Annotated in this window: 67 protein-coding genes (1 of these 67 cut by a window edge); 51 read left to right on the forward strand and 16 right to left on the reverse strand. The window is 50.7% G+C overall.

The window, feature by feature from the left end; translation table 11 throughout:
• Nucleotides 1–70: 70 nt before the first annotated feature.
• The gene (locus ASN89_RS07015; protein ID WP_058048753.1) at nt 71–385 is read right to left on the reverse strand and encodes a type IIL restriction-modification enzyme MmeI; all 315 of its coding nucleotides are present in this window, start codon (nt 383–385) and stop codon (nt 71–73) included.
• Nucleotides 386–409: 24 nt separating this feature from the next.
• On the opposite strand from ASN89_RS07015, the gene ASN89_RS29835 reads away from it, so the two are divergent.
• From ASN89_RS29835 to ASN89_RS29435, 3 genes are all read left to right on the forward strand, one after another.
• Nucleotides 410–1,402, forward strand: coding sequence for a DUF4158 domain-containing protein (locus tag ASN89_RS29835; RefSeq protein WP_058048754.1), 993 nt, complete (start codon nt 410–412; stop codon nt 1,400–1,402).
• Nucleotides 1,403–1,630: 228 nt separating this feature from the next.
• Nucleotides 1,631–1,828 (forward strand): IS66 family transposase, encoded by a 198-nt coding sequence (locus tag ASN89_RS07025; protein ID WP_058048755.1) that lies wholly within the window; start codon nt 1,631–1,633, stop codon nt 1,826–1,828.
• 16 nt (nt 1,829–1,844) lie between these two features.
• Nucleotides 1,845–1,931, forward strand: coding sequence for a hypothetical protein (locus tag ASN89_RS29435; protein WP_235501902.1), 87 nt, complete (start codon nt 1,845–1,847; stop codon nt 1,929–1,931).
• A 273-nt stretch (nt 1,932–2,204) separates the two neighbouring features.
• Here ASN89_RS29435 and ASN89_RS28960 read toward each other — a convergent pair whose 3' ends face one another.
• Nucleotides 2,205–2,345, reverse strand: coding sequence for a hypothetical protein (locus ASN89_RS28960; RefSeq protein ID WP_161911745.1), 141 nt, complete (start codon nt 2,343–2,345; stop codon nt 2,205–2,207).
• Nucleotides 2,342–3,334 carry a tyrosine recombinase XerC gene (gene xerC, locus ASN89_RS28050; RefSeq protein ID WP_082654442.1) on the reverse strand — a complete coding sequence of 331 codons (993 nt, stop codon included), beginning with the start codon at nt 3,332–3,334 and terminating at the stop codon, nt 2,342–2,344. Before xerC ends, ASN89_RS28960 begins: the two co-directional genes overlap by 4 nt.
• Nucleotides 3,335–4,040: 706 nt before the next feature.
• Here xerC and ASN89_RS28545 point away from each other — a divergent pair.
• On the forward strand, nt 4,041–4,304 hold the full coding sequence (locus tag ASN89_RS28545) for a hypothetical protein (protein ID WP_152988474.1): 264 nt from the start codon (nt 4,041–4,043) through the stop codon (nt 4,302–4,304).
• On the opposite strand, the gene ASN89_RS07035 is transcribed toward ASN89_RS28545, so the two are convergent.
• Nucleotides 4,305–4,559: a hypothetical protein gene (locus tag ASN89_RS07035; protein ID WP_058048757.1), complete on the reverse strand. Its 255-nt coding sequence runs from the start codon at nt 4,557–4,559 to the stop codon at nt 4,305–4,307.
• A gap of 154 nt (nt 4,560–4,713) precedes the next feature.
• On the opposite strand from ASN89_RS07035, the gene ASN89_RS07040 reads away from it, so the two are divergent.
• From ASN89_RS07040 to ASN89_RS28575, 31 genes are all read left to right on the forward strand, one after another.
• A complete protein-coding gene (locus ASN89_RS07040) occupies nt 4,714–5,397 on the forward strand; it encodes a hypothetical protein (protein ID WP_058048758.1) in 684 nt (227 codons plus the stop codon).
• A 57-nt stretch (nt 5,398–5,454) separates the two neighbouring features.
• Nucleotides 5,455–5,613: a hypothetical protein gene (locus ASN89_RS28965; RefSeq protein WP_161911746.1), complete on the forward strand. Its 159-nt coding sequence runs from the start codon at nt 5,455–5,457 to the stop codon at nt 5,611–5,613.
• A 338-nt stretch (nt 5,614–5,951) separates the two neighbouring features.
• On the forward strand, nt 5,952–7,229 hold the full coding sequence (locus ASN89_RS07045) for a metallophosphoesterase family protein (RefSeq protein WP_058048759.1): 1,278 nt from the start codon (nt 5,952–5,954) through the stop codon (nt 7,227–7,229).
• A gap of 45 nt (nt 7,230–7,274) precedes the next feature.
• A complete protein-coding gene (locus tag ASN89_RS07050) occupies nt 7,275–7,871 on the forward strand; it encodes a hypothetical protein (RefSeq protein ID WP_058048760.1) in 597 nt (198 codons plus the stop codon).
• An 83-nt stretch (nt 7,872–7,954) separates the two neighbouring features.
• Entirely contained in the window at nt 7,955–8,545 is a 591-nt protein-coding gene (locus ASN89_RS07055; RefSeq protein WP_152988475.1) for a hypothetical protein, read from the forward strand.
• A 173-nt stretch (nt 8,546–8,718) separates the two neighbouring features.
• A complete protein-coding gene (locus ASN89_RS07060; protein WP_152988476.1) occupies nt 8,719–10,392 on the forward strand; it encodes a hypothetical protein in 1,674 nt (557 codons plus the stop codon).
• A 26-nt stretch (nt 10,393–10,418) separates the two neighbouring features.
• On the forward strand, nt 10,419–11,150 hold the full coding sequence (locus ASN89_RS07065; protein WP_058048763.1) for a hypothetical protein: 732 nt from the start codon (nt 10,419–10,421) through the stop codon (nt 11,148–11,150).
• Nucleotides 11,151–11,356: 206 nt separating this feature from the next.
• Nucleotides 11,357–12,217 (forward strand): hypothetical protein, encoded by an 861-nt coding sequence (locus ASN89_RS28550; RefSeq protein ID WP_152988477.1) that lies wholly within the window; start codon nt 11,357–11,359, stop codon nt 12,215–12,217.
• A 17-nt stretch (nt 12,218–12,234) separates the two neighbouring features.
• Entirely contained in the window at nt 12,235–12,744 is a 510-nt protein-coding gene (gene ssb, locus ASN89_RS07080; protein WP_058048766.1) for a single-stranded DNA-binding protein, read from the forward strand.
• A 185-nt stretch (nt 12,745–12,929) separates the two neighbouring features.
• Complete coding sequence (locus ASN89_RS28055) at nt 12,930–14,090, forward strand: toprim domain-containing protein (protein ID WP_082654443.1); 1,161 nt, start codon at nt 12,930–12,932, stop codon at nt 14,088–14,090.
• Nucleotides 14,091–14,354: 264 nt separating this feature from the next.
• A complete protein-coding gene (locus tag ASN89_RS07090; protein WP_058048768.1) occupies nt 14,355–14,660 on the forward strand; it encodes a hypothetical protein in 306 nt (101 codons plus the stop codon).
• 125 nt (nt 14,661–14,785) lie between these two features.
• The gene (locus tag ASN89_RS07095) at nt 14,786–15,088 is read left to right on the forward strand and encodes a hypothetical protein (RefSeq protein ID WP_058048769.1); all 303 of its coding nucleotides are present in this window, start codon (nt 14,786–14,788) and stop codon (nt 15,086–15,088) included.
• Nucleotides 15,089–15,143: 55 nt separating this feature from the next.
• Complete coding sequence (locus ASN89_RS07100; protein WP_058048770.1) at nt 15,144–15,644, forward strand: glycine zipper 2TM domain-containing protein; 501 nt, start codon at nt 15,144–15,146, stop codon at nt 15,642–15,644.
• A gap of 241 nt (nt 15,645–15,885) precedes the next feature.
• The gene (locus ASN89_RS28555; RefSeq protein ID WP_152988478.1) at nt 15,886–16,128 is read left to right on the forward strand and encodes a hypothetical protein; all 243 of its coding nucleotides are present in this window, start codon (nt 15,886–15,888) and stop codon (nt 16,126–16,128) included.
• A gap of 57 nt (nt 16,129–16,185) precedes the next feature.
• Complete coding sequence (locus tag ASN89_RS07105) at nt 16,186–17,082, forward strand: recombination-associated protein RdgC (protein WP_058048771.1); 897 nt, start codon at nt 16,186–16,188, stop codon at nt 17,080–17,082.
• A gap of 353 nt (nt 17,083–17,435) precedes the next feature.
• Entirely contained in the window at nt 17,436–19,712 is a 2,277-nt protein-coding gene (locus ASN89_RS07110) for a VirB4 family type IV secretion system protein (protein WP_152988479.1), read from the forward strand.
• Nucleotides 19,713–19,727: 15 nt separating this feature from the next.
• Nucleotides 19,728–20,447 carry a hypothetical protein gene (locus ASN89_RS07115; RefSeq protein WP_058048773.1) on the forward strand — a complete coding sequence of 240 codons (720 nt, stop codon included), beginning with the start codon at nt 19,728–19,730 and terminating at the stop codon, nt 20,445–20,447.
• A 47-nt stretch (nt 20,448–20,494) separates the two neighbouring features.
• A complete protein-coding gene (locus tag ASN89_RS07120; RefSeq protein WP_058048774.1) occupies nt 20,495–21,640 on the forward strand; it encodes a type IV secretion system protein in 1,146 nt (381 codons plus the stop codon).
• A gap of 24 nt (nt 21,641–21,664) precedes the next feature.
• Nucleotides 21,665–22,522 carry an OmpA family protein gene (locus ASN89_RS28060; RefSeq protein WP_161911747.1) on the forward strand — a complete coding sequence of 286 codons (858 nt, stop codon included), beginning with the start codon at nt 21,665–21,667 and terminating at the stop codon, nt 22,520–22,522.
• Nucleotides 22,523–22,715: 193 nt separating this feature from the next.
• Nucleotides 22,716–23,357, forward strand: a complete 642-nt coding sequence (locus tag ASN89_RS07125; protein WP_268766383.1) for a type IV secretion system protein — start codon at nt 22,716–22,718, stop codon at nt 23,355–23,357.
• Nucleotides 23,354–24,184: a TrbG/VirB9 family P-type conjugative transfer protein gene (locus ASN89_RS07130; protein WP_058048776.1), complete on the forward strand. Its 831-nt coding sequence runs from the start codon at nt 23,354–23,356 to the stop codon at nt 24,182–24,184. Before ASN89_RS07125 ends, ASN89_RS07130 begins: the two co-directional genes overlap by 4 nt.
• A gap of 199 nt (nt 24,185–24,383) precedes the next feature.
• Nucleotides 24,384–25,601 carry a TrbI/VirB10 family protein gene (locus tag ASN89_RS28065; protein ID WP_161911748.1) on the forward strand — a complete coding sequence of 406 codons (1,218 nt, stop codon included), beginning with the start codon at nt 24,384–24,386 and terminating at the stop codon, nt 25,599–25,601.
• Between the two features lie 396 nt (nt 25,602–25,997).
• The gene (locus ASN89_RS28070) at nt 25,998–26,726 is read left to right on the forward strand and encodes a TcpQ domain-containing protein (protein WP_082654447.1); all 729 of its coding nucleotides are present in this window, start codon (nt 25,998–26,000) and stop codon (nt 26,724–26,726) included.
• Nucleotides 26,727–26,742: 16 nt separating this feature from the next.
• Nucleotides 26,743–28,503, forward strand: a complete 1,761-nt coding sequence (locus ASN89_RS07150; protein ID WP_152988480.1) for a type II secretion system protein GspD — start codon at nt 26,743–26,745, stop codon at nt 28,501–28,503.
• Between the two features lie 13 nt (nt 28,504–28,516).
• The gene (locus tag ASN89_RS28560; RefSeq protein WP_152988481.1) at nt 28,517–29,809 is read left to right on the forward strand and encodes a hypothetical protein; all 1,293 of its coding nucleotides are present in this window, start codon (nt 28,517–28,519) and stop codon (nt 29,807–29,809) included.
• Entirely contained in the window at nt 29,799–30,476 is a 678-nt protein-coding gene (locus tag ASN89_RS28565) for a hypothetical protein (protein ID WP_152988482.1), read from the forward strand. Before ASN89_RS28560 ends, ASN89_RS28565 begins: the two co-directional genes overlap by 11 nt.
• Nucleotides 30,477–30,484: 8 nt before the next feature.
• Nucleotides 30,485–32,314: an ATPase, T2SS/T4P/T4SS family gene (locus ASN89_RS28075; protein WP_082654448.1), complete on the forward strand. Its 1,830-nt coding sequence runs from the start codon at nt 30,485–30,487 to the stop codon at nt 32,312–32,314.
• Between the two features lie 2 nt (nt 32,315–32,316).
• Complete coding sequence (locus ASN89_RS07170; RefSeq protein WP_058048784.1) at nt 32,317–33,516, forward strand: hypothetical protein; 1,200 nt, start codon at nt 32,317–32,319, stop codon at nt 33,514–33,516.
• A gap of 9 nt (nt 33,517–33,525) precedes the next feature.
• On the forward strand, nt 33,526–34,107 hold the full coding sequence (locus ASN89_RS07175) for a type 4 pilus major pilin (RefSeq protein ID WP_058048785.1): 582 nt from the start codon (nt 33,526–33,528) through the stop codon (nt 34,105–34,107).
• 57 nt (nt 34,108–34,164) lie between these two features.
• Nucleotides 34,165–35,754: a hypothetical protein gene (locus ASN89_RS28570; RefSeq protein WP_152988483.1), complete on the forward strand. Its 1,590-nt coding sequence runs from the start codon at nt 34,165–34,167 to the stop codon at nt 35,752–35,754.
• A 19-nt stretch (nt 35,755–35,773) separates the two neighbouring features.
• Nucleotides 35,774–36,235, forward strand: coding sequence for a hypothetical protein (locus ASN89_RS28575; RefSeq protein WP_152988484.1), 462 nt, complete (start codon nt 35,774–35,776; stop codon nt 36,233–36,235).
• Between the two features lie 158 nt (nt 36,236–36,393).
• On the opposite strand, the gene ASN89_RS28580 is transcribed toward ASN89_RS28575, so the two are convergent.
• Nucleotides 36,394–37,482, reverse strand: coding sequence for a CAP domain-containing protein (locus ASN89_RS28580; protein ID WP_161911749.1), 1,089 nt, complete (start codon nt 37,480–37,482; stop codon nt 36,394–36,396).
• Between the two features lie 195 nt (nt 37,483–37,677).
• Between ASN89_RS28580 and ASN89_RS07185 the strand changes: the two genes are divergently transcribed.
• A complete protein-coding gene (locus tag ASN89_RS07185) occupies nt 37,678–38,148 on the forward strand; it encodes a lytic transglycosylase domain-containing protein (protein WP_235501896.1) in 471 nt (156 codons plus the stop codon).
• A gap of 369 nt (nt 38,149–38,517) precedes the next feature.
• Here the strand turns inward: ASN89_RS07185 and ASN89_RS07190 are convergent, their stop codons facing one another.
• The 4 genes from ASN89_RS07190 to ASN89_RS28590 form a co-directional block, all read right to left on the reverse strand.
• Entirely contained in the window at nt 38,518–38,934 is a 417-nt protein-coding gene (locus ASN89_RS07190) for a hypothetical protein (protein WP_152988486.1), read from the reverse strand.
• A 77-nt stretch (nt 38,935–39,011) separates the two neighbouring features.
• Nucleotides 39,012–39,521, reverse strand: coding sequence for a hypothetical protein (locus ASN89_RS07195; protein ID WP_058048789.1), 510 nt, complete (start codon nt 39,519–39,521; stop codon nt 39,012–39,014).
• A gap of 1 nt (nt 39,522) precedes the next feature.
• Nucleotides 39,523–40,242 (reverse strand): hypothetical protein, encoded by a 720-nt coding sequence (locus tag ASN89_RS07200; protein ID WP_058048854.1) that lies wholly within the window; start codon nt 40,240–40,242, stop codon nt 39,523–39,525.
• Between the two features lie 18 nt (nt 40,243–40,260).
• Complete coding sequence (locus ASN89_RS28590; protein ID WP_152988487.1) at nt 40,261–40,635, reverse strand: hypothetical protein; 375 nt, start codon at nt 40,633–40,635, stop codon at nt 40,261–40,263.
• A gap of 1,021 nt (nt 40,636–41,656) precedes the next feature.
• Between ASN89_RS28590 and ASN89_RS28085 the strand changes: the two genes are divergently transcribed.
• From ASN89_RS28085 to ASN89_RS29275, 5 genes are all read left to right on the forward strand, one after another.
• Entirely contained in the window at nt 41,657–42,904 is a 1,248-nt protein-coding gene (locus ASN89_RS28085; protein WP_161911750.1) for an integrase domain-containing protein, read from the forward strand.
• Nucleotides 42,905–42,990: 86 nt separating this feature from the next.
• Nucleotides 42,991–43,458: a LexA family protein gene (locus tag ASN89_RS07210; RefSeq protein WP_082654453.1), complete on the forward strand. Its 468-nt coding sequence runs from the start codon at nt 42,991–42,993 to the stop codon at nt 43,456–43,458.
• A gap of 2 nt (nt 43,459–43,460) precedes the next feature.
• Nucleotides 43,461–44,009: an SOS mutagenesis and repair protein gene (locus ASN89_RS29265; protein ID WP_200968986.1), complete on the forward strand. Its 549-nt coding sequence runs from the start codon at nt 43,461–43,463 to the stop codon at nt 44,007–44,009.
• A 12-nt stretch (nt 44,010–44,021) separates the two neighbouring features.
• A complete protein-coding gene (locus ASN89_RS29840) occupies nt 44,022–44,207 on the forward strand; it encodes a DNA polymerase thumb domain-containing protein (protein ID WP_200968989.1) in 186 nt (61 codons plus the stop codon).
• Nucleotides 44,162–44,761, forward strand: coding sequence for a DUF4113 domain-containing protein (locus ASN89_RS29275; RefSeq protein ID WP_200968987.1), 600 nt, complete (start codon nt 44,162–44,164; stop codon nt 44,759–44,761). Before ASN89_RS29840 ends, ASN89_RS29275 begins: the two co-directional genes overlap by 46 nt.
• 135 nt (nt 44,762–44,896) lie before the next feature.
• Here the strand turns inward: ASN89_RS29275 and ASN89_RS07220 are convergent, their stop codons facing one another.
• Nucleotides 44,897–45,265, reverse strand: a complete 369-nt coding sequence (locus tag ASN89_RS07220) for a hypothetical protein (RefSeq protein WP_200968988.1) — start codon at nt 45,263–45,265, stop codon at nt 44,897–44,899.
• A 2-nt stretch (nt 45,266–45,267) separates the two neighbouring features.
• A complete protein-coding gene (locus tag ASN89_RS07225) occupies nt 45,268–45,729 on the reverse strand; it encodes a TraR/DksA family transcriptional regulator (protein WP_058048791.1) in 462 nt (153 codons plus the stop codon).
• Between the two features lie 207 nt (nt 45,730–45,936).
• Between ASN89_RS07225 and ASN89_RS28090 the strand changes: the two genes are divergently transcribed.
• Together ASN89_RS28090 and ASN89_RS07235 are read left to right on the forward strand one after the other, a co-directional pair.
• On the forward strand, nt 45,937–47,163 hold the full coding sequence (locus ASN89_RS28090; protein ID WP_161911751.1) for a DUF1173 family protein: 1,227 nt from the start codon (nt 45,937–45,939) through the stop codon (nt 47,161–47,163).
• Nucleotides 47,164–47,466: 303 nt separating this feature from the next.
• The gene (locus ASN89_RS07235) at nt 47,467–48,021 is read left to right on the forward strand and encodes a thioredoxin fold domain-containing protein (RefSeq protein ID WP_058048793.1); all 555 of its coding nucleotides are present in this window, start codon (nt 47,467–47,469) and stop codon (nt 48,019–48,021) included.
• Nucleotides 48,022–48,027: 6 nt separating this feature from the next.
• Here ASN89_RS07235 and ASN89_RS07240 read toward each other — a convergent pair whose 3' ends face one another.
• A complete protein-coding gene (locus tag ASN89_RS07240; RefSeq protein ID WP_152988488.1) occupies nt 48,028–48,753 on the reverse strand; it encodes an EAL domain-containing protein in 726 nt (241 codons plus the stop codon).
• Nucleotides 48,754–48,821: 68 nt separating this feature from the next.
• Between ASN89_RS07240 and rnc the strand changes: the two genes are divergently transcribed.
• On the forward strand, nt 48,822–49,493 hold the full coding sequence (gene rnc, locus ASN89_RS07245) for a ribonuclease III (RefSeq protein WP_058048795.1): 672 nt from the start codon (nt 48,822–48,824) through the stop codon (nt 49,491–49,493).
• Nucleotides 49,475–50,077, forward strand: coding sequence for a YcbK family protein (locus tag ASN89_RS29845; RefSeq protein ID WP_152988489.1), 603 nt, complete (start codon nt 49,475–49,477; stop codon nt 50,075–50,077). Before rnc ends, ASN89_RS29845 begins: the two co-directional genes overlap by 19 nt.
• A gap of 98 nt (nt 50,078–50,175) precedes the next feature.
• On the opposite strand, the gene ASN89_RS07250 is transcribed toward ASN89_RS29845, so the two are convergent.
• The 3 genes from ASN89_RS07250 to ASN89_RS07260 form a co-directional block, all read right to left on the reverse strand.
• The gene (locus ASN89_RS07250) at nt 50,176–51,165 is read right to left on the reverse strand and encodes a helix-turn-helix domain-containing protein (RefSeq protein ID WP_058048796.1); all 990 of its coding nucleotides are present in this window, start codon (nt 51,163–51,165) and stop codon (nt 50,176–50,178) included.
• A gap of 227 nt (nt 51,166–51,392) precedes the next feature.
• Nucleotides 51,393–51,953, reverse strand: coding sequence for a hypothetical protein (locus tag ASN89_RS07255; RefSeq protein WP_058048797.1), 561 nt, complete (start codon nt 51,951–51,953; stop codon nt 51,393–51,395).
• Complete coding sequence (locus ASN89_RS07260; RefSeq protein ID WP_058048798.1) at nt 51,950–52,525, reverse strand: hypothetical protein; 576 nt, start codon at nt 52,523–52,525, stop codon at nt 51,950–51,952. The genes ASN89_RS07255 and ASN89_RS07260 overlap by 4 nt, the downstream gene beginning before the upstream one ends.
• 464 nt (nt 52,526–52,989) lie before the next feature.
• Here ASN89_RS07260 and ASN89_RS28595 point away from each other — a divergent pair, with 464 nt between their 5' ends.
• The 3 genes from ASN89_RS28595 to ASN89_RS07275 all read left to right on the forward strand — a co-directional run bounded on the left by ASN89_RS28595 (nt 52,990) and on the right by ASN89_RS07275 (nt 54,103).
• Nucleotides 52,990–53,382, forward strand: coding sequence for a hypothetical protein (locus ASN89_RS28595; protein ID WP_152988490.1), 393 nt, complete (start codon nt 52,990–52,992; stop codon nt 53,380–53,382).
• On the forward strand, nt 53,339–53,773 hold the full coding sequence (locus tag ASN89_RS07270; protein WP_058048800.1) for a hypothetical protein: 435 nt from the start codon (nt 53,339–53,341) through the stop codon (nt 53,771–53,773). Before ASN89_RS28595 ends, ASN89_RS07270 begins: the two co-directional genes overlap by 44 nt.
• A 117-nt stretch (nt 53,774–53,890) precedes the next feature.
• The gene (locus tag ASN89_RS07275; RefSeq protein WP_058048801.1) at nt 53,891–54,103 is read left to right on the forward strand and encodes a hypothetical protein; all 213 of its coding nucleotides are present in this window, start codon (nt 53,891–53,893) and stop codon (nt 54,101–54,103) included.
• Nucleotides 54,104–54,514: 411 nt separating this feature from the next.
• Here ASN89_RS07275 and ASN89_RS28600 read toward each other — a convergent pair whose 3' ends face one another.
• Nucleotides 54,515–54,766, reverse strand: coding sequence for a hypothetical protein (locus tag ASN89_RS28600; protein ID WP_152988491.1), 252 nt, complete (start codon nt 54,764–54,766; stop codon nt 54,515–54,517).
• Nucleotides 54,767–54,808: 42 nt separating this feature from the next.
• On the opposite strand from ASN89_RS28600, the gene ASN89_RS28605 reads away from it, so the two are divergent.
• From ASN89_RS28605 to ASN89_RS07290, 3 genes are all read left to right on the forward strand, one after another.
• The gene (locus ASN89_RS28605) at nt 54,809–55,126 is read left to right on the forward strand and encodes a hypothetical protein (RefSeq protein WP_152988492.1); all 318 of its coding nucleotides are present in this window, start codon (nt 54,809–54,811) and stop codon (nt 55,124–55,126) included.
• A gap of 23 nt (nt 55,127–55,149) precedes the next feature.
• A complete protein-coding gene (locus tag ASN89_RS07285; RefSeq protein ID WP_058048803.1) occupies nt 55,150–55,410 on the forward strand; it encodes a hypothetical protein in 261 nt (86 codons plus the stop codon).
• Between the two features lie 65 nt (nt 55,411–55,475).
• On the forward strand, nt 55,476–55,645 hold the start of the coding sequence (locus tag ASN89_RS07290; RefSeq protein WP_058048804.1) for a hypothetical protein. The gene runs 598 nt beyond the window's last position; the window shows 170 of its 768 coding nt (coding positions 1–170); it begins with the start codon at nt 55,476–55,478; its stop codon lies off the right edge, out of view.

A 55,645-nucleotide genomic window follows, 5' to 3' on the forward strand; every position in this document is an offset into this window, starting at 1 on the left:
CGGTATTTCTGGTACCATCAGCGGCGAGTATGTCGTAGAGACGAATGCTCCCGAAGTCGCTGACGACTACTTAGCCGGGCAGATCATCCTCACTGATGCCCGGAAAATAGTCGAAAGCCTGTTTTGCAGCACGGTCTAAGCTAAGACCGCCGGACTTATGTTCGACCAGCAGCACGCCTTTCCATAGCATGTCGATAAAACCGTGGACGCCGCTTTGCTTGGTCACGGGTCGCTCAAACGTCGCAACGCGCTTGCGGCTGATGCCGAACACATCGAAGAAGTCGTTCCAGTAGCTTTGAGCCTCTGCGCTCTCCCACTTCTCATCCTTCCACTTGTAAGAAAAAGCATGCGCTCGCTCGCGAATTTCGGTCCAGCCTAATGCCATTGGAAGCTCCTGCTGAAATTTATTATGTTCTGTCCGGGCTATGCGCTGGCCGGCGACATGCCAGTGCCGGACCTGGTAGTTCAGTGGGTCGCCCGCCAAGTACAAAGCGACGCCGCCGCTCGGCCGCAGTATGGCATCCGCGACGAGACGCGGCGTGAACATTTTCAGGAACTACGCGCCTATCTTGGCCTGTCCGCGTTTGGCCTGCCGGAGTTTCGTACACTGGCGCATAGCGTTGCGGACCTCGTGATGCAAACCGACAAGGGCTTAGTGCTCGCCGCCCATGCCCTGGAAACGTTACGGCAGCGGCACATCATCCTGCCGATATTGGCGGTCATCGAACGAGTTTGCGCGGAAGCCGTGACGCGCGCCAACCGGCGCATTTACCGGGCATTGTTGGAACAGCGTCAGCCGCACCACAAGCGAGGATTGGACAATCTGCTCAACGTCGCGCCGGACACGAACATCACCTGGTTGATGTGGCTGCGCCAGTCGCCGTTGAAACCGAACTCCCGCCACATGCGGAAACAGATCGAGCGTCTCAATATCTTCCAGTCGCTCGCCTTGCCGGACGGGATAGGCCCCCAGATTCATCAAAATCGGTTTTTGAAGATGGCGCGGGAAGGTGCGCAGATGCAGCCATTCGATCTGGCCAAGTTCGAGGATGAGCGGCGTTATGCGACCCTGGTCGCGCTGGCGATCGAGGGCATGGGCGCAGCCAGTGCACAGCTGCGCCCACCGGTCGACGCGATCAGGCACCACGTGCTGGCTGTCACGAAGCTGCATCCAGACGACAAGCCTGTGCCAGTGCTCGCGTCTGGCAACGGGAAGATCAAAAACGGGCGGCTAAGGACCTATGTGCGCGATGAACGGCTTGTCGGCGCCACCGCGCCACCAGCAGTGTGGTTCGCCTGCTCGCCAGTTCACAAAGGTATCCATCCGCAAACCCAGCAGGCTAAATTCGATGACATATTACACGCCGACGGGTATGCGGGGTTTAACGCCTTGTTTGAATAAGGCATGGTTCCCGAAGTGGCCAGCTGTGCGCATGCGCGGCGTAAATTACATGACCTGCATGCCGCGGCGCGCGGAATCCCCGCTGACTACTGAGGAGCTGCGCCGGATCGCCGAGCTGTATTTGGCCGATACCGAGGAAAATCGCCTGGCGAATGAAGACAGATTCGGCAAAGCCGCTCGCGTTAGCTGCTCGATGACCTAGAGCGTTAGCTGCGCACCAAATCTGATATGTTGTCGAGCAATTCCGACACGGTGGCGGTAATCCTGTATGAGCTCAAACTCTCGCCGGCGCTGCTGAGCTACTGTAACGACGACGCAATCGAGATCGACAACTCGGCCGCGGAACGAGGTTTGCGAAGCATGGCCATTGGTCGCCGCGATCTAATCGTTGATTTGAAGGGCCCGGCGCAATGGCGTCGATTATGAGGCTGTGCTACGCAATATGCTCACTCACATCGCTGACCACCCGGCCTACCGTGTCGACGAATTCTTGCCTTGGCACATCGCAGCGCAGATCCCAACGGCTTGAAACACGCCGCTTCCCCGCGGGGTAATGCAATCATCTAGAAAAATATCGATAGGCTCAAGACGGCTTTGGCTATCCGTTTAATTCTTAGGCATCATTGCTGCCATTCGACCGACCATAGTTCGGATGTCGTCCAATTTTAGGTGCTCTTCATTTCGTAAGAGTTGTTTGTAGAGTAACGACATGATTTGAATTCCATCGACTGCGCGTACTGGAATCGATATAGGTGTTCGGGCGCGTTGGATAATTTGAACGAAATAGTGCCTATTTTGGAATTCAATCTGGAGTGATTTTTCGTGATTTTTGCCGTGGCAACGCTTTACCTTCAGCTGTACCGACGAGTTGCTGCAGCTCTCCACTTGTGAAGGATGGCAAACGTGCTGATGCAAGCGTATAGAGAATAATGGAGAGTTTCATTTCTTCTTGTCTTCGTTGATCTGCGTGAATTTGTAGTCAGCAGCTGATCTTTCGAGGGCCAGGCCCAAGATGTCTTTGAGATCATCAGGAAGTGTTCCATTTTCCAATTGTCGTTTGGCGAATGTGTTGCGCAAGGTTCGACCACCTGACCGAGACAAGTCCAGTCCAGCGCGTGCAAAGGTGGATTGTATCTGAACGTAAACGGTTTTTTTCGTCATTTTGTCGCCGGCCATATTTGCCGGGAATACGAAATGGCCTGGGATCTTCATTAGGTCGCGTTCCCTAAGCCAGGGGTGAAGTTCATCGACGCCCGCGCGAGGTAACAACGTTACATGTTCGTAACTTGTGTCGTGCTTTTCGTCAGGTGTGATGGTCAATTCGATTGCCCCATCAATCTCTACCTGTTTGCCAACTTCTTCGAGTAGCAGGCCAACCGCCTCAGATACGCGAAGCCCTGCGAGCGCCATCACTACCTGCATTGCACGATCACGCCGTCTTTTCCAACCATCGAATGCTGTTTTTTGTCGGCGCCGCTGGGATGCAGACGGAAGTGCGTCGAAGAATCGCAGAAGCTGATCGTTTGAAAGGGACCGGCCAGCTGCATCCTTTGCAAATTCACCAGGGGCAGTAGTGAGCATCGTAAGTCGAGCCGGATTGGGAACATTCCCGAGATGGTCGTAGCACCGTTCGATTAATCGGAGGTATCTGAAGGCAATTTTGCTGTTGAGCAAACGTTTACCATTTTCATTGCGGTTGATGAATCGTAACAAGTCGAATTGAGTGATTGTGGACAGTGTTTTCTGCTCAGCAACCATCCATTTGACGAAGTTGCCGAACATGAAAATATAGGTCTTTGCAGACTCGGTTGATATGGTTCTCAGGATCAAATCAGCTGGTTGTCGAAGACTTGTTCTTGCAAAGTCGTCAGTGAATACGAAGGATGAAAACGAAGCGATGGGATCTTCGTCCCACGAAGTTAGTTTTTTCATGTTCGAAGCCCATTAATAGTGCATCGAGTCTAGCATAAAATGTAACTAACCAACCATTTGTCGATGTGGTTTAGGGACTCTACTGCCACGGACTTCGGTGAGGTAGAGGATGACTCTTTGGACTCGTTTTAGCTCTTTTTATTCTTTTAGCTCTTTTAGCACTGGGTTAGTGGGGTCGCCAGGGCCATCGGACTTGGAAGAGTCCGGTACGGTGCCGGAGTTGGTAATGCTGATGGAGGAGGGTGGGTTAGTTACAAAAAGTGACGATGCTTTGGAAGTCTTTTAAAAAACTTGGCGTCGAATACTGACCTCTAGGGCGCGATTAATCAACAGGGAATCTGCGTGAAAATTGAAGCTGAATCGTTTTCCAACATGCTCACGTAACAGGAGGTACTGGCGACTATGGCGGGTAAAATTTTAAAAACGGGAAGATGGACACAGTGACATGGTAAAAGGGTGCGTATGGTCATGATTACTGGGGAATCCCACTTTTTTGACGACAAATACTGTGCCGAGGTATTGCCAACCACTACTAACTTTTCTGATTGCCTCTGCTAGACATGCCGCAGAAGTTGCTGTACATTAATGATGTCGGCTTACGGCATTGTTTCTCCTACCCACTTACCTATGTTCCCATTGGTAAGTGACGATAGTCACTAACTCCTTTTTAACCCCGCTATGCGGAATCTATTAGGAGTAGTGCGCCATGACCATCTTGACCCAATCGGCAATTGCAGCTCACCAGGCTAAACTGGTTCAACCACAAGAAGGCCAACGCTATTCCCAGTACCCCGTTCATGAAATGGAGTTTTGGCATAATCTGTTTGCCTTCGCAAAGAACCCGAATACCGCCCAGCAAGTGCTGAACGAAATCGGGGACATTGAAAACGAACCCTGTATCGAAAACGATCGCGTTTTCCGCAACGTGCAGCACGCTCGTAATCTGGCAAAGATCGCTTTGCTGAACTAATTAGTGCTGAACGAGCACTAAGCATTTGGCGACAGGAACCTGGCAACCCAGGATCTTGTCGGCCATTGCCAGCGCCATATTGGCCACGTCGACCAGTCGGCGTGCCCTTGCCTCGGTATCCATTTCGCGCATCGTATTGCTGAACAGACTGGCCAGGTTCTCTTCAGTAGGGCTGTCCGGATCGCTCACACCTCCCGCCTCACGTATCCAACGTTCATAAGCTTCATCGGAGACAGCGTTCAAATCAGTTGGCATAACATTCCTTTATTTAATAATGCCACCATTGTAGGCGCTCGATAGCATCACGCAAGTCACCCCCTCCACATTCTCGAATCAGCACTGATTAAGCGCTGATCCTTCACGGAACACCTCTTTCTATTGCCGCCCTGCGGCATTTACTGGAGGTTCTATGCACTCAACAAACCCGGTCGCGTTACTAAAGCCGGCTGTGGTCATCCAGCTGGACATCTTCGACTGTTTCGACGACATCCCAGTCGATCATCAGAAACCCATCGAAGCTAAATCACCTGCCCCCAAACCATTGCACGACGGCCACCCGCCTTCAACCAAGTCCGTCAAACCTGGATTGAAATCCAAGCCGACTCGCACTCCATTGGTTCCAGCGAAAAAAAAAACTGACGCCAGAGAGTTGCTCGTCGATCCGGACGAACCGGAGTCGGTAAATCTGGAATCAATCGAAGCTGGCGACAGTCCCGAGCATATCCTTGCCAAGCGCATGTTTCTGCGAATGATGTGGGACATTGAAGGCAAGTCGGAAGATGTCGAACCCGATCTCTTCGGTCAGACGTCGGTCACTGGCACCAAATCAAACCAAGCTGACCAAAATCGGCTCGATGCTCTTATCTGGCTATACAGCCTCAATCCTGACGGAAGCCTCGTTAGCATCGAGTGGGTATGCGATGAACTTGGATTCGATCCGCATCGCGTGCGCCGTATCGTTGGTCGCAGCATGCGCAAGGAAATCAAACGCGTGGTGCAGTTGCTATCCACCATCGTGAGCCCGCAACACGCTCACGTCTGCGAGGAAAAAATTTCCGATTACCTCGATATTTCCAATTGGAGTTTCAACTAATGCGTGCGTCTTGAACGCTCCGCACCCTTTCTACAATCACCATCAAGGATGTATTTTATGAACAATGCTCTCTCTTCGCTGTTCGCCCAGGCCCCCGGCCTGGCCAGCTCCTTCAATGACATCTTCACCGACAAGGTCGCTGTACAGGTGGCGCCGCCAATACCGGCAGCATTGCCAGTACCAGACGCAGTTCCTTCCAACAAAGCTGGCGAATAGTCAGATCACCAATTATCACGAGGCCATATCATGCAAGCATACGGACACAAACGCAGCTACCGCGTCGAAACGGAGTCAATCCACGCTGGCCAACCGGAACCGCGCAAGCAGGCGCCGAAAGGCTGTAACAATGCACGTCGCAAGTCTGCTCGCCAGGCAGCGCGTACCGACATCAAAGCGGCGATCTTCCACTGATCTGTCCGCGTACTATCGAACCCACCGTCGCCCCTCTCAAAGGGGCGGCAACCACCTTCACGTTCATCACTGCTGCCTGCATCGATGAGCCTTCCCGCTCTTCTCATTAAAACGCCGAATCACGGCATCAATGGGAGAATCACATGAAAATTCTGCACGCCTCGGACCTGCACTACTCTCCGGGTAATTTGGATGAAGCGGATCGTTGCTTCGGCCATGCAGTCGAACAAGCAATCGTCAACGACGTCGCAGTTGCGATGCTCACTGGCGATTTGACTGACCACGCTCTGGACGGTCACTCTCCAGCACTGCTGGCACTGGCAAAACGCATTAAGCAGCTGGCCGACCACTGCCCAGTATTCCTGCTGCAAGGTACCTTCTCTCATGAGCCGGTAGGACTGCTCAAGATGCTGGAAATGATCGGAGCTAATCATCCCATTGTCGTTTCTGACAAGATCGGCATGATTGGCCTCGCGGACGGGAAATGGCTCGACTATGACCCGACCTACGCCGATGTGCAATATGACCTGGTTATCACCAGCGTGCCGACCGTCAACAAGGCTGAACTGGCCTTGGTAGTGGGCGCCGACAATGCAAGTGTCGAAATGGGGAATCACCTGGCAGCACTTCTTGGTCTGTTCGGTCCTGCAAACGCTGCGTTGCGCCGCCGCGGTGTTCCTACCGTACTGGCAAGTCACGGTACCGTCGATGGATCTCTTAATGAATCCGGCGTGCCGATGGCGGGAATGGACCACGAGTTTTCACTCGGTGCTCTGTTCTCAGCCAACACGAGCGCGACGATGCTCGGTCACATCCACATGCACCAGCAATGGACACGTGAGCATGACGGCCGTATGCAGCGCATCGCGTATCCAGGCTCGATCGGTCGGTACCACTACGGGGAGCTTGGGGAGAAATACTGCCTCATCTGGGAAGTATCAGCCGATACGGCCGACTTTACCCCAGTGCAAACGCCATCGAAACGCATGATTGAAATCGCATTCGAAGGCATTCCAAACCTGGACGAGCTGGCCACCGTAGCGGAGCAATGCCGCGGCGCCTTTGTTCGTGTCAGGTACTCGGTCGACGAAGAGTTCGCCAGGACAATTGATCGCCAAGCGATCAAGCAAATCCTGGGCGCCTCCGCCGAAGTGAAGATCGAGGGCGAGGTGCTTACAATTCAACGTCAACGCTGTGCCGGCATCTCGTCGCTATCGTCAGTTGAAGAACGATTCATCAAGTGGTGCGAGTTCACGCAAACACCAACGTCAGGTCTGGCCGAGCGGCTGTCCCAGCTGCAAACGATGGCGCCAGAGGATATCGCAAGCGCTTTCAATTCCACCAACAAACGCCCAGGGCAATCGGCACCTGATCCATCAGGCCCGCCTGCCAACACACGCCATTCGGAAACCGAGTTTTAAGATCAAATTTTTTGAATTCATCCCACTTTCACATCACGAGGAACCATGATTCAAGCAATTATAGAAGCAATGAAGCAGGAAATCGCAAAGTACAAGCTGGAGCTGCTGCAACACTATCCGAAGGACCTGGAGATTGACATGGCGACACTTGAACGCTTCGCGCACCCTGGGATGAAAATCGCATGGATGGTTGGGGACAGTCATACACACATCGCCCCGCTAGGAGTGCATCAGAAGCTGAACGAGATTCCCACGTATTTGACAAGACTGGCGAATAACGACCGCTTTTATGTCCTCTCGATCGGCCACGGCCCAGCGCAGTTCTCGTTGAAAGAAATCACACGCGATGAATTTGCCGCGCTGGTCAATACGACGATTCCGTACAAGAGCGTTGGGCCGGTCGAAGCGTTCTGGCTATACAGCAATAATGCACGTGTTGGCACCTGCGTTCTCACCCGCGAGGGAACTTACGAAAAACCTGTGTACAGGATCTCGCTCACACCAATGGGCGGCATCAGCAAGATCGACCGCGAAGCCCTGAAGGAATGGGGCCAGCAAGCCGTCACAAGTAAATCAGGCTCGTTGTTTTCATACAGCCAGGTCGAATGGCTGGCATCGATCGATATGCCACTTGCCGCGTAAAAAACGGAATACTGGGACCTACCTCAAACGGGTAGGTGCCAGGCTTACCTTCAAATTTTCTTGCTCTTCGATGCGCCGCATCGATGAGCACAGCTCATGTTTTTTACTCGCCGATCTTCGGCACTCATTACGCCATGTGTGTACCTCTGGAATTTGCAGTTGCACGACAGATCGTCACCTCGGCTGACATTCGATCTATTTCTCACTTGGAATATATCGCCCCATCAACGGTCCGCACCGCGCGAGCCGAATTCATTCAACGATATAACGGAATCGACAATATGCTCAACACCCTCCCACTCGCAGCGCCAAATGGCGCTAACCTACAAGTTACCTCCCTCACCACCATTCCAGCGAAGTTCATCTTTGACCGCTATGCCCAAAACATCATAGGTGGCAATCGCCACATATATGACACGCTAGAGGTACATGGCGTGCGCAGCTATGAGACCGGTTTCGACGATGCCACGCACTATGAAATCGACAACTTGAACCCGACAACTTTCTCCGTCTACATCCGCTTAAAAGGCGAGGGCGTTGAATGTGTTGGCGACTTCACTCGCTATGCCGATGCCGTCCAGTACGGCACCGAACTGAGCGCCCAATACAGCTGGCCGATGCGTAACTTTGTCCTCGACAGATTCCGTATGACCACCATTGCCAAATTGCAATAGCCGCCAAACCGCCGACGATGAGTCGGCGGTGTCGCGGGCCCGTCTTTAACCAGGTGTATTTACCTGCTATGATGGCGTTGTCTCCCTGAGGCATAGAATCATACGCAAACTCACACTCACTCTGCTTGCCAGCTGACTCCATTGAAAACACCGCTATGCGGTATGGAGCCAAATTGAAACCACTCAAACTCACACTGCAAGGCTTTACTGGCATATCCGCTGCTTTTGGCCGGGACAGCCTGGTACTCGATCTTCAAACCATTCCCCAAGATGCCTCGCTCGTTGCGCTTGTAGGCCCCAATGGCGCCGGAAAAAGTACAGTCCTGGACAATCTTCACCCATTCAGAATTATGCCTTCCCGCGCAACTACGCTTGGACCCGGTGGCTTCTCGTACTGGACGCAAATCTACGGCGCCACGGCAATGAAAGAACTGCTGTGGGAGAACGATTGTGTACTCTATCGAACCCTCCTGTCATTTAAGACGACGGGCAAAACCCAGAAATCGGATTGCTACCTGTATCAGTGGGACACAGCAGTTCAAGAATGGAGGCCGGTTCAGCTTGATGATGGCACGCTCTCGGACGGAAAGACGGCCACGTATGATCGCTGCGTTGATACCATCCTGGGGCCGCCGGAGAAGTTTTTCACGGCCCATTTCTCAGCGCAAGGTCGCAAATCTCTCGCATCCTACGGCACTGGCGACATTAAGTCGATTCTGGCTTCGGTGCTGAACCTTCAGGGCTTGCATACGCTTTCTTCCAACGCGGCACTGGTTGGCAAGTTCCTCCGCCAGCAGCTCGCGGGTATCAACGACGAATTGGCCGAAGCACGCAACCAGGACAACACCGCAGCTGTACTGACTGGTGAAGTCACACGGGTTGATGAACTCATTCGCGCCGGCTGCGCAGATGAAGTCACGGCTCAAGCAAACGTCAACGGTGCGCGTGAAAAATTGGCAGGTATTCTCGCCAAACGAGATGCACAGGCAAAGAACGCTGAGGAAGTTCGATTTCTGACCGAGCAAATCGGCGTGGTCTTCAGCAAGGCGGCCAGCAGCAGGGCGAGCGTGGACACTCAGTACGCTCGTGAACAAATGCGTCATCAATCCGAGGCCGCCAGCGTAAAAGCTGCGATCCCATCTGTGCAAATCAACGTACAGTCGAATGAAGCGGAAATGCGCAGGCTCAATGCTGTGCTGACTGAGAAGAGTGCAGTAGCGCAAGCGGTGGGACGTCTTCACCAACGCCAGCAAGACCTCGAACAAATCGACGGCGCAGTCGACGCACACCAGGTTACGCTGGCCGGTGCTGCAGTAATGCGAACCGAGTTGAATGTGCTCATCGCAGACCATTCGAAGCTGGCATCGGATGGACAAGCAAAGACCATTCGTATCAAGAGCCTTAAGGAGACTGCCGGGCTGGTTGAACAGGTTCCTTGTAAAGGCTCGCTGATGCAATTGGCCTGTCCGTTAATGGAGCAAGCAAACGCTGCAATGCGGGATGTTCCGGCTCACGAAGCGGAGCAAGCCGCCAAGCGCTTAACCTATCAGGAGATCAGCCGCAAGGTAAAAGATCTTCAATCAAGGGTAGCCGGCTTCGATACCATCGAGGCGGAGGTGAGAGACTTGCAGAAGAAGAGAAAGATGGCTGCAGATGCTCTCGACGCTGACAACCGTCTTGCTGCGCGTGCCCCGCTTATCGCCGACGCTGAAACTCGCCTGCCAGTGCTGGCCGATACAATTGCGCAACAGCGTCAAGACATCGCCGCTGCTAACGATCGCATGATGCAGGTTTCGACAATGCTTGCTGCAATCGAGTCGGAAAAGGTCAGGCCCTGGCCCTCATAGAGGGTACCAGTCTGGCTGAAACCAAAGTGCTCGAGGAGCGCCTGGCTAAGCTGGAAAAGCCGGTATCCGACGCCGAGGTAGCGGCTTACCAAAGTGCCGTTGCGCTTGCTGGCGCTGCACTGGTCGAAGTTCAGGCCCGTGCCCGTGCTCTCAGCGAACAGAAAGTTACTTTTTTGGGCAAGCTCGAGGCAGTGCGTACGCTGGCTGCGCGCTCCGTTCAGGTGAAAGAGCAAGCCGAGCGCCTGTTTGAAGAAATCGCAAAATGGAAGCTGCTGGAGAAAGGTTTAGGCAACGATGGCTGCGTGGCGTTGAGTATCGACGACTCAGGGCCAGAGATTGCCGCGATCTGCAACAACCTGCTCTCGGACTGCTTTGATGGGCGCTTTGTCGTGCGCCTCGATACGCAAAGCGAGACGAAGACTGGCAACATGAAGGAGACCTTTGATATAAAGGTCTTTGACGGCCATCGGGGTACCGAAAAGTCACTTGGCGACATGTCAGGTGGCGAAGAGGTACTGGTGAACGAGTGCCTGACACGCTCGGTTGCGCTGTATGCATCGCAGTCAAGTATGACCCACTGCGAGACCTTATTTACCGACGAAACTGACAGTGCACTAGATCCCGAAGCAAAGCGTACGTTCATGCAAATGAAGCGAGCCGTTCTCAAGCAAGGTGGCTATGGTCGCGAGTTTTTCATTACCCACACGCCAGAATTGTGGGAGATGGCGGACTACAAGATCATGATGGCCGAGCTGTAATTTCAAACACCCTGGCGCTATGCACCAGGGTGTTCCCGTACTTAATAGTAAGCCCTTTTCCCTGCAACTAAAATCCTGTAAAATGATTTTGTCGGTCCCCGGCATTGTCTTACATCCCCCAGCTGTTCGATACCAAGTATCGGAGAGCGATCATAAATGCTCACTCCTTGCTAACGCCGATTTTCGGCATTCACGGAGAATTCCCAATGAGCCAAAATCCCAAGTTCCCAGATAAAGTTGTTGACTTACCATATGGACTGCTGATTTTTCCATTTGCAACCATGGAAGCAGTTGGCGCCAAAATAATGGCAACATTAACAAATAAGTCTAAGGCCCAACCAAAACCACTGCACGAGGTTAGCCACGGAGTAAGCTTACCCAATGTCACCAAAAACTTGCAGTATCAAGTCGCTGATCGGGTCTATAGCAGAGAGATCAACGGTCGCAAAGTAAGTTTTTATCATTACTACACGGCCGATGTAATTCGTATAGTGTGCCGCGAGTTGCGTCATATTAAGCCAATCGATTTTACGCCGCTCATAGCTGATGACTCCGCAGTGGTGTTTGACATCGATGGAGCCATTCAATGGGTGCGTCAAAATGGACTCGAACCTGTTGCGTTGATACGCACAGAAGAGAATCCAAAATATCCCCAAAAGGCGACCACTACGTTATCGCATACCCCCCCTTGGGATAACGAAGAAAAACAGGCGAAGAATAAGCCTACGCCCGTTTCAACATCCCCATCTCAGTCGACCATCGTTCCGGCAACAGGGAGTAAGAGTGCACCGTTCACGGGCAGGATTGTTTCATTTGGAACATCACAGCGTACCGGTAACGGAGATGGTAAACCCTACATCACCTACGCGATGAAAATTCGATCCGAAACAGGCGCCTATGATAAGGAATTCATTGGTGAACATCTTTCCGATCTTGTGGCTGATATGAAGCTACAGGTTGGTCAGTTGATCCGTATTCAGCTCCTTGGCAAGCACTATTTTGAAGTGGAGGTTGACGGCAAAATGGAACAGCGCAACCGAAATCACTTCGCAATCAATATCATCTAACATCATAGGAAATTAATATGGCATCAGTAAATAAAGTCATCATCGTCGGCAATCTGGGCCGAGACCCGGAAATCCGCTACATGCCTAGCGGCGACGCGATCGCCAACATCGCCGTGGCCACTTCGTACAAATCGAAGGATCGCAACACGGGCGAACAAAAAGAATTAACAGAGTGGCACCGTATCTCGTTCTTCGGCCGCCTGGCGGAAATCGTCGGCCAGTACCTGAAAAAAGGTTCGTCCGTCTACGTCGAAGGCCGTCTGCAAACCCGTAAATACACGGACAAGGACGGCGTCGAGAAGTATGCAACCGACATCATCGCGGAACAGATGCAAATGCTGGGCGGTCGCTCCGGCATGGGCGGCGACGCCGGCGGTGGTGATGACAGCTACGGCGGTGGCGGCGGCTACGAAGCCCCGGCCTCACACCAGGCACCGGCCCCGCGTCCGGCACCAGCCCCGGCGCCACGTCCGGCACCGAAGCCGGCGCCGAACTTCTCGGATTTGGATGACGATATTCCATTTTAGATACCATTTTGTCAACATTTACTCAAAAATAACTACCCTTTGAAAAACCATAATCCTGATGTCGCCTAACGGTGACATCAGTTTTATCTCACAGTTTTCTTGAGATATAGATATCTCAAGAAAGCCTCACTTCGACTGAGTGCCTGACCTTATTTATATTCGCCACAATATGGCAGTGAGGGCATATGGGAATCGACTTTGCAAATGTAGACTGGAAGAAAAAACTAGTTGCACTAGGTATTGACAGTCAGTGTTTAACTGGAAAGGCTGGTCCTTGTCCATTTTGTTACGGGACAAACAATGAAAATACTGGCAGTGGGGAGAAGAAGAGCGGCACACAGGGCTCTCGCCGCTTCAGGTTCGACAACAAAGGGGGCCTGGGAACATGGTACTGCCAGAAGTGCGGCGCGGGAAATGGCTTCACCCTTATAGAAGGCTTTACTGGAATGTCAAAGGTTGAGATTCTAAAATTTCTCGACGACGGTACTAGTGGGCTCAATCCAGAAACTCCTATTAAGCGTTTCACTTTTGAGGACGCCGACTTCAACGTTGAACAGGTAAGAAAGAACCGAAGAAAATTGGGTGAGGTGTCTGCAGGATGCTTGCCACTTACTGGCCAAGATCCTGTTTCACAGTACCTACGTAATCGCGTACCTGGTTGCGACTTGAGTAAAATTAGTAATCAAATTAAGTACCATCCAGGGCTGAAGTTTTACGTAGAGGAAGAGCCTGGTAAGTACGTTCTACGCGGCAACTTTCCTACCATGATAGGCAGAGCTGTTGATTCCAATGAACAGCCGATCACATTGCACCGGACATACCTAACACCTCAAGGGACAAAGGCGCCAGTCGAGGAAGCAAAGAAGCAGATGAAAGGGGTCCGCAAACTAGACGGTGCAGCAATCCGGGTGGTAGAAGTACCGGAAAGCCGTACGTTGGGACTAACGGAAGGCATCGAAAATGGTTTAGCAGTTGCAACGGGATATCGATACCGAATCAATGTGTGGTCGATGCTTAATTGTGTAAACTTATCATTGGCGGATATTCCTGAAGGGCGATTTGACAAGATCATCATTTTTGCTGATCACGATAAAATCGACAAAAAGCATGGATATCGACCAGGAGAACATTATGCGATGAAACTTAAGGAGCGACTCGAAAAACTAGGATATGAGGTTGTAATCAAAATTCCGCCAGTTGAAGAAACCGATTTCGCTGACGTCTGGGCAGCAATTTATGCTGAAGAGAAGAAACAATTGGCACCTGTGATTCTCAAAGATGATGCTTTAATATCTGGCATCAAACTTGTAAAAATTGCAATGTCGCAACAAACCGCGTATGCGTAAGATGACAAGCGGCCCTTTTTTTGGGGCCTGCTTGTTGCCTAACAGATCAAAAGGTGTACAATAACATTGTCGGTTCTCGGCATTTTTGTAAACTCTCCCGGTGCTTTACAGCACAAAATGAAACGCGGCTCCAGCTGCGATCAAGTTCAAACTTCCACGGCCGCGGCCTATCAAAGTAACTTTCTGCTTACCGGTCTACATCGGCAAGCTACCTTGCTTACTCCTTTTTTCTCACCGCCTTGCGGGATTTATTAGGAGCCTTTAATGAAAAACAACTATCAACTGGCCGGACATCTTCAAACCACTGGCTGGAATACAAGTTACGATGTTAATGCCACGAATACCTTCGGCATGACACCAGCGGAAGTTGCGTTGCAAGCTGGCGATTTGAATGAGTTTATTCAAATCACGTCTCATCCGCAATTTCAATCTGCAAAATTGGGGCGTGTTGATCTTTTTTTGGATATTTGTCGCCAGGAATCTGAAAACCACTACAAAGCCCTCAAGCAATACTTCAATGAAAACTTCAAGTACGACGGTACGCAGCGCACTTTTGTGAAGCTGTCGTAAACGGAAAGCTGGCGTGTTTTCACGATGCGCCAGCATCATATTCCACACGTCCTCTTAAAGTACCAATACGACCGCTGTTTAATAACATCGTGTCTCCTTTACAAAATCTACCTTTTAGGAAAATCATGAAATTGCCATCCAACAAAATTGAAAGTCCGTACGTCTACATCGTATCCTTTATCGTAGCGCTTCCTATCTGCGCCGTGATCTGGAGTACGAAAAAAGTTGTATGGCCGTTGATGCGCATTTTCACAAATAAAATTTTGTGGCCATTAATGCGCTATATCGCAATTGACTTGGTCAGAAACATTAAAAATTATATTACGAAGACGGAAGAAACAGAACAAACTGAGCAGTTACCAACACCTGAAATCTTCAAGGACGCACCAAACCTTGGCCGCGCTCGTGAAATTCAGCTTGACAATTAAACAATCCACAACGACCTATCAATCGATAGGTCGAAACTCTAAAATTGGAAACATCATGAAAAAATCTCTCTCGCAGATAATCTTCTTCGCAGTTGCTGCAGCAGCTTCGTTTGGCGCTTACGCGAAAGATGTGATGGCTAACATCACCAACGTGACCCCGGTCTATTCGGATCGGGTGCAGAATCAACAGGTATGCGACATGGTCTACAATGAGTCACAGCAGAAGGTTGGTGCTGTGAACGCGGGTAGTGTCATCGGCAGCCTAGCTGGTGCTCTGCTTGGTAGCCAGGTCGGTGGCGGCAACGGTCGTTTAGCCATGACAGCACTCGGAGCAGTTACGGGCGCTATGAGCGGTGACTCTATTGCACAGCAGCAGCGCAATACGCAGCCACAGCAAGTATGCCGTTGGGTGCAACGTTCTGAACAGTACATCAGCAGCTACAGTGTCACCTATGAATACCAGGGTGATACGTTTCAATCCTTTCAGTCCTACGACCCCAGCCGGGGTGGTACTGTGAAGGCTGTATCGGTTCAAATGACCCTGAGCATGCGTTAAGCATCTCTTTCATTCAACCGCTTTTGAGAACTGCCCGATCGATCCCGCAAGGGACGATCGGGCTTTTTTCGTCTACGTGTGATTAGTTCGAACCTGATCTTTGAATGTGCCTTATTTGGGCTAGATTTATCTCAGGATTCATGCGCTCCCCCACATTCAAAGTTGCGATAATAATCATCAGAGCGCTGAGCGGACAATTCAATACTCGTTTGCACAATTGTTAATTATGGCCATAACAAGAATGAATTTATTCGATTACAAAAATATCGGAAAGCGCCCCGATCCGATCCGGCAATCGTTTGGAAAAATACATATGCGAATAGGTACTCATGTTGAATACCAGACAGACCCTGCACAATGGGGTCACGGTCATGTAACTGAATTCAACGAGATGACAGAAATCGTTACAGTGATAGATGACGATGACGGCAGCATGTGGCGCGGCCTTGTCGATTTAACTACCGTAATTGTTGTTGACGAATAAGCGAATCAATCCTCCCAACACCCCGACTTACAAATCATTTATAAATAAGGAAATCAAATGTGGTTCAAAAATCTTCAGATTTATCGACTTCCAGCACCATCGGCTTATACGCCAGAACAACTGGAAGAGGCCTTGTCCTCGAACAAATTCACACCCCCAACCAGCATGGATCTGATGCGCCAGGGCTGGGATACGCCACGTCCGAACGGCGGCCTGGTCCACGTGGTCAACAAGCAGATGCTGATCTTGCTGGGCAAGGAAAAGAAATTGCTGCCAGCGACCGTCATCAACCAGGTGGCCAAGGCCCGCGCCGCCGAGATGGAAGAAGCGCAAGGCGTTGCGCCTGGCAAGAAAGCCATGAAAGAATTGAAGGAACGCGTGGCCGACGAGTTGCTGCCGCGCGCCTTCAGCATCCGCAGCAACGTCTGGACCTGGATCGACCCTGTCAATGGCTGGCTGGTGGTCGATGCCGCCAGCCCGGCGAAAGCCGATGAAGTCATCAAGCTGCTGTTGAAAGCCGTCGACAAACTGCCGCTGGAAAGCCTGCGCGTGCAGCGCTCGCCCGTGGCGGTGATGACGGAATGGCTGCAGGCCGACGATGCGCCTGCCGGCTTCACGGTCGACATGGATACGGAATTGCGCGCCACGGGCGAGAGCAAGGCCACCGTGCGCTACGTGCGCCACACCCTGGAAGCGGACGACGTGCGCCGCCACATCGCGGCCGGCAAGCAGTGCACGCGCCTGGCCATGACGTGGAACGACAAGATCTCGTTCGTGCTGACGGAATCGCTGGCCATCAAGAGCGTCAAGCCGCTGGACGTGATCAAGGAAACGGAATCGAGCACGAAGAACGACGAAGAGCGTTTCGACGGCGACGTGATGCTGATGACGGGCGAGTTGAGCAAGCTGATGGCCGACGTGGTCGAAGCCCTGGGCGGAGAAGCTACGAGCTGAGTCTTAGCAGAAGTCCAACTGATGGAGACCTAGCCCACAAGTTCATAAATCAAAAAGCCCCCATGCTGAATTAATGGGGGCTCTTAACTTGGGTAAGGGCAGCAGGCTATACCTTTGGTTCCGCGAGGCACTCTGTGCATGTGTGTCGAACAAAGTGCGCTTCGACCAGGTGCGGCAACTGGCACTTCCTACAACGCATAACCTTCACATTATCTCGCGGGAATTTTGATGCTCCGCCACGAGAGATCTCGCGCCAGCCAATACTATATCCATTGCCGACCAGGAGCGCCAACCGCTCTGGACTAATCAAAGCTGACCTTTTCGAAGAGCAAGTCGATTCGTACACTGAACAAATGCAGAAGGTCTTCTCGCGTCTGGATAGCCGCGTCACCGCTTGGTGGATAGTCGACAAGCGTAGAGACTACAGCTATGTCCAGGGCGACTTCCAGAATCAGACTGCAGCGGATCTGGACGACATCTACTCCGAACGTTTCAAGGGCGGCAACCACTTCACGACTCGATACACCCTTTACCTCTTGTATACCGGCAGCACCGGTAGTGACAAATTCTTCGATAGGGTCGCACGCATCCAAACAGAGAAGGGTGTAGCCATAACTTCCGCCTTGATGTCGGCTCTGAAAGAGTCACTGTCTGGCCGAAAGGCGTTTGCGCACGATGTTGGTACTCTTCGAGACAATATCATCTCCTTTGAGCGCGTTATTGCGGCATTCACCAGTGCGGTCCCTATCAGGTTAAATCGCCTGGAAAGCAATGATTTTACTTCTGCACTGGGCGCAATTCTGAACCGAGCAAGCAACGCTACATCAATGCAGAAACCTGCTGACGCACTGCTCGACTCCTGGCTGCCTCGTAACTATGTAGCGGCAGGCCCTGACCTGATTAAATTCGACGGAAGTCACCGCTCAACATTCATGGGAGTAGTAGGTATCAAGGGGTGGCCTTCTACTACGTCCCCAATGCTATTCGAAACGCTCGCCGCGATGGATCTGGAGATGACAATCTGCCAGATCGTCCGATTCCTCGACGCGGGGGAGAGCACCGACACCATCAATCCAGCCATTGAATACTATCACCTGACACAGTACGGCCTCATCGCCCATGCCCTAGCCAAGGCTGGTGGAAGTGAGCCAGAGGCCAAGCCAGGCAAGGAATCGATGCTTTACGCCTGTAAAGAAGCACAGGAGCGAATCGGTGCTGAAGGAATCACATACGCATATATGGCAATGTCCGTGTTTGTATATGGTGAAACTAAAAGCGAACTTAAACGTAATTGTGACCGCGTTGTAACCAACCTCGAAAACAACCATTTCACAGCTGACCGCGAGCGGATCAATGCCATGCCGGCATTCGCCGCACTTTTGCCAGGCCAGTGGGCGACGCAGTCACGTTATGACCTCGTTTCCGTTGAGAATGTGGCAGATGCGTGTCCCATCTATACGATGGACGAGGGCCGACGCGAGCACGCATTTTTTTCAAAGCAAGTTTTCCGCAAGCCAGTACCGCAGTTGGCCGTGTTTGGCAATCGATACGGCGGACGTTTTAACTTTTCATCACACGTAGACCAAGTAGGGCACATGCTTATCATTGCGCCAACAGGGAACGGTAAGTCTACATTCGTGAACTTTTGCTTGTCGCAATTCCAGCGCTATGGTGCCGGCGTGCGCACAATCGTGTTCGATCGCAACCGAAGCTGCGAAGTTGTAACGAAGTTGCATGGCGGAAAACATATTGATCTTAAAAAGCGTAACACACGCTTAAATCCGCTAGCCATGATGCGCGACGGCACTGAAGACGGCCGAACTTGGGTTCGGGAATTCATTTTGCGCCGATTTGAAGAGGGTGGTTTTATTGCCAATACGGAAGATCGTCAAAATCTCGACGGAGCCCTCGCGGACCTTTGCCTCGGTGATGGCCCTGTAAGTATGAGCAAGCTGGCAGTTCTTGTATCCAAACGTCTTGAGGCCCAACTCGCTGAATGGCTCCAGGGCAGGCCATTTGGAATGTTCGATAACGAAGAAGACGACCTGTCTCTTTCAAACTGGACGACTATCGAAATGTCATCGATCTTGTCTGTGGACCGTATTGCGCGAGCATTTATTGACCTCGTTTTCCGCAAAATCTATACCCAGCTTGACGGTACGCCAACCTTTATTTACATCGAGGAAGCGTCGTTCCTAGTTAACGATTCACGGTTCGCACCAATGATCTCCGAATGGCTTAAGGCAATCCGATCGAGAAATGGTTTCCTGTGGATGTCGATTCAGTCCCCTGAATCTGTCACGAATGCCGAAATGTCGGCGACCATCCTCGACAATATTTACAGTTTCTTATTGCTACACAACAAAAAAATCGCATCGCATCGCGAACATTACCGTGACAATTTTGGTTTCGAAGACCATCAGATCAACATGATCGCTCAACTGCAGCCCAAGCGGGATTATCTGCTTGTACAGGATGGCCATACGCGTGTGATGACCACCGAATTTACCTCGGCAGCGTTGGCATATCTCCGTTCGGAGAAGGCTGTTCTTAACGTCTTCGATAAGCACGAAGCCGCAAACGAACTAGGCTGGCAAAAAGACTATCTCACCGAAGTACAGTCAATGTAAATAATGGAGAAAATAATGAAAATGAAAACTTTGAAGCAACTGGCAATTTGTCTGGCTCTTGGCGTAACGGCAGTACCGGCACTGTCAATTCCAGTCTTCGATCCAACTAACTTTGTGCAGAACTACACAAGTGCAGTTGCCGCAGTCAAACAAGAAATAACTGCGGCGAAGCAGCTCATCCAAGAAACGCAATCGGCCGTTAACATGGCCAAATCGGTAAAGTCCATTGCGAATTTGGAAGGAATCGCCCAGGTTAAAGAAGCCTTAAATCTCTACAAGCAACTCAAAGCGGTCGACAGCCGATTGGAAAACGATTTTCAACAATCGGCTGACCTGACGGAACGGATTTCAGCCAAGTATGGCGCATCAGGAATGTCCTGGAGTGATTACTTGAATTCTCGTAGTCAACTGGACAAACAGCAGCGCGATACGGCTGCTCAACGATATCGCGCAATCAATGCATCCATTGAACAGACCTCTCAACAGCGCCAGGCCATCGTGAGCAAGCTGGGAAGCGTGCAAGGACAAACAGAAGCCATGCAGACACTTGGCGCCTCAATCGATGTTCTGATCGGCCAGAACCAACAAATCATTTCAATTCTCGCATCCACAAATCGCGCCAATGAAATGAAACATAACGACAAAGCAACCGACGACGCATCCAGAGATGAGGAAGCTGACAACCAGATGAATAGCTATCAGCAAAGACTACGCGATGCAGCAAAGAAATACTAACTATCATCACAATTAAATTACCGATTAACTCCAACCTGATACCCTGAATGAATATTTTTAAATTCTTTGTCGCCGCATTCCTATTCGCACTAATGGCGACTCATGGGGTCAGTGCGGCTGAACCGGCCAAGAAAGCTGACGCCGGCGGATTTTTTGAAAGTATGGATGGTGCTGTTCGTGCGGTTGGGAAAAAGGCGGGATCCAATCTCACCGAAACCATGAAAACCACAGGCTATAGCATTGCCACGAAGCTGAACTCGACTGCGTTAATGATTGCAGGCGGGCTTGGTCTTATATATCTACTTTATGAAGTGATGCAATTTCTCAGTGGCAGAACAAAATCCATGCTTGTGGTAATTTTTGATGTTGGTATTCCATGTGTCTTTGCTGCAGCCTTCATCACTGCCTACCCAACTCTTCTTCCCAAGTTTGAGGGCGTCCTTGATGTTTTTCGTACCCTCGGTACAGATGGGCCCGGCGGAACGACACCTTTCGATGGAATCTTGAACGTATACGGATCGGTTTTTGCACATATTTCATCAGCTATTAAAAGTGCCTTTGGTGAAAATCTTAAGTTCGCGAATTTAGTAACCAAACCGTCTAAGTTTATGGTTCAAGTTGTCGATTTACTCATAACAGTATTATTCTGCCTCGCCATTGTTGTAATTCTCCTGACAGGAATTGCCGAAGCACTTGGCTTGCTGTTAATTGGTCCGTTCCTTTTTTCTGTTGGTGTAGCATTCGGCCCAGTGATGATCGCTGGCATCGTTACGCCCTGGACTCGCGACTACTTTACGAAATGGGTGCAATTTCTCGTTATATCTGCCGGCCTCCAGGGAGTAATAAACGTTATTTTCACTATTGCCTACAAGTTGATGCAAACCGTTGGTGTTTCTCAAAATACTGGTGAAGCGACTGCTGTTGGTTTGGTGATCGTTGCGATTCTGCTTCTTACAATTAATAGCATGGTCAGCCAAGCCCCTTCCATTACAAGCGCACTGTTCCCCGGCCATATAGGCGTAGCGAAGAGTAGCAGCGCTGGCATGAAAGACGCTGTATCGAAAGGTGCGAACGTCCTTAAGAAAGGTGGTCAGGGGACTGGAAACGCTGTAGCCAACACGCTAAAAGGCGGCGTCAGTGGTGTAAAACAAAGCATAAAATTTGCAAAGTGGGCAGGTGCACCTAAGCCCTAAGGTCTAATACTCACATCAATGAATATGAAAAAATTTAAACTATCGCTCTTGACTTACGCTATGGTTGCCGTGCTGACGGGTTGTTACACCTCAGCACCATCGACTGCGATTGGGTTTAACTACTCAGTTGATAATGGGAAAGCTAACGGCGTTGTACAGGTCTTTGATCTAAGCGGAAATACCGTCGTTCAAGTTCGAGACCTAAACCCGAAAACTACGCAGTTCCTGGATGAGAAAAACGCTCCTATTGCGTTCAACGTCATTGGTGAAAACGTCGTCTTGGCAGGTATGCACTCGTTCTTCACAGTTTCGACTTCGATGGCGGCTTCGCGCGTGATACGTAATGCTACTGCCCAAGTGGAGCACCCAAAAGCGATCGCTGTTGATACTTCGGTTAAGCAACAAGAACCAGTGGAATCCGACCCTGCAATTGTTGCGGAGATCACTCGTATGCGAAAAGAACTTGCGGATCTCAAAGCTATGCTCACAGGCGCAGGTGCTATTGATTCTGCTCCTCCCGCTCCTGCGGTTGCGGTCGAAGAACGGCGGGGCACACAGGAACCAAGTGTTGTGATTGTCCCTTTTCCAAATAATAGCCGCCAGTTCAATCCTGCCCAAGATCAACGAGCGCAATTGGAAGAACTATCACGCAAAGCCAAGAATATTTCGGTTCGAGGTTTTACTGATAGCGAATCCTCCACCTCTGGCAGCAAAGCACTTGCCAAGGCTCGAGCCGAGGCCGCTAAGCGATACCTCGTATCGATGGGCGTCGCCGCGGCCAAAATTGTGGTCGAGTTTGATGGAGCTGGTAATTTTATCGCTGAGAACCGAACCCCTGCAGGTCGTGCAGCTAACCGTAGGGTAGAAATAGGGGGTACATAAGTTAGTCTTGTTGCGCATATTCCCAACCCGCTCCGGCGGGTTTTTTTTGTTCGAATCGCATCAATTTCTCGCAACCAATTGCCACTTGTTGATTGGAAACATTAGAGAAAATGGCTGTATGAAAAATCAGTCACAAACCCCTACCAAGCCGACATCGTCCGGGGGCTTACCTCCTGACTTCGCACCTGGTCCAATGTCCAAGGATACCGAGGTTGAATACTTCGAACGAGGCGCTCGCCCTACGCTTGAACGAAACCGAATGTTCCTGATTGCTGTTGTGCTCGCCGCAGGGCATATCGTCAACGGCGTCGCCTGGAATATTTTCTTACCAATGAAAAGTGTGGAAACGTACCAAGTCAATAAAGTGGAAGGGGGGCGCCTTGTAGCCGATGGCACGGCCGTAGGCAATTGGGCCCCTGACAGTGATTCGATTGCTTACTTTCTCAATAAGTGGGCTAACAGTGTATTCGATGTAAACCGTGCAACTATCGATGGCACGTTGACGGAAGCTGGCGGATTGGTAATTGGCTCGGCAAAAGCTCAACTTTCGGAAATGCGCCGGAAAGACAATCCTCTCGTTTCACTGAGGGATTACCCTCAATACAGCCGCACTTACGACTATACCACGCTCAATTTTATTAAAGACGACGTCGCCTTGCTTCGCTTCCGGACAATTACCCGTCTCACGCCGGAATCGATTCCAGTGATCGTGACATATGCAATGACAGTCTCTTTCACCCGCGTGAAACCAACGACCCGCGCGGAGGTAATGAAAAATCCAGCCGGCCTTTTCATTACCAACATCAACATCACCGAGGAATCCGTTTCAAAATGAAACTCAACAAGATAGCCGCTTGTATGGCGTTGATGATCCCTGTTGTTACGCACGCAGCGCCTGCAGCGAAAAGGGGTATGCCCGCACCGAAAGAAATTTCGGCTGACATTGCGGCACAAGCCATTCCAGTCCCGAAAGAAAACCGGATCGTCCGCTACACGTATTCGCCGGATGTGATTTTTCGCATTATGTCGGTGCCCAACCTGACCACGCACCTTGAACTGGGCGAAGACGAAGGCGTGAAAGAAACGCCGGCCATTGGCGATCAAGCACAGTGGATTGTTACTGGTGGCCCACGCCACCTCTTCATCAAGCCATTGCGCTTCGATCTGGAAACTTCTCTCACGATTGTCACAAACAAACGGACATATCAGTTTCAACTGATAGCGGGTAAATCCGGAAGCGCTCCAGTGTTTCAAAAAGTTAGTTTTCTATATCCAGACCGCGAGCTCGAAGTGAAGCTGCGCAAGGAAACAGAAACGGCGGTTGTAGACGCTGAGAAGAACCGATTGGCCGACCAAGTTGTGGCAACCAACATTGATCCGGCCACGCTTGATTTCGGTTTCAAAATTGACGGTGACGCCATGTTCAAGCCATCTGCCGTGTACACAAATGGAAAATTTACTTTCCTGGTAATGCCGAACACTCAAGATAGCCCAGCCATATTCCTACTTGATGATGACGATAATCCGTCCTTAATAAATTATCAAGTTAAGGCGAACATGATCGTTGTCGAACGTGTGGCCACAAAGTTGCTGCTTAAACTCGGCAATGCAGAAGTAAAGGTCACAAAGCGCGGTCAGTACGACCCAAAGCGGGGACTCTAACATTATGGCAAAGGATCCATTTGCAAGCCTCCCAGCGATTGAGCCGGAAGATCGCGATGAACCTGGTATGACTGTACCCTCAGATCATGCTGAGTCCACAAGCGACGTCTCGGCAGGCTCCCCCCCGCGCACGCTTCTTAAAACGGCCACAAAGTGGTCAATGCCTCTTATGGGGATCGCCCTATGCGTTTGGCTTTTTATGCCAGACAACAAGCAGGAAGCACTCCGTGCAGCGCCTGCTCCTGTGGAAGTTGATACAGCTCGGCAAGCTGATGAAACAGTGGCTATGATGAGAGGTTTGAAGGATGAAGCCGCTAAGAAACCCTCAGTCACGGTACCGGTAATGCCAGGCTCGATGCCGGCTAAAACTTCTGTGGCCAATCCACAAGTTGCTTCATATGGCGCACCAGCAGCAACAGGAACATATAATCCAGCTTCTTCGCATTCTGCTAGTAACGGCGCTGCATCTGGTGCGTCAACGTCTCAACCTACTGGAGATCAGAACGACAAAGCCGCTCAAGCGTATGCGGCAGCCGTTGCACGTCAAGAGGAAATTCGGGCGTCAGCAATTGAAGTCACCAAGGTGAAGCTCATTGGCCAGTCTGGCAGCGCCGAGAACGCGAAACCAGCAGCCCTTGCCAACCTGCAAGGTGATATTGCAGATGCCGAAAAATCTGATGCTCTCCGCGCGCAAAAGGCAATGCAAGATAGTCTTATGGCTGCGATGGGACAAAAAGAACCAGTCCGGAGTAAGAGTGCCAATGACGACTTCTTGGCTACAAACGCAACAGCGTCTAACTCAATTCCGAGCCTTACACGACAGATGTCACCACAGGCATCAACCATCGTGAGCGAAGGACATGTCATTCGTTCGGTATTACTTACGCGAGTAAATAGCGATCTTCCAGGAAGAGTGTTAGCCCGTGTCACTTCGGACGTATACGATAGTAAGCAACGATACGTTGTCATCCCAAAAGGAAGTCAGCTGATCGGCGTTTACAGCAGCCAGGTCGTAGTGGGCCAGGAACGTCTGCTCATGGCAATGAACAGGCTGATTTTGCCAAACGGAAACTGGGTATCGCTCTCTGGCGCCAGCGCAGCTGATATGACGGGTATGTCAGGCATAAAAGCAAATGTAAACAATCATTTCATGAAGATGTTCGGAACCAGTCTTGTTCTGGGTGCTTCAACGCTTCTTCTTCCAAGTACAGACACGACTGTAAGCACGTTGCAAAGTATGAATGGCAACGCGAGTTCAGGTACGGCCGGCTCAATATTTGCAACTTCTTTTAACGACGTTCTCAAGTCGCTTCTTGAAAGGAATAGACAAATTCCTCCAACTCTTAGCTTGCAGGAGGGAGAGGAATTCATCTTTATGGTCGCCCAAGACATGGCAATGGTTCCCTACCAACCATAGCTGCTGGACACTGAGTCCATCCGAAAAGTGACCTAAACCATTGATTGCTATTAGGTTGCTTTTCATAAAGTGCAAAAACTGAGCCCTAAATTTGTAGCTCACCAGAAGATTTTCGCGACTTACTAGGGGATGCATCTTCTTACAGAGGTTCTGCCAGGAATTACAAAATGTCTTCCATCAACAATGCATTCAGCCTGGCGGAACTTCAAAGTCACATCAAAGCAAGCAGAGTTCGATGAGTTTGGTCGATCTATTTTCACTCGCCAAAATTCCTTCCATCAAATTGCATTGCTAAATCACGTCGATTTAAAAGTACCTCTTATCCAAGTACCCACAAGTACTTGACTCAAAATCTAGCAAACGGCTCGACTATCTACCAGGAAATTTTCTACTCACATGAAACCAATTTACGCCTTCACTGCGATTGCATTAATGTTGACGTCGATTGCTGCTCACGCTGCAACTGATAGCAACTATTACATTGCAGATCAAACAATCAATCAACAATTTCGCACGCACAGCGACGGTAAAAATACTTTCATCGACGCAGTGCCAGGGCTTGTAGTCCTTGGCGCAACCGCAGACGGTGATTCCTACGTACTGACGGGCGAACCGCGGGAAATTAAGATTCAAATGAATGGCCGTGCGACCTCCCTGATTCGTGGGAACAAAGCTGCTGTTACATCTATTCCTGCGAACGCCAGTTCGCCCAACGCAGCGATCTTGGCGAAAATCAGGCAGCTTGAAGGCAGGTTGAAGCGGACACAAGAATCCGGCCGGATGGCTGACGGCACACCATTTATTTCAGATGACGACACGACATCGACCGGATCAGCAACCGTTCAGGACTGGGTGGTATTACCTGGTGATGTTCGCTTAGCAGCGACATTCGATCGATGGGCAAAGTCCGCCGGCTGGAGGGTTCAGTGGGATGCGAATAAGCATTTGCTCATTGACAGTACATCGACCTTCTCAGGTTCATTCGTGGATGCAGTCAAGGCTGCATTAATGACACCTGGCATCCGCTTTGGCGCCTATCCGCTCGAAGCATGTGTCTATGCGAACACGCCGCCGTTAATTCGTATCACGCGTCAAGGCGAGCAATCACAAGAATGCCCCGACTAACTCGTTAAAGATAATCATGAAGAAGATCATTCCAATTGCTGCCCTGATGCTCACAGCATGTACTTCGCCCCAACTGCAACGCGCAGCAACCGATGAGGTCAGCAACGCTCTGGCCAAGGCCACAATGGGCACCGGTAGCATTGCAGCTACAGCAAACTCTGCAACGCGCGGGTCAGCCGAGTACGCTAATAAATTGGCCGCCGAGCAGTCCAATATGCCAGTCTTGCGCCGTTCGAAAAAAGCGTGGCTGGGTTCCCAAATGGTACCAGTCACCAATGATGACAAGTTGCCTTCAGTTTTCAAAACGAAGTACTGGCTTGAATTCAATGACAAGAAAGAAAATCGATTTGTATCATTGAACACGGTAGGAAAAAGGCTCACCGAATTGACTGGCGTGGCCGTTCGCATTCAACCGGACGCCCTCGAAAGCTGGGGCCGTAGCGATGAAGGAAATGCGCCTCGTCCTGTGGCGCCCGTTCCATTTAACCCGCAAGCTTTAGGCCAGCTGCCACCAAGCCCATTGCCCATGATCCCAAGCAGCTTTCAACCATCAGCACCGGCGGCGGCGCAGGTAATGGTCGATTCACTTGAAATGAAATGGAACGGGACTCTTGTCGGTTTTCTGAACCACCTTACCGATCGCCTTGGCCTGGCTTGGGAATTCAGGGACAACACTGTCGTGATTATGAAGTACGTGACCGAGTTTCACGAAGTCGCGGCGTTCACCGGGAAGACGACCTATTCCATGACCACCGGCGGCGCCTCGACTGGCACTTCCGGAACCTCTGGCTCAGGAGCATCGCAATCGGCCTCAACGCAACTCGAGGTAAAAGAAAGCGACAAGGAACTCGATGCAGTTGAATCCATACTTGCTGCAGTGAAGCAGATGATCCAATCTGTCCCTGGCTCCAGTGTCACTCGGTCCGAAGGAAGTGGCCGGATGGTTGTGAAAACGTCCCGTGAGATGCAAAGCCAAGTACGCGACTTTCTGAAGTCAGAGAACACCTCAATGCTTCGCCAGGCGCAGATCCAGTTTGACATCTACTCTGTCCGAACAGCCGACAGCGATGAGCGTGGGCTGAACTGGTCTGCTGTGTTCAACACTCTATCAGGCATCTACGGCGCAAACATCGCTTCACCGTCTACATTGACGGGCGCCACGAGCGGAAGTATTGGTCTCAACATTCTTAATACTGGCGATGGCAACAATTCGAATACAAGTGCGCGCTTCGGCAACTCATCTGTAATCGTGAATCTACTCAAACAATATGGCACCAGCGTTCAGTACCGGCCTGTGTCGTTGCTTGCGTTGAATCGAACCTGGGCGAAAAAATCCCGATTGTCGACTGAAGGATATTTGGCTGAAACCACGCCAGGGCCCGCCAGCTCGACGGGCGTCGGTGCGCCTGGTCTGAAAACTGACAAGATTACGACCGGCGATCAATACGTTGCCATCCCACAAATTCTCGACAACAACACTGTCCTTTTGAAGTTTGGCGTTTCGCTGTCCGATTTGCTGGGCCTGTTCGATGTGACTGTAGGCAGTGGCCTGACCATCCAGAAGGTGCAGACTCCTCGCGTAACAAGTGTCAACGACCAATACACCGTCGCGCTGAAGCCGGGCGAAGTTATTGCAATCTCTGGCCTCTCGCGTTTAGTAACAACCACGGATCAACGGTCGCTGGCAGAGGGCGCGTCGATTGGTTGGGGCGGGAGCCGAAAAATCGAGATGCAACGAGAAAACTTCGTGATTTTCGTTCGCCCAGTCATCCTCTAAGACTGGTTCTGATATGACACAAGTAATTTTTAAAAACAAAAAACGCGTTGTTATTGCTGGCTTGGAATGGAACGTACTTGCCCATTACCAGGCCAAGAAGAGCATCACGCCAGAGGTCCGCGCTTATGCTACGGCACATGCCGCTGATCGCATTATTGTTCATGTAGCAAATGTGGATGGTGTCATGCATGCTACCGTCGGCACAACGAGCATTGGCGAATTGGACGAATCGGTCGGAAGCGAACAGCATGCGCTCGGCGCCCTTTTTGCGCGCTCCCATGCAGGCAATGCCAATATGGTTCTGGCGTGGTGCTTCGAAAAGATTGCAACGCTGGTAGTTGTCCAAAATGGGCTGCCGGTCGTCGACCAGGTCTTGCCAATCGAGAACGTCGGAGACTATCTTAAAAAGGTAGTTGACGGGCTATTCGGCGCACGCGGTCACGCTATCTATAGCAACGACACCAGTGTGCATCCGTTTGCCGAACTGATCAGCGAAGGTGATTTGTGGGCAGCAGCTAACAAATCAACTCGTCTTGGAAAAATTCCGTTCAAGAAGTCGGTTATCGCCGGGATGCTGGTTGCATGTGCCGTTGTTGTCGGTGGTATTCATCACTACCAACAACTACAGGCAGACGCCAAGCTGGCTACGACACAAGCTACTCTCGCAGCCGAAGATCCATTACCGTCATACCAGGCAGCATTGGCAGCCAGCATTGGCAATTTAGGTTTTGACCGCGCTTCAGTAAAACTAACTTTGCTTCAGTTGGAACATTACGATGTCTGGCCAGATGGATGGATTCTTCGTCAAATCGACTGCGATATGGCTCGATGTACTTCGACCTGGGATCGCATGGGCGGTACAACGAAGTCTCTTATCGCAGCACTTCCGCACGAAACATATCTGCCGGAAGAGAGTTCCGAGGAAGTTTCAATATTTGCTTGGCCTTCGCAACTCAAGCCGGCCGGCTACACCTCTACAGCAAATCTCGAAGTAGAAGAAAGTGCAAAGGCAGACAGCCGAAACGCTTATCAGGTCTGGCGTAATGCGGGACTTTTGGTCCAGGAACAAACAAAGGACTTTGCGGTTTGGCCTACGCCCCCAAGCGGTAATGCATCTTTACTACCTCGAGCTGTATCAGTGCTCGCTCGCCCTGTCTCAGTGACCGCGCGGTACCCGTTCGTTCAAGATCTGATTGACCACACCCCTGCGGCGGTGTGGTGGCAAAGCTTCTCCATTTCATTTACACCTGGCGGCAAAGCTGACCAACTCAAAATAACGTTAAAAGGCACTACTTATGTTCGCTAAATTGCTTTCAACTCTGGCGGCTATGGTCCTGACCGCAGTAGCTACTGCGCAGCAAATGCCAATGCCATCGACCAACACTCCCGCGGTTAAAGGTAACCCTACGCCTTCGGCGCCGGCATCAACCCCAGTAAAGATTGAAGCAGTGACTGCTAAGGCGACAACCAAGGCTGAGCCTGGTCGAACTGGCGCAATGGTAATTCCAACAGGAAATAGTGTCAACACTTCCCAGACTACTGCCAAAGAAACAATTAAACCAGCGCCGACGACGCAGACCGCTGCATTGTCGATTCGGCAGGTCGCGGAAGCACAACGGTTACAGCTGGCGGCTGAAACAGCTCAAAAATTGGGTTTGATAAACCCGGCTCCGCAAACGCCGTTGCCGGCTGCCGACTTTATTAAACCGTATAGGGCACCCAAGCAGTACCCGAAGATTGAATACATAGCAGGAACCGTTGGAGCCGAAAAAGTTGGTTTCCGAATGCCCGACGGTGAACTTTTGGCACTAGAAGCAGGCAACTCCATCCAACAATGGCGGATCAAGCAAATCGTAAATGGAAATGTATTCCTGGAAATGCCACCGAAAAAAAATTCTGGCAAAGCTGCAAAAAATCGCAAGGCAAAAAATCCGACTAGCCGAACCATGACTATCGGTCAATCACTGAAGTAGGCGCACAAATGCTACCTTTTTTTGGCGGTCCCAAACCCACTGAACATGTTGTCAGCACGCGTGCGCTGACAAATGTCGGCGTACAAGGCGGGCGGATTAATCATGGGCAGTGGGCAACAGACAAGTCTGATGTTCGACAGGCAGGCCGGCGCTCGATGATTGAACACCTGGATCAACTTGGGGGCGAAAAAATCGAATTGATCAGTGGCGGAGATCAGCTTGGCCAGTTCAAAATCCCTAAAAACCATGAGCATGCTGTCGCGGCGATAGCCACGAGTAAAAACACAGCGAAGATCCTTGTCGACCCTGAATTTAGCGGGAGCGTGAGTGCTACTCTGACCAACTTGCGAACTAGGTTGGCCAGTCACGGATTCGATATCGAACCCGGCGAAACTCCCTGTGTCGCAGGTGTCATCCGGTCATTGGTCGAAGATTACCAAAGCCGTGCTTCAGCACGTGGCTCAATCGATACATCCGCCGCCTCGGAGGGCAAGGCCCTATGGGAAATGATTGGTGAGCTAGCCATTAGAGCAGACGCATCAGACGTCCATCACGTTTGCGAAAATGAACGCGGTACAGTCTTGATTCGGGTAGACGGTGAGTTAGAGCCGCTGCCTGGCAGAGACCGCGGTGTATTTACAGCTACACAATTGCGCGCAGCAGTGAGTTGGGCTTACACGAATAATGTAGAAAGTGGGTCCAACACTGAATCCCAATTTCAAGACGATGTAAACGCGAGTGCGATGATTAAAAGCCGTGTTGTCGACGGGAAAAAAATTGCAATGCGCTACCAGTCATTTCGGAGCCCAACCGGCCCGAAGATTGTATGTCGCCTGTTACACAAGGATAGTGACGCACCGGCTAGAACTTACATACAGCTGGGTTATGCCCCTGCCCATATTGAACTCTTCCATGAGGTCCCGTACGGTCCTCCTAGGATCAATATTCTCGCGGGAATTACTGGCTCTGGTAAAACGACGACAGCCCAATCGTTTTGGGAAAACCATCCTGGCAACGGTACCCACGCGTTCTACTCCATCGAAGACCCGATCGAATTACGGCTTAAAGGTGTCCACCAGATCAGTTTCCAGCGCAATCTGCAGGATCGCGCCGCAAGTGAACGTGAATTCGACGGCATCGTCATGGATCTGTTACGTGGAGACTTGGACGGGGCATTTATTGGCGAGATAAGGGACCGATCAAGCGGTGCTGCAGCTCAGGAAATCGCATTTACCGGGCACATGGCCATGGGCACGCTCCATGCACAGTTCATATCAGGAATTGTTCCACGCTTAACGGACGAAAGCATTGGATTAAAGCGCAGCGTATTGACCGCCCCTAACGTACTCGGATTGCTGTCATATCAAGCACTGGTGCCGGTTCTATGCCCACATTGCAGGATATCAGTTGACGATGTTCACGATACTTTCAACGCTCACCATTTAGGTGATGTGCGCTCCGATCCGCAAACTATTCAAAAGAAAATTTATTCGGATATGGCCATATTGGAAAAACGCTTTGATCTGGGCCGCAATAACTTTTTCGTGCGCCGGCAAGGTGGATGTCCAGAATGCAAGCAAAAGGGAAATAAAGGGCAAACCGTGGTGGCGGAAATGATGATTCCAGATGAGCAGTGGCTTGAACTTACCCGGGACTGCCGTGACATAGAAGCGGCTAGGTATTTCAGATCATTTTCGGACGGTCGCTTTTATACTGAAAATATGCACGGCAAAACTGTATTTGAGCATGCGTTGTTCAAAGCATTCCAAGGTGAGATAGATCCTCGATATGTCTCTCGTTTTGGATCCTTCGCCAAATTTGCAATACCAGGAATTTAAAGATGTTCACATATTTCAAAAATAGTTACAAACAATTTCAGCTATTTGAATTTCACTTGAACAGAAGTGAATTTTATAGAGAGCTAGCGAAGTCCATCCGGAAAACTGAGCCAATGCGGCAATTCGTAGAAGCCGAACTTGCCATAGCCACTAGCCCAGCTACGGGTTCAGCCTCAAAAGCACATGCTATGCGAGGCGCGCTTCGACAGTTAAGCACTGGCCGGGAGCACTCAATTACGGCGACGGTCGGTGCGATCATGCCCATTAGCGACCGATTGATGCTCGGCGCCGTTGACCGCTCAAGAGACCAACCTGCAACGCTGGAAATCCTTGCTAGTGCAATTGATGACCAGATGGTTGCTAAAAAAGCGATTTTCTTTGCGGTAGCGAAACCTACTTTGTATCTCGCCGGAGCCGGCTCACTGGCATACATGATTAGTACTGAGGCAATCCCTGCTATCGAGAAGTCGGCGCCTGTTGAGGTATGGACTCCGTTCAACGACGCAGTCCGGATTGTCGCAAACGTCATCAATAACTACGGCGTTTTGATCTGCGCGATCGCGTTGGTGCTTGTATTGTTCTTTGTGTCACAACTTCCGAAATGGAGAAATTCAGTTCGATTAAAGATGGAGCGATGTAATCCGACACTTGCAATGTGGTTAACTCCAATAGCACCTTGGATGTTGCCATTGGCAATGTATCGCGACTTTCAAGCGGGACTTGTTTTATCTGCCTTGGCCGTATGGTTGGGGACAGGAAGAAACTTGAAAGAATCGCTTGAAGCAATACTGGAAAACGCCACTCCATATTTGAAGTCACACATTCGACGAATCTTAAATCATTTGAATACTAAGCCAACAGAATATGTTGAAGCATTTTCAAAAGGCCTCATATCACAAAGACTTTTAGCAAAAATGGGCAGCTCCATTCGAAACTCACCAAGCTTTAGCGATGTGATTATAGAGATTGGAGCTAAAGGAAACCGGGAAGCGCGTGATCAGGTAACCAAAAATGCCGCTGTTATGAATTTTACCTTTGTCGGAATTTTTATCAGCATTGTAGTTTTCTTATATGTGGGGCTAATGAATATAAGTAGCACTATGCAGTATGAAACGAATCCAGTGCGTCAAATTCAAAGGGAAATGGAAAAGAGAGCGCATAAAATACCTGTAGCAAATATCACAAATCCAATTAAAAAATGAAAGGTTATAATGAACATTGATTTCCACAAAGTACCAAACAAGGAGAAAAGCCGTAATCGTCGCCGCCAAGCAGGTGATTTCATGCTTTCGTTGGTTGTCGCCTTGATCGTAGTCGCAATTTTTCTCGGCAAAGTATTCATGAATTACCGTGATACTTCCCGCAATGAGCAAAATACCGCTTTCACCTCGTCAATCACCACCATTGCTGGTGCACTCCAAAAGAATTTTGGCCAGAATAACATGTACGGCTCATTAACCACCGCGATCGCGGTAAAGTCTGGTGCGTTTCCACGAAATCTTCGCGATGGTACTGCCGATACGGCATCGAACTTGTGGGGCGGTACCTTGACTGTTGTTCCTGGCACGATCACCGCCAATAATGACGTCGCAAACTTGGCGGCCACGAAAGTTCCGTCCGGTCAGTGCTATGACATCGTTTCTGCGACTCAATCGGTCGCCCGACGAATCACCGTAGGCTCCTCGACTGTCAAAGCAGCTGACGCAACGTTGGATGTCGCCGCGCTTTCTACAGCATGTGAAGCAGCTTCCGATGTAACCGTTACCTGGGCCATTGGCCGTTCCGGCACCTAATCAACTTTGGCCAGGCAAGCCTGTTGCTTGTCTGGCTCTGTCCCAGCGAAACCCATTATGATTCGAACTGATTTGTATCGCCGAAGGAAGCAGGATGGCTTCGCGATGATTGATGTGATGCTCGCCTTGATGGTTACGGCTTTAATAACCTTGGGGTCAATCCAGTCAACGGTAATTGCGAACAAACTGAATTTTGCAGCATCTCAAGGCGGCGCTTTAGCAATTGCTAGAAATGCAGGTGAGACTTATGCGCAAGAGAACTATCTTGCACTCCAGCAAGGGGGATCAATCACCAAAAACGGTTATACCGTTAGCGCCGGCAGTATGGCTGGTCAGACAATGCGTCCTAGCATTGAAAGCCTTATCAAGCTTGGCTACTTGCAGAATGGATTCTCGGAAGACTCGGTTTTCAGCAACGGTCAAGTACCTGGCAAATTCCGATTTGAAGTCGAACGCACACCTGATGGTTGTTGGTTGATCGGGGCGGGAGAGCAATGCGACGTCGGAGGTAGGGTATACATCGACAAACCTATTCAATCCGCAGGCACCAACGAGGCTGATGGGCCAGCTATATCTGCAATTACCGATAAGGTAGGCGTCAACGCAGGCTTTTCATTATTACCAGACACCTCCAAGATCACTTACTTAGGTGGATCGGGCACCACTGTAAATCCTTTACCTGGCAATCCAGCTGGCGTCGTCGCCGCCCGTTTTGGATATGGTGCTTCAGGACTAAGCCAGTTCGTACGTATCAACGACAACCGCGATCCCAGCCTACGCGGGGAACTTTCCGTTGCTGGTAAAGGTACTTTTGGAAAGGAGATCAAGTCGAGCGAATCCGTAGGGGCCACGGACGTCGAAACGTGTCTCCGCGCAGCAATGCTAAAAAATGGTGAGATCCTTACCCGTGCCTCCAACTGTTTGGTACGCGCCTTCCTCGACCCAAACTCCGCTGCAATCGGTGTGACTGACAATAGCGGAATCACCAACGCGCAACTCGACGGAATGACCGGTCGAGTATCCGGTTCACTGTTGAATTCTGCCGTCCAAGCTACGCCTGGCGGTGCTTGTTCAAAAGAAAACGACATTGCCAATACACAACCGACTAATACTGCGGCCGGCCTGCTGGTTTGCCGCGGAGGAAGCTGGCGAAATCCCGCACTCGTTACAAGTAATCGTGGGGCTGTTTGCTCAGTAGAAGGTGGAATTGCAGTTAATGCCTCTAATCAAGAGACATTAGTTTGTCAGTCAGGCATATTTGTTCCACTCACCAACTTCACTAAAACATCAGTCGCAGGATCGAGCTGCAGCCCTGAGACTGCGATATCTCAAACGACAGCTGGATCGTCACTAATATGTCAAGGTGGGATTTGGGTGGATCTGGTAGGGCGTATGGGCAAATTTGCTTTTCAGGCAGCAACAATGGTCACCGTCTCAGAAACAAGTCAAGGAGCTTTCGTTCAGGCCCCAAATTGTTTAGCAAACGGAGTTCCGAAAATTTATCTTATCCCGAAAAGCGAAGAACAAATTGGCTATATTAATCATTTCGCCACTGGATCAGGTCCATGGAATGTCTATGTACAAGATGGCGTCGGCAACCCACTTCAAGGCGTATTGATAGCGCAGACATATTGCTATTATTTGTAATTAAGAAAAGGAGTATTTAATGAAGAAATTTATTTATTTTTGCATGACTTCGATGTTTGCACTGTCAACAGTGACAGCGCACGGGCAAGCTGTTGATTCTACTGGTTTGGATAAATTGTCCGGCGTCAGCGGAAGGGTAGACAAACTTATTCCTGCTGCGGTTCCAGGTCCAGCGGGGCCAGCAGGGCCAGCTGGATCAGCAGCTGACGTTCTGCAAGGCACAATGTGCGGCTTGGCAAGATTCGTTGAAACGACAGGCGGTGGCACCAGCGGTCGTGCTGGCATTTGGGTTGACACTAGCTGCCAAGGATACAAAATTTTCGAAATGGTTCGGGACAAATACCTGCGTTGGAGTGCAGTTGGCGTTTGCCCTGCAGGGTTCGCCTTAAAAAGAATAAGCTACGATAATATAAACAATGGTGTAGAGGGCAGTACAAATTCATCAGAGATAACAACAACTTATTCGTGCTTGAAAACTTAATTTCTACTGCAACAATTAATAAGTCATATACTATTATAAAATTTGGCCGTATCGGATAATTATAGCTGACAGCAACCGTGGCGAATTCGTATGCCGTAGGCTGCTGTCCGATTTATTACTGTGATTTAGCTGCCGCTTATCAATGTTTCCAACTCTGGTTAATATGATCCGGTACTAAACGAGAACGACACAGTAATTGCAGCACCGTTATTCATTCCTGCTGAAGTAAAATTGTAAGTGGCATTTTTCTCCAGCGGTGATAAGGGCATCAGGATAGCAACAGAACCGGATGTAATAAGGCCATTGCTATCGTTTTCCTTGTTGAGCAATTGCAAGGGAATATCGACGCTGGTTCCTGTTTTACGCAGCACGTATCCACTCAAAGTCAACGTATTTCCATCACGTACTTTGACATAAATTGGATGGCCAATTGGGTTACTCACCAGATTTCGGCCAGGGATAGGCGATGGTATTTCATCGGTATATGTTTTGGACAAAATACCAGTTGTACCGGCACATGGGTACGTCAAAATCTTATCAGCTGCGATCTGTTGACGCGGACGTTCTGCTGTCGATCCGATGTTGACGACAACGCGCCGCCAGTACGTATCCGTAACGCCAAAGCCGACACCCACATCACGCTCACCGTCCAGCATGCCATCACCATGGTACGGAATTGTAAACAAGTCCATGACTGCGGATTGACCATAGGTCGAGCCGTAGGATTGGTTATAGGTAACTGGATATGGTTCAGTTAACACTTCCGATCCCGAAGTAGCTGCGTATCCAGCAGCTGTAAAGCGGTTAGCCAAGGTGGCGCCAGTGAAACCATTCGGGTAGGCGACCTTATCTTGGTTGTGGCTCATGAAGTGATTTACCGACAGGTAGCTTGCGTGTCCTTGTGCCGCTACGTCGAGCTTCGCATCTTGCTGCAACAAGCCAAATCCGCAGGCCAGGCGCTGGGCATTCAGGTAGTCATAAGCATTGCGCTGTTCGGTTCCGGTCGCGTACGTTGCTGCGGCGACGGTGGTTTGGATTGTAGAAACGCCAGGTGTCGGTGTAACTGGCGGAGTTACAGGGGGCGTAACTGGTGGCGTAACTGGTGGCGTAACTGGTGGCGTGACAGGTGGCGTGACAGGGGGCGTGACGCCGACCGAACCGTTACCCTCGGAACCACCACCGCCGCCACATGCGACTAACAAAGTTGCAACTACTGCAGCGAAGACGTTCGATTTAAAAGCTTTCATTTCGTTCCTAAACAAGTTGAAGATGTATCTAGAATACCGTCTGAATTCACTGATGCAAGCGTGAAAGCTATCAGGAAGAGGGCGTTCAACAGATTTTTTTGCAATATTTTATCACGACAGAAATTGCCTTACAGAAATTATAATTATCCTTCATAAACCGTCCTCTTGGGGCCATTAAAGTAGAAAACGCAAGCGATGAAAATTATGGATCCATGCGCAAAATTTGGATTGTTAAGGAATTGGTTAGTTTTTGGTTTTTTGACTACATCTCTCAATGCGGCCAACGCTGATTGTTTCGACGACGCTGCTCACTTTCAGCAAGTCAACCCGTGGATTCTGAGAGCTATTGCGGCCGAGGAGTCCAGCTTCAGACCCAGCATAGTGACAAACAATACCAACCGATCAGTTGATCGCGGTTTGACGGGAACTAATAGCGTGCATCTCCCTGAACTTGCCAAGTTCGGAATCGGCGCTAACGACTTGTTTGACCCGTGCAAGTCGATCTACGTTGCTGCTTGGCTGCTTAGAAAGAAAATGAATAAACACGGTAACAACTACATTGCAGTCGGCGCCTACCACAGCGAAACGCCGGATAAACGAGACATTTATGCAAATAAGATTCGTAGGCGGATTTCCGAATGGACCGCGCGTGGATGGATTCGCTAGCTATGATCAGGCCAACGCCGCACTCGAGAGTTGCGGCGCACCATTACGCCTTGACTTTGAACTCTATAACAGGCGCTTCTTAGCAGGCATAATTTATGGTACTCGATTGGTCTATGGGATTTGCGGTAAAAGTCGTTACAAGACCATCTTCGCAATACTGGCTGCATCTCCCTGGCATTCTTCTTGATTTTTCCCCGTAAGCACATCACCTGGTATAACTGCTTTCTAGAATTGCGAACCCTCGGGAAACGGACCGATTCATACTCAATAGCGATGGCTTCGTTCTGTTGGATTGCTTTTTTTCTCTTCCGATGTGCCCCCCCATCCATTAGGACGTGGAGGGGACTCACGTTGATGTGCGAGTTTTTTTCAATGGTTAAAATCACGGATGAAAGTTTTACGAGCTGCTTCCATCACCCCGTCTTGTTGAACGTCAGAGGCCGTATTCGAGACAGATTGCCAAAATTCCAACCCGGATAGGGTCATTGCATGATGGAATCTGTGAAACGAATACATCGCGTGCTCAAGGTTGCCGCTTGGCACGACCATGAGATAGATCGCGCTGTAGAGGTTCCACCAAGTGGCACGCAGATCCCCCTTGCCCGTCAAATAGGCATGTACCGACCTCCGGTCACCGTCGATGACTTTACATCCCCATCCGCTTGAGGTATCACCCACCACACTCGTAAGTCTTTTGGAGTGCAACGAACGAAGCATGGCGGAGCGCTCGCACTGGGCCCAATCAACGTGTTTGAGGTCAGCGTTACTCATTAATCTCTTTTTCATGTGCGACTCCTTCAGTGGTTTTGAGAAAGAGTATCAATGGTAATGAGCAGCGCAAGTATACCTTGCGCTGTCCACGTTCAATCAGGTGCCCTTCGTAATTGATCCATCAACTCTGCCTTTAGCTTGGGGTCCATTGTGGAAACAACCCGTGTGAACGAGCGTCCGACGGCCGCTTCATCGGCTTGAACGGATCCTCGTTCCATCCCCACTACCCAGGCTGCCGCAATTAGAAATGCCCCGACTACGGCGCCGGCTAGTGCATACCAGGCTGGAACGTAGGGATGCTCATTTCGCCCTCCGCCTGCACTGGCAGTCTTGATGCAGCGGGTGATTTGAGATTCGATATCGCGCATGAGTTTGGCTCGAGCTGCATCGGCAGCACCGTTATCTGGCAAAGCCTTTTGCGCTGCTGCACGAATGTCCGCGGCCAGCCGCTCCAAATCGGCAGTTACAACGTTTCCGGCCTGGAGCATTTGATGGCTGTAGAACAAGGCGGCGATTACAAGCGGATCGTCCGGCGACATTTTCTCACCAGTAGCTAAGAACACATCGTCAACTACCTGCTTCCGCTTTGCCGATTGATCCATATCAGAAATCAAGCTTCTCGAGTTGGCCGTAGATTCCATTCTTCACACTGGTTAAACGATGACGATTCGCAAAGTGAAACATCGGTGAAGCTAGTGCTTCATTGAAAGTAAGATAGTGCCGAGTCATTTCACCGACGTCACGACCAGATGTATCTGCTGTAAGTTCTTGGAGGTGCACAACTCCGAACAGACGGGATTTTGACTCCCTGTACAGCGCCGAGTCTTTGAATCCAACGCCATCCTTGCGGACCTGGCCAAAGTATTCATTCACCCAAACCAGAACGGGTGTTTTAAAAAACTCCAGGATTGTCTGCAGTCCGCGGATAGTTTCGTCGATCGCCTGCCCGCCGACCAGAGGCGTATGTACGACTACACGCCTGCCTGTGCTCTCGATCAACTCGAACATTTTATTTTCGTGCATGTAGTGCATCAGGGGCAAAAAAGAGGATGCCCCTGTATCGACAACACAGTCACCCTCATGTTCTGCAATACGGTTGATTAGCGCGTCAAACTTCCGGGTGTCTACTTTTAGATTATCGTCCGAAATATTGTAGTGCTGAACATTGAGTGCTTTATAGTGCGCGAAGGTCATATTCGTTGGATCGGTATCGGAACAAAAAAGGTTACGGTCGAGCGTACTTAAGAATTGGGCCAGAATCGATGCCACCATCGATTTTCCAACACCACCTTTACCCATTAATACAAAGTGAACAGTATGCATATCAAACTCCATTAAAAATTACCATTTTTCAATTTGAGAACCAGGGTTCCATGTGAATTTCTTTTCCTTGCCAATCTCGTTTAAATCCTCCACCGTTCTCAATAGTCTCGCTTCTGGTTTAATTCGGCTTTCTAGAATCTTCTTTTCTGGAGTAACTTGATGCATCGTGGCAAGCACAATTTTAGATGCTTCGCTCTCCCTCCTTAAGCGAGTCATGATAGCCCGATACTGTGCGTAAGGAATCGTAATTCCTTTCGAATTTAGATGAGCGCAAATCTGTTTGTGGTTGTAGCCTTCATCGAGTAAGAGATTGATACTTGTAAACAACCTTCTTAACTCAGCTGTGTTCGTTCTTTTTATATTGGTCATCCCAGCTGCCGTCAGTTCAGCCACGCTTACTCTCCTAAATTTTCGAGGACAATCATCAAAACTGGATATGTTGCACAATGTTGCACAACGCTGCGCATTGCTGCTAATTGATGCATTTCAGTGCGTTTCGTTGCATTACGCTGCATATTGCTGCAATAGGGTAAAGATACGATTGGCCTGTGCCAATGTTGTTCCAAATATGCCTTCTTTTTTGATCTATTTTCGATTGACCTAAGTCACTTAAAACGCTAATATCCCTTCGTCGCCATGCGGCATTGTTTCAGCCATCTTCTTTTCAGTTCCTTCGGAATCGAAAAGCACCAATTTGTACCGCCGCCTATGCGGCAATTCCCCAAGCCAGCGCACAGACCTTGGCACTACCACCACCTCAAATTGTTCATGTTGTAGTTCGTCCAGGGCCACCGTTGGCCTTTTTTTTATACAGGACGAAAACTTCTGACGAACACTGAGTGACAGCGAAACCCAGGCTACATCAGGGTAAGACGTCGCTTAGAAACACTGATTTCCCACTGAACGTGAATTACGCGCTGATAGGCGCGAACGTTGCGGTCGACATTGGGAGCGATACGAGCAGCTCGATAGCAGCTGCGCCGATGGCTCCGGTCTGGGCCATGACATATACCAAGAGACACAGAAGGGCGGATATCTGGATGCTCCCAGACGCATGAATCGCTGGCCACGTGCCGGCGCCATTGCTGCCTCCGCGACGCCTACGGGGCGAGAGTAAGACCAATTGGTGCTAGCGCCACCACAGACCTGTCCATGAGGGCGGGAAGCGCTATGTGAGAAACCACGTGAGAGTTCTAGGCCTGACAGCAGTAAGTCAGGCGATCGGCAGCCGAAAGGCGTCGGCACGTTGCCTTTTTGCCAAGAGGGAAGGTAGTGTGAAATTAGTGTGCTTACGTTAGGACCCTCTCCCCGGCTACTTACATGCATTGACGGCATTGTCGTAATGCCAATGCCGCGATATTGCTACAGGCAACGCGGCAAAATTTTGTTAAATATACAACCACGAAGGGGTAACATGTCGACACTCATATCTCAACTTAACGCGATTTTGCACAAGAACGCAGGCACCCGAGTGAACGGTAAAGTGGCGAGTGAGCGCACAAAATCTGCTACCGGTGAGCACCTTAAAGCAAGTTTCCGTCTGCTATTGGATTTAAATTATCGGCTAACAAATCCTGAAAATCTTAGTGAAAAACATGTGAAAGCTCTTTGCGAATATTGGTATAAAAATAAATATGCGGCCAAATCTATACAAAGTAATCTGTCATATTTACGGAAGTTCTGCCGATGGATCGGAAAAGCAAATATGGTTAAAAATGTTTCTCATTATCTTCCCGATGTTCCCCCTTCAGAATTACGTGTCAAAAGCTCCGCCACTCGAAGCAAAAGCTGGGCAGAAAATGGCATTGATGTTGCCAAAAAGGTAATTGAGGCTGACGCTATCGACAAACGCTTTGGTTTAATGCTGCGGATCGCAGTTGCTTTTGGACTTCGTCGGCACGAAATTATGCAATGTTGTCCATGGAAGGTCGACCGTGGTGACCGCTTCGCTGCATACCAAACTAAAGGCGGGCGTCCCAGAGACATTTATATCGATACTGCTGAACAGCGAATAGTGCTTGATCAAATTAAGAAATTAGTAAAAAAGAATGAATATCTCGGTTGGCAGACGAAGCATAATGGACAGACGGCTTCAATTGAATCTAACTTGGGGAAATGGCATAGAATGCTTGCCAAAATTGGAATTACAAAGAAAGACAGTAATGTATCCGGCCATGGGTTACGTGCTCAATATGCAGAAAATGCCGCGTTAATAGCATCAGTAATACCTCCAACATTAGGCGGTTCAGGCGGGCAGATGGCGAAGGAAGATTTAGACTTAAAGCGAGCACAAGTGAGCGAGAAACTCGGACATTCGCGCATTAGCATCACGTCAGCATACTATGGCTCATTTGGCAGAAACAATACCCCAGATTCGCCGAATCGTACGAAAGACGCAATTGCCGCTGCGGTTCAGGCAATTCCATTGGCAAAGATCAATGATATTCCGCATGATCGGATGGAGGATTGTATTCGATTGACTACAGAACTAATGATGGCCAACGCATATGTTGACCCACGCCTGGCGCACGCACTATGGGAATACCACAGCAGTCGACACTGCACTGCATGGCTCACGCCCGGCGAGAACAACATTGCGGCCCTCGAGGCAGCTTCAAACCACTTCACCCAGTTGCAGACCTCTGGCGCCTTAAAAACCTAACAACACAACCAAGGGCATTCTCGGAGTGCTATCGGTCTGCTGGCATTACGGATATACTGTATATAAACACAGTAGAAAGTATCGTCATGACAAACCTCGCCCCCATCCAGCTAACAATCAGCGCTCTGCAACCAGGTATACCTGCCCGACTCTCCGCGGAACCCGCGTCACGGCCACTGTTCTGCCAGAAAATTCCAGCCGGGTTCCCGTCGCCGGCGGCCGACTATACGGAAAAGGGGCTGGACCTGAATACTTTCATGATCCAGCACAAGGAGGCGTCGTTCTTTTTCAAGGTGGTGGGCATGAGTTTGTCCGGGGTGGGCATCCTGGATGGCGACATCGTTCTGGTTGACCGCTCCGTGACAGCAGCCCACGGCCATTACGTGCTGGCCGTCATCGATGGCGAATATACGCTCAAACGCCTGTACCGCCAGCGTGGTGTCATCGAATTGCATCCCGAAAATCCCGCATTTAAGCCAATTCGCCTGGTGGAAGGCAACGAGTTGCAGGTATGGGGCGTCGTCACTGGCGTTGTGCGCAAGTTGCGAGTCTAGCCATGGCTAATGCTCACGCCCAGCTGTTCGCCCTGGTCGACGTAAACAATTGTTACGCCTCATGTGAGCGAGCAATGGATCCCAGGCTGCGCGATGTCCCTGTGGTGGTGCTATCGAACAATGACGGATGCGTTGTTGCCAGGTCGAATGAGGTGAAGGCGCTCGGGGTCAAGATGGGAGAGCCGTGGCATAAATTACAGGCCCTGTCGCGCCAACACGGCATAGTGGCGTTGAGCAGTAATTACGCGCTCTATGCCGATTTTAGCAACCGCATCATGACTATCCTGCGCACCTACAGCCCGCACGTCGAGGTCTACAGCATCGATGAGGCCTTCCTGAGTCTGAACGGCATGAGCGGGCTGTGGGATACTCCTACGGCCATGGGCCAGGATATCCGCTCCAAGATACTCCAGTGGACCAGTTTACCGGTTTGTGTGGGAGTGGGCGCATCGAAGACGCAGGCGAAGCTGGCCAACCACATCGCCAAGAAGTTTGCTCTGTTCGACAGCGTATGTGATCTGTCCACGATGTCGGCCGCCCGTATGCTCTGACTATTTTCCCGCATCGACGTCGGCGAGGTTTGGGGCGTAGGCCGGCGCATCGGCGATAAACTGCGCGCCATGGGTATCAATTCTGTACAAGACCTGAAAGACGCCAGCCCGCGAGACATGCGCGCAAAATTCGGTGTCGTGATGGAGCGTACATGCAACGAGATTGGGGCTTATCCTGCCTGGCCCTGGAAGAGGTAGCGCCACCTCGTAAGGAAATCATTAGCTCCAAGTCTTTCGGCGCCATGGTGACCAGCATCGACGAGCTGGGCCAGGCCGTGACGTCCTATGTCACGCGCGCCAGTGAAAAACTACGGTCACAAGATTCCATGTGCGGCGCGGTCCACGTCTTTATACAGACTAACAAATTTAAACAAATGGACTTACAGTACAGCAACGGCCTGACAGTGCCCTTGATCGTACCGACTGACGATAGCCGCGTGCTGGCCGGCGCCGCACTGCATGGCTTGGAAAGGATATTCATCGAGGGCCTACGCTACAAGAAGGCCGGGGTGATGCTACTGGACCTGTCACCCAAAAGCGTGCTGCAAGGTGTGCTGTTTGATGAAGCGCGCCCGCGCGAGCCTGGTGTCAAGGTGATGGCTGCGCTCGATGCGTTGAACGCGCGATTTGGGCGGGACTCGGTGACGCTCGCATCGGCTGGGCTGGCACCACGCTGGGCGCTGCGCTCCGGCAATAAGACGCCCTGTTATACAACCAAGTGGGATGAATTACCAATAGCAAATGCAAGATGAAGGGTAGTACCGCAGAACGGAAAGCGGCGGCGCTGGCAATGAAGGAAGGTTATTGGCATCGGGCTAGCGCCTTGCCGGCGCCGGCAGCGGCACCAATCATGAGTGATGCGAGCATGATGCCGACCTGATTGGCGCTTATACGGCCGCAAAAGTCCGCGGCAAGACGCGCTGACCTTGGATATGGTAAGTGCTATTTTTTTGATGGATCAACGGCTTTACCGGATGCTTTGCGCTCGGACCTGAGTTTTCGCGGTAGTCGCCCATTAACGTGCGTAATTCACGTAAGCTGAGACCTGTTTCCTCGTGCATGCTGATCAACAAAGCAGGAGCAACTGGTACCCGGCGTTTCCGAATCTTACAGATTTGGGGGGCCTGGACGCCGAGACGTACGGCCAGTTGCCTGTCGTTCTTCACACACAATAATCGCATGACCGTGTTGAGCAGTGATTCGGGGTCGTAGTGCGGGTTATTAACTTCAACAGTCTTTGGGGTGAACTTATACATACTCATGCTCCATAATGGCTATTTTTGCTCTCACGACGCTGCTGTGCTTCTACGCACAACACGGTAGTAGGGCAGATAAGAAGGCGGCCAACACCGATCATTTCACCAGTGTCCAGACACCATCCGAACGAGTCCTGGTCAATTCGTTTGATTGCAGCTGCTACATCGAGCAACTTTTCGGCATCGCGCACCCTGGCGCCGATCGCAAGCTGATGTTCTTCCTCAGCACTGGCTCGGTCTGCCGGATCAGCGCCGGCCGAACACGTGGCAATTTCGGCAGAGGTTGTCCTGGTCCTTGCCTTCAACCATTCTTCCAACGCAACGAGTCGGGCACGGAAGAAATTTTTCTGAGATTCACTCATGTAGTGGACGTCATCCATTTGCACAAGTTGCAGTTCAGTCAAAGGGCGTACTCGAATGCGATCGTCCGCCATGAATGCCGCTGCGAAACTATGTTCGGCCATCTTCTAATCTTCCGTGTGACAGTGTTTGAGGGTAAAGAATTGTCCCACCCCATGTCGAATGACTGAAATTTAATCATGTGAAAAAAAGTGACTTTTCACGCATAGGGGGAGAGACAAGAGTGTGAGCAGATTCAAACTGCTTTTCTGATGCGTATCACGTCTCCTCATGTGACACTACAGATCTCCCCCAACTCCAATTTCTACGCCATGAGCGACGTACATCCGGTCACCATTACCCTCAACGAAAAAGTAAGAACGTTTTCAGCGAATTTTCAAACCGAGTCCACGTTTTCGAGCGGCTGGCAGTCGACATTAAAAGCAGCATACGGAAAGGCAGAACTGCGCTGCGGTTGCACTGGCATTGGTCAAAAGCGGCTTGCGGTCAAGTACTACGAAGGCAGCGATCAGTTTTCACTGGCTAGGTTTAGCATGTCCGGTGGTCAGCATTCAATCGACTGCCAGTTCTATAGCGCGAGTCCGACGCAAATTGGGGTAGGAGGTGGAACTTCCTCTGTACTAAACCTGCAACCAGATGGCTCTGTGAAGATTCGTTTAGAGATCGGAATGGTTGAGCGGGACACACCTGCAGAACTGGTTTCACCGAACAGGCCACAACAAGTACGTAAGCCGTCCACAAGCCAATCGTCGATGAAGCTACTGGGATTGCTTCACTACCTGTGGGACGAAGCTGGGCTGAATCAATGGAAGTCCGGATTTGCTGGCAAGCGCCGTCCTTCGGTCGCATACCGGTTGATAAACAACGCAACGGAGAACGTCTGGGCCGGCACCTTGAAGCTGATAGACCAGATGCTGTTGCCTGCATTTGGAGCTGATACACGTGAAGCGGACCGCAATCGTGAACGAGCCGCGGCCGCGCTTGAATCGAAGTACAGGATGCTCTTAATTGCCCCACTGGCTGCCTACACCCAGGAGAGGGCAGACATAATGGCACGGCAGATGAAGATCAGTGGTTTCCACGGGATGCCAATCGTCTACATGAAAGCCGGACTGTGGGATACCACTGTACGTAGATTCAAAAATGAGCTGTCAGCATGGCGCAATGGAGCCGGAACCGTCGCAATAGTCCAGGTAGAACTAAAAAAAAGCAGCAAGAGTGTGTATGCCTCAGCGATCGACATGGCGATCATGAGCATCACTTCAGAATTTATTCCTGTTGAGTCGAGTTATGAACGGATCGTTGCTGATCGGTTAGTGGCGCAAGGAAGATCATTTTCTAAGCCCTTACGTTTTGATTCCATCACAGATCAAGTCTTACCAGATTTCATCCTGACGGATACAAAAAGGGAAGTTCCGTTAGAGGTCTTCGGCAGAAATGACGCAGCATACCTGCAGCGTAAGAGAGAGAAGGAAGCGTACTACAATGAGCTATACGGAAGAGGGGGGATGGTGGAGTTGGGATGCATCGGCGAATAGTGATGCGGAAAGTGTGCCGCCTTTCCCCGCTGCTCGATGACAAATCAAAGCTGCGGAGCAGGGCAATTCATTCATTATAGTTAACACTGGATGGGTTCCAACTGGCGTTCTCATAGTCGCTGTTGTCGTCCTCTTCTACCTTGCTCGATCTGGTGCCGAGCAAGGCCAGAATAACCATACCCACTACGATTAGATGGGACAGGTCCAAGTTCATGAGTGCGGTAATAATTTGCATTGTTTTGCCTCCCTGATTAATTGATAGGTAAAGTACGATTGATAGGTCTATTGTAACCTGCGAATTTCATGGCACAAGTCCTCAACTCCAACACACTGATGACACTGATTGCTGGCGCTGGCCTTCTCGCCGCAGCAGCCTTTGGTGCCAACTTACTTTCAAGCCCTGCAGCCGTAACTCAGCTCGACGAACGTGCTTTGAAATCACTGACAACCGATGGCACATTCAAATCAGTTCAAGGTGACGGCTCTCGCTCAATCCATGTTTTCCTGAGCGCCGATTGCAAATTCTGTCTCCAGATCGAGCCCGAGTTTGACCAGCTGAATAACGTGACGGTATACCGACATTTGCTTCCTGGGCATACCAAAGCAGGGAGGCTCAAGGCAATCGATGTGTGGTGCTCAGACAACCAGATAAGGGCATGGAAGAAAATCGGCGAAGGGCTCGTGATACAGCCAGCGAAGTGTGGCGATGTGGCGGCGATTGATGGCAACCTGGTGCTTGCAAAACGATTAGGGCTTACTAGCACCCCAAGTATCGTTTTCGAGGATGGACATGTCTCTTCTGGGATGGTTTCAAGCAGCAACATCGCAGCGCGCATCGCATTGTCAACACCGCAGTAATCGAATTCACGCGGTTTCGCCCACCTGCTTCATACCAACCAGGCTATCGACGAACCATCCTTGGACAAGATCGACATCCAGTTCACGGGCGAAGGCAAACATTGCTTCGTTTTCAACTCCCTCCGCCACCGATTTTACTCCCTCACTACGCCACTGATTAATCAGCATTCGTAGCATACGGAAGGCATCGGGCCGTTGCATGCATGTCAGCATGAACTCGCGGTCGATCTTGACTGCTGACGCACAGCGAATTGAGTAAAGCCGCTCCAACCCATCCCTGCCAGCCCCAAAGTCATCAAGCGCTACCCGGGCGCCAACATCAATCATCCGATTCACCTTTTCGGCAATTGCCACGCGATCTGAGTATCCAGAAACCGCTTCGCTTAGCTCGAAGGTCACGTCATTTGCCGATGCCGCCTGCGCGAGGTCACATGCATTATGCGAAATGAGAATCTCGTTCGATAAGTTGACGAACACTGCCGGCAAGCCGGGCTGCGGCGTGGATAAAAAATTGATCACGGCATTATCGACTTTTGCCCACTCAATCGGCCTCGTGCCCCTGTAAAGCAATTCATAAGCCATGACACGCCCATCAGATACCTGAAGAATTGGCTGCATCTCGAAAAGGAAAGTAGCACTGGCGGCCTCACCTGATGGTATTTCCAAGTGATGAAAAATCGGTCGTGCTGTCATATTGGGATCCATGGTGATGCGCTGCGATTGTTCCGGCAAATGCCAAGCCTTTCGGACTGTTTCTCCGGCAGCAAGGTCCTAGAATGGAATTTAACGGAGAATAAAACATGCAAGATCTGAAACACTTGTCATTGCAAAGCAATATAGGCCACCATTTCAACGACGCAAATCTGCTTCACAAGGCGTTGCGGCATAAAAGCATGGGCGGCGAATCCAATGAACGCCTTGAGTTTCTGGGCGATGCCATCCTTAACTACACCGTCGCCGAAATGCTTTTTCAGCGATTTCCTAGCCTGTCTGAAGGTGATCTTTCGCGCATACGTGCGGCTATCGTGTGTCACGAGTCGCTAGTCAAGGTCGCCAGTCGAATCGGAATTGCCGATTTTTTGGAGGTGGACCAAACTCACCGAGTAGAGAAATCAAAAGATTCGATTCTCTCGGATGCGTTAGAGGCTGTTTTCGCTGCAGTTCAACTCGATGCTGGACATGACGTAGCGAAGAAGGTGATCCTTCATCACATGGAGATTCTGCTCTCGCGCGGTGAGGTTCCGTTAGGTAAAGATTCCAAGACCGCACTACAGGAACACCTCCAGGCTCGCGGCATCCCAGTACCTATTTACTCGGTGCTGAGCCAAGGAGAGCCAGGTGCTCGAACTTTCGAAGTTCAATGTGATGTCCCAATGCTCAGAATCAGGATGACAGGCAAAGGGCCTAACCGCAAAATGGCTGAAAAGGACGCCGCAGCTAAAGTACTTAAAAAGTGTGTGGCGTCATTATAATTCTCCCCCCAGCTCCTGGCGAGTCAGACATCCTTCAACCTGGGCGCCGCCGCTTCCTCAGCCATTTGGCCGGAGCGGCAGCATGTGTCGCTCTGCCGGCATTCGGTCAACCGACTGATTTCTGGTCACTGCCACGAGAGTTGTGGCTTTACCGCCCAGCAGGCAAAGGACAGCCACGTGCCGAGCAGGTTCGTGTTGTCTACTGGGCGGATGGGAGAATCATTCCAGAAGGATACATTCAGCTGTGCAATATCCTGCGCGATGTACAGGCGGGCCAGGTGGTTCAATTCGACTTGGTGATGCTTGATATCGCTCGCGGCGTTTATGGTTGGCTACGTGCGAATGGAATAGACCGGCCGCTTATCGTCAACAGTGGGTACAGGAGCTCACACACAAACGCCAATGAGGGTGGCAAGCGCAATAGCCTGCACATGCGGGCACAAGCCATGGATTTACGGATAGAGGGTGTTAGCGCGGATGCATTAAGCCGATTCGGGCGCTATCTTGCAGGAGGAGGGGTGGGCTATTACCCCGGGCGATTCACCCATCTTGATCGCGGCCGTGTGCGGCACTGGGTCGGCTGAAGCAGTTAAAAATCAAACACAAAATCTGGGAGAAAAAGTAACTTGGTGGCCCCAGCCGTCATAGGTCGGGACCACCGCTCCATCAGAGCGATTAGCAATTAGGCAGTAGCCGTTTTTGTCTCACCATCGGCTTTAGCATCGAAGATTGTGGCCTGTTGCGAATGGTCAACAGAGATATCCGCTTTCGCTTTCTGCATCTCTTCCATCAGGGCAAGCAACTTCTCACGCGTATCAACGCTCAGAGAGTCGAATGCTGGATCCATCTTCACATCCTCCAGGGCCGAGTACAGTTTCGGCGCAGACCGTTTAACCAGCTTGTCAAAGCGGCTGGCCGGCTGAATATTCTTTTTCGTAATACGGAGCGGCTTCCCGTCGGGCACCTTCGCTGCCACGGCATCTTCAACCATTTCCGCAGCATCTGGTCCATGCTCTTTCAACAGTTGGACAGCGAGCGTGACAGTCAACGCTTCATTGGCAACGCGCTCGCGCAACACTTTTGGCGCCGACATGAGCAGCAGTAGGCTATTAACCCACTCGCCCGAGAAACCAAGTCGACGCGCGATTTCGTTCAACGACTCCCCTTCACTGACCAGGCGTTGGCAGGCAACGGCGTACTCATACGCAGAGTGAGTGTTGCCCTTATTTCCGTTAACCATGGCGAAGGTCAGGTCCGCTACGGACATTGGCTTGTTGTCCTTCCTGGTCGGGACGATAACTGAAACGTCTGTAATCAGCGGGCGACCTTCGGCAGCCAAACGTTCATTGGCGATTGGAATTGCCAACAAGCGGGTATGACCATCGAAAATATAAACACGGCTCTCACCAGCTTCATCGCGTTGAATCAAGCCGGTCATTGGCTTGTGAAGGAAGTACCCCTCATTGAACATCGATTCAGCATACTCGTTGACCGTCGCCCAGTATTTATCATTGTGAACGCGGATATTAAAGCCTTCAATGATCAGCAGCTCATTAAAGGGGACTTTCCAAACATTACCTGACGTGGCGCCCAACACTTTCATGGCGTCTTTGAGATTGCCAGGGTTGATTTCGGCAGTAAATTCAGATTCCAGCTGGACCAGGTTGAGCATGAATGCAACTCCAAAAGTTGATAAATATGTAGGTTACAGTAACCTTGGACGGTAGCAAGCGACAATCAACGCATGGGGTGACCGAATCGTGGCCCCAGAAATGCAGTGTAAATTTCATGAGGCCATGATTATCAACAGCTTACTTCGTAATTTTAGAGGACACAGTGTCCGCTGTCAGCAAAGACCCAAGGGAAAACCATTGATCCGCGACAAGGCGAGGCAGGTGCCTAGCCAGTGATGCTGCCATGGTCTGTGGCGCGTTGACGTTGGTCGTCGCTGAAGCCGAACACTTTTTTCCGAAGCAAAGTGAACGTACGCAGGAACGGCCCCATATTGTCTTCAGCGACCTCTGCCAGGGGGCTATGCATCAGCTTGTGAAGGGCACGGTCAGCTTTAACCAACGCATGGAAAAGTAACTCTGCCTCATCCGAAACAATTCTCATCGTACAGGTCGCGGCCGGGGCGACATCAGGCATATCGTAGGGACGCGCCATATCTTCGAGTCGTTCCGCCTCGACGGCCAGATCATGCAACATGGCCCGCGCATGCATACGACGATGGAATCCTTTGGTGTACCAGAACAACTTTGCACTTGTGAAGTTGAAGTCGCGGCGCATGACGCGACTCAGCACATGCGAGTACAACTCGGCGTTCAATCGAATGTCATCGCCGGAAAGAATAATCGATTCGATTCTTTCCACCCCTTTGATGACGAGCGGGTTCCCTGTGTTTTTGCCAACCTCAGGAGTCGTATGAATTGTGCCAACAAGAACCTGGTCTTCCATCATGCTATCCCTCCAGCTTCGGCAAGTTCTCGCGCCGACTTTTCCTGTTGGTTTCGGGTGGAGCAATACAGTTTCAAATCGGAGAAGGCCGACTCAAAAGGCTGGGTGTAGGCATGAACCATATTTTCTGCCAGCTTATTGCTGTCAACTGCAAAGTTGAGCTTAGCGTATGCAGTATCGGCCAACTGGAATGCCTTGAACAAGCCGGCCGCCGTTGACGAAACAAGTCGAAGTGGTACGGACCGCCCATTCGTCCCTGTTGGGGATGCAAACGAATCGCACTCGATAACCAGAAGGTCAGCCTGCATTCGCACTTCATCTAGAAGGCTACGCACTTGTTCCCGTCCGCCTTTTCGACGTTCACGGTGAAACAACTTTGTAGCAACGAAATTGAAGTCTCGGCGCACTACCCGACAAACCTGCCAGGAATAGAAGAGGGCTTCGACTCGGTTCTCGAGACGTACGTTTATGATCTCAACGGCATCGGTACCCTTTAGGGCCAGGCCGTCGGCTGTAAGAACAGTACCATTGTCGAGAATGGTAATGTCGGATGGGGATGTCTGCGGAAATTCCATGTTTGTGAGCTTAATTCTGTGTTGCAATGCCTATGCGGCGAATGCTATGGATAAAAACCAACTTTTCTATCTGGCGGCAAGAGTCAAACTCAAGCGCAAGGCTCTAGCTTAGAGGGGTCTATCATGAACGCAAGCTGGCACGCGCCCTAAAAACCGTGATAATATGTAATGTCGAAATTTGACGTGGCCGGCTACCGGCATTGCCATACCCGATTCTTGGGGACTCAGCTCACGATTCACGGAAACCGTGAGCTACTTGAGCTAGATGATTTCATACCGCCCAGCGGACTTCATCAGAATCTCATACTACAATTTCAAGCACATTTGCCAGCTGCATCGCGCGGATGGCTCGCTGCAATCATAAAACGCATCCAAGTACAGAAGAGCTGACCTTAATTTTGCATCGACCATACGGTTTCGACAAAAAAGGCATCAACTGAACGATCTCAAACATTAGGAGCTTCATGACCGACCACCCGCAAGAAAATCACCTGGAGCCTACTTCCGTAGCAACCAGCACATTTTTCAAAATCGAACTGGAGCAATACAACAGCGCTTTCGGCATCTCGGCTGAAACACTGCGCGTACTGGCGGCCAGCTACAACGTAACACCAGAAGTTTTGATCAATCGCGCGTTGACCATGTGGGCACAGGCAGTGATTCCGGACCTGGATCTGGACACTCCAACCCTCACACCTGATCAGATCAAGTTTCTGGAACAGCGTCAGCAACGCGCCGATGACAAAACAACTCAACCAAAGCAAACGCTCGCTGAAGCGTTCAAACAACTTCTCGAGGGAGTAGGAGAAAACCATGATAATGCAAAATCCAGCCCTCGAAATGGGGGACATTCTTAGAGCTTGGGTGCCGTATGATGACAAGCCAAACATAGCCGGTCCGAAATTTCGACCGGTTATTTTTTTGGGCGAAACAGTTATCAACGGCATCAAAAATTGGGTCGTTGCCTACGGTACGACTCAAATGTACTCCAGCAAGGAATCGAAAACGGGTACCGACTTCATCGTACGTTGCATGAATGATCGCAGCATGGTACTGAACAGTGACACCCGCTTCGATTTCAATAGGCTGTTCGCCATTCCGGCAACGCCCGAGTTCTTCTCGCCAAACAGAAGCAGCAGCCTCATCAGGAAAGTTCAAATTCCTGCGCAGGATCTACAACAAGCTGCGGCTTGCATGCACGCCGCAAAAGTTGGTCTGGCACTCAGTCGATTTGGTGTCAGGCTATAAAAAGGTAACTTAGTTCAGACAATTCCCCCCAATTGGGGCGGGTTGTCTCTCGTGCGCTTTCTAACGAGAGTGCACCAGGGACAACCCGTCCATCTACCTTTTGAGGAAAATAATTGTATGAACACTTCTGCCGCTCCGAAGCAACTTCAGTGGATGATCAACGTCGGAGTTAACCAGGCTGACGTAGATTGGCTTGAGCGCATGGATGGGTCGGACGATCTACACATGCCGGGTAATCGTGAACGTATCGAGCGCATCTATACCGACGCCTACTCTCGCATCTTGAAGAGCAGCACGCCAGACCTCTACGTGAAACAAACACTGAACTGATATAACGGGAGGCGCTCAACGACGAGCGCCGACCACCCAATCCTTCCAACCAGCACAGCTTCTCTCTGCCCTGCAGCGATGAGCACACGCTCAAGTATTTTCTTGCCTTTCTAGGCAACCCACCACCGTGTCGCGTCCTGCCGCACGAACATCAGTCGCAATTCAGATCGACAACCACGCTAAGCCCGCCCAGCTAAGCTCGATCGCGCCGACTATACCAAGGTCAACAAGATCCTCGAAGCCCTTGGCGGTAAGTGGAACAAGAAAGCCCACAGTCACGTTTTCGCCAATGGCGACCCAGAGGAGTCGATTGCAAGCTACCTGGAGACAGGCAAGCTCGATAAACCCGAGAAGTTCGGGTTCTTCCCGACTCCGGAGCCGCTGGCCCGCGAACTTGTAAGGTTGGTTGGTCTACGGCCTGGTCAAACAGTTCTCGAGCCTGAAGCCGGCATTGGCGGAATAGCCAGTGTCTGCGCTGAAATCGTTGGGAAAGAGAACATCACCTGCTACGAAATCCAGCAGAAGAACTGCGATGTGCTGCGAAGCCTCGGCTTCCGCGTCGAGCAGGCCGACTTCCTTACGATAGAGCCAATTCAACAGTTTTCGGCCGTAATCCTTAATCCACCATTCGAGTCCCAGGCTGACATCGCCCATGTCATGCACGCTTTCAAGTTCCTCGAACAGGGAGGCACGATGGGAGCAATCATGTCGATCGCAGTCACTTTTCGCACGAATAACAAGACAACGCAGTTCCGCGCCTTCCTCGATTCTATGCGGGCGCGGGTCACGATCAACGACAAGAATGCTTTCAAGGAAAGCGGTACCGCTGCTCAAACAGTAACCGTCATCTTCCAAAAACCACACGAGTCATCCACTACGTCGCCTGCCCGCATCGAGGTCGCACGTCAAACCCCAGATCCAATTCTGGCGCTGGAAGACGATCTGGAACACGCAGCGAAGGCCACGGCCATCGTGGCAACCCTCCCACGCAAACAGCAACCTGCGCAAGCATCACTTTTCTAAAACTAACTTTTCAAGAGGAACCCATGACCATGCTGATTATGTCAGCGAACCAGGCACGCTCATATCGCACAGCCAGGTTCAACAGCCGTGCACGTGCCATGCAAAGCTGCCTACCAACCGTGCCAGTTCGTATTGTGTTCATGAACGAACAGTACAACGCATTCCACCAGCGCAACGAATGTGTGTTCGCGAGCTATGCGGACGCAGACGACAAATCGTTGATCGGAACCTACTTCCAACACGCGCTCATGAACTTCTCCAAACTGAGCATCTCCAGCCAATAAACCAACATAACGCCAAGCAACATCCTCGGCACTTCAATTGTGTAGTACGCACCAAGGAACAAACAATGTGGCATATCAAAGAACCGATTCAACTGCCTGAAACCATGCGCCAGGCACGTGGCTATCACTATCTCAACAACTCGTTTCGTCCCTTGTGGCTCGAAGGCCTGCGCGTCGCTCACGAACTCCTCGACCTTCACGAAGAAGAAAACGGAAATGAGACCTACTACCAGGA

Source organism: Janthinobacterium sp. Ant5-2-1 (genome assembly GCF_001445815.1).
Classification (GTDB): domain Bacteria; phylum Pseudomonadota; class Gammaproteobacteria; order Burkholderiales; family Burkholderiaceae_D; genus Janthinobacterium; species Janthinobacterium lividum_E.

Excerpts from the sequence above, each read along its gene's own strand:
- ASN89_RS07275 (WP_058048801.1), top strand. The coding sequence starts at position 53,891 with ATGAACACTTCTGCCGCTCCGAAGCAACTTCAGTGGATGATCAACGTC.
- ASN89_RS28070 (WP_082654447.1), top strand. The coding sequence starts at position 25,998 with ATGAAACCAATTTACGCCTTCACTGCGATTGCATTAATGTTGACGTCG.
- ASN89_RS07110 (WP_152988479.1), top strand. The coding sequence starts at position 17,436 with ATGCAGAAGGTCTTCTCGCGTCTGGATAGCCGCGTCACCGCTTGGTGG.
- ASN89_RS28075 (WP_082654448.1), top strand. The coding sequence starts at position 30,485 with ATGCTACCTTTTTTTGGCGGTCCCAAACCCACTGAACATGTTGTCAGC.
- ASN89_RS28550 (WP_152988477.1), top strand. The coding sequence starts at position 11,357 with ATGAGCCAAAATCCCAAGTTCCCAGATAAAGTTGTTGACTTACCATAT.
- ASN89_RS07130 (WP_058048776.1), top strand. The coding sequence starts at position 23,354 with ATGAAACTCAACAAGATAGCCGCTTGTATGGCGTTGATGATCCCTGTT.
- ASN89_RS07260 (WP_058048798.1), bottom strand. The coding sequence starts at position 52,525 with ATGGAATTTCCGCAGACATCCCCATCCGACATTACCATTCTCGACAAT.
- ASN89_RS07235 (WP_058048793.1), top strand. The coding sequence starts at position 47,467 with ATGGCACAAGTCCTCAACTCCAACACACTGATGACACTGATTGCTGGC.
- ASN89_RS07090 (WP_058048768.1), top strand. The coding sequence starts at position 14,355 with ATGAAAAACAACTATCAACTGGCCGGACATCTTCAAACCACTGGCTGG.
- ASN89_RS07195 (WP_058048789.1), bottom strand. The coding sequence starts at position 39,521 with ATGGATCAATCGGCAAAGCGGAAGCAGGTAGTTGACGATGTGTTCTTA.
- ASN89_RS07045 (WP_058048759.1), top strand. The coding sequence starts at position 5,952 with ATGAAAATTCTGCACGCCTCGGACCTGCACTACTCTCCGGGTAATTTG.
- ASN89_RS07105 (WP_058048771.1), top strand. The coding sequence starts at position 16,186 with ATGTGGTTCAAAAATCTTCAGATTTATCGACTTCCAGCACCATCGGCT.
- ASN89_RS07040 (WP_058048758.1), top strand. The coding sequence starts at position 4,714 with ATGCACTCAACAAACCCGGTCGCGTTACTAAAGCCGGCTGTGGTCATC.
- ASN89_RS07055 (WP_152988475.1), top strand. The coding sequence starts at position 7,955 with ATGAGCACAGCTCATGTTTTTTACTCGCCGATCTTCGGCACTCATTAC.
- ASN89_RS28055 (WP_082654443.1), top strand. The coding sequence starts at position 12,930 with ATGGGAATCGACTTTGCAAATGTAGACTGGAAGAAAAAACTAGTTGCA.
- ASN89_RS07210 (WP_082654453.1), top strand. The coding sequence starts at position 42,991 with ATGACAAACCTCGCCCCCATCCAGCTAACAATCAGCGCTCTGCAACCA.
- ASN89_RS28960 (WP_161911745.1), bottom strand. The coding sequence starts at position 2,345 with ATGAAACTCTCCATTATTCTCTATACGCTTGCATCAGCACGTTTGCCA.
- ASN89_RS28565 (WP_152988482.1), top strand. The coding sequence starts at position 29,799 with ATGTTCGCTAAATTGCTTTCAACTCTGGCGGCTATGGTCCTGACCGCA.
- ASN89_RS07285 (WP_058048803.1), top strand. The coding sequence starts at position 55,150 with ATGACCATGCTGATTATGTCAGCGAACCAGGCACGCTCATATCGCACA.
- ASN89_RS07255 (WP_058048797.1), bottom strand. The coding sequence starts at position 51,953 with ATGATGGAAGACCAGGTTCTTGTTGGCACAATTCATACGACTCCTGAG.
- ASN89_RS07015 (WP_058048753.1), bottom strand. The coding sequence starts at position 385 with ATGGCATTAGGCTGGACCGAAATTCGCGAGCGAGCGCATGCTTTTTCT.
- ASN89_RS07190 (WP_152988486.1), bottom strand. The coding sequence starts at position 38,934 with ATGAAAAAGAGATTAATGAGTAACGCTGACCTCAAACACGTTGATTGG.
- xerC (WP_082654442.1), bottom strand. The coding sequence starts at position 3,334 with ATGAAAAAACTAACTTCGTGGGACGAAGATCCCATCGCTTCGTTTTCA.
- ASN89_RS28065 (WP_161911748.1), top strand. The coding sequence starts at position 24,384 with ATGCCAGACAACAAGCAGGAAGCACTCCGTGCAGCGCCTGCTCCTGTG.
- ASN89_RS07170 (WP_058048784.1), top strand. The coding sequence starts at position 32,317 with ATGTTCACATATTTCAAAAATAGTTACAAACAATTTCAGCTATTTGAA.
- ASN89_RS28580 (WP_161911749.1), bottom strand. The coding sequence starts at position 37,482 with ATGAAAGCTTTTAAATCGAACGTCTTCGCTGCAGTAGTTGCAACTTTG.
- ASN89_RS28090 (WP_161911751.1), top strand. The coding sequence starts at position 45,937 with ATGAGCGACGTACATCCGGTCACCATTACCCTCAACGAAAAAGTAAGA.
- ASN89_RS29435 (WP_235501902.1), top strand. The coding sequence starts at position 1,845 with ATGCTCACTCACATCGCTGACCACCCGGCCTACCGTGTCGACGAATTC.
- ASN89_RS07100 (WP_058048770.1), top strand. The coding sequence starts at position 15,144 with ATGAAAAAATCTCTCTCGCAGATAATCTTCTTCGCAGTTGCTGCAGCA.
- ASN89_RS28545 (WP_152988474.1), top strand. The coding sequence starts at position 4,041 with ATGACCATCTTGACCCAATCGGCAATTGCAGCTCACCAGGCTAAACTG.
- ASN89_RS28555 (WP_152988478.1), top strand. The coding sequence starts at position 15,886 with ATGAATTTATTCGATTACAAAAATATCGGAAAGCGCCCCGATCCGATC.
- ASN89_RS28965 (WP_161911746.1), top strand. The coding sequence starts at position 5,455 with ATGAACAATGCTCTCTCTTCGCTGTTCGCCCAGGCCCCCGGCCTGGCC.
- ASN89_RS07175 (WP_058048785.1), top strand. The coding sequence starts at position 33,526 with ATGAACATTGATTTCCACAAAGTACCAAACAAGGAGAAAAGCCGTAAT.
- ASN89_RS07225 (WP_058048791.1), bottom strand. The coding sequence starts at position 45,729 with ATGGCCGAACATAGTTTCGCAGCGGCATTCATGGCGGACGATCGCATT.
- ssb (WP_058048766.1), top strand. The coding sequence starts at position 12,235 with ATGGCATCAGTAAATAAAGTCATCATCGTCGGCAATCTGGGCCGAGAC.
- ASN89_RS07025 (WP_058048755.1), top strand. The coding sequence starts at position 1,631 with ATGTTGTCGAGCAATTCCGACACGGTGGCGGTAATCCTGTATGAGCTC.
- ASN89_RS28560 (WP_152988481.1), top strand. The coding sequence starts at position 28,517 with ATGACACAAGTAATTTTTAAAAACAAAAAACGCGTTGTTATTGCTGGC.
- ASN89_RS07120 (WP_058048774.1), top strand. The coding sequence starts at position 20,495 with ATGAATATTTTTAAATTCTTTGTCGCCGCATTCCTATTCGCACTAATG.
- ASN89_RS07050 (WP_058048760.1), top strand. The coding sequence starts at position 7,275 with ATGATTCAAGCAATTATAGAAGCAATGAAGCAGGAAATCGCAAAGTAC.
- ASN89_RS07270 (WP_058048800.1), top strand. The coding sequence starts at position 53,339 with ATGATAATGCAAAATCCAGCCCTCGAAATGGGGGACATTCTTAGAGCT.
- ASN89_RS29265 (WP_200968986.1), top strand. The coding sequence starts at position 43,461 with ATGGCTAATGCTCACGCCCAGCTGTTCGCCCTGGTCGACGTAAACAAT.
- ASN89_RS28085 (WP_161911750.1), top strand. The coding sequence starts at position 41,657 with ATGTCGACACTCATATCTCAACTTAACGCGATTTTGCACAAGAACGCA.
- ASN89_RS28575 (WP_152988484.1), top strand. The coding sequence starts at position 35,774 with ATGAAGAAATTTATTTATTTTTGCATGACTTCGATGTTTGCACTGTCA.
- rnc (WP_058048795.1), top strand. The coding sequence starts at position 48,822 with ATGCAAGATCTGAAACACTTGTCATTGCAAAGCAATATAGGCCACCAT.
- ASN89_RS07095 (WP_058048769.1), top strand. The coding sequence starts at position 14,786 with ATGAAATTGCCATCCAACAAAATTGAAAGTCCGTACGTCTACATCGTA.
- ASN89_RS07035 (WP_058048757.1), bottom strand. The coding sequence starts at position 4,559 with ATGCCAACTGATTTGAACGCTGTCTCCGATGAAGCTTATGAACGTTGG.
- ASN89_RS28605 (WP_152988492.1), top strand. The coding sequence starts at position 54,809 with ATGTCGATCGCAGTCACTTTTCGCACGAATAACAAGACAACGCAGTTC.
- ASN89_RS07220 (WP_200968988.1), bottom strand. The coding sequence starts at position 45,265 with ATGTATAAGTTCACCCCAAAGACTGTTGAAGTTAATAACCCGCACTAC.
- ASN89_RS07115 (WP_058048773.1), top strand. The coding sequence starts at position 19,728 with ATGAAAATGAAAACTTTGAAGCAACTGGCAATTTGTCTGGCTCTTGGC.
- ASN89_RS07250 (WP_058048796.1), bottom strand. The coding sequence starts at position 51,165 with ATGCTCAACCTGGTCCAGCTGGAATCTGAATTTACTGCCGAAATCAAC.
- ASN89_RS07200 (WP_058048854.1), bottom strand. The coding sequence starts at position 40,242 with ATGCATACTGTTCACTTTGTATTAATGGGTAAAGGTGGTGTTGGAAAA.
- ASN89_RS07125 (WP_268766383.1), top strand. The coding sequence starts at position 22,716 with ATGTCCAAGGATACCGAGGTTGAATACTTCGAACGAGGCGCTCGCCCT.
- ASN89_RS07150 (WP_152988480.1), top strand. The coding sequence starts at position 26,743 with ATGAAGAAGATCATTCCAATTGCTGCCCTGATGCTCACAGCATGTACT.
- ASN89_RS28595 (WP_152988490.1), top strand. The coding sequence starts at position 52,990 with ATGACCGACCACCCGCAAGAAAATCACCTGGAGCCTACTTCCGTAGCA.
- ASN89_RS29835 (WP_058048754.1), top strand. The coding sequence starts at position 410 with ATGTTCTGTCCGGGCTATGCGCTGGCCGGCGACATGCCAGTGCCGGAC.
- ASN89_RS07185 (WP_235501896.1), top strand. The coding sequence starts at position 37,678 with ATGAAAATTATGGATCCATGCGCAAAATTTGGATTGTTAAGGAATTGG.
- ASN89_RS28570 (WP_152988483.1), top strand. The coding sequence starts at position 34,165 with ATGATTCGAACTGATTTGTATCGCCGAAGGAAGCAGGATGGCTTCGCG.
- ASN89_RS29275 (WP_200968987.1), top strand. The coding sequence starts at position 44,162 with ATGCAACGAGATTGGGGCTTATCCTGCCTGGCCCTGGAAGAGGTAGCG.
- ASN89_RS28060 (WP_161911747.1), top strand. The coding sequence starts at position 21,665 with ATGAAAAAATTTAAACTATCGCTCTTGACTTACGCTATGGTTGCCGTG.